Annotated in this window: 37 protein-coding genes and 1 rRNA gene; 20 read left to right on the top strand and 18 right to left on the bottom strand. The window is 69.2% G+C overall.

Features of this window, described 5'->3' with window-relative positions; genetic code table 11:
- Positions 1-195: ribosomal RNA gene (locus FJU31_RS12350) — 16S ribosomal RNA — on the bottom strand; the annotation flags it as partial.
- A gap of 641 nt (positions 196-836) precedes the next feature.
- On the opposite strand from FJU31_RS12350, the gene FJU31_RS12345 reads away from it, so the two are divergent.
- Positions 837-2,027: a benzoate/H(+) symporter BenE family transporter gene (locus FJU31_RS12345; protein ID WP_150455008.1), complete on the top strand. Its 1,191-nt coding sequence runs from the start codon at positions 837-839 to the stop codon at positions 2,025-2,027.
- On the opposite strand, the gene FJU31_RS12340 is transcribed toward FJU31_RS12345, so the two are convergent.
- From FJU31_RS12340 to FJU31_RS12320, 5 genes are all read right to left on the bottom strand, one after another.
- Positions 2,021-2,782: a GYF domain-containing protein gene (locus FJU31_RS12340; RefSeq protein ID WP_150455007.1), complete on the bottom strand. Its 762-nt coding sequence runs from the start codon at positions 2,780-2,782 to the stop codon at positions 2,021-2,023. The two genes, FJU31_RS12345 and FJU31_RS12340, sit on opposite strands and share 7 nt — an antisense overlap.
- Before the next feature lie 31 nt (positions 2,783-2,813).
- Positions 2,814-4,973: a lytic murein transglycosylase gene (locus FJU31_RS12335; RefSeq protein WP_246161329.1), complete on the bottom strand. Its 2,160-nt coding sequence runs from the start codon at positions 4,971-4,973 to the stop codon at positions 2,814-2,816.
- Between the two features lie 88 nt (positions 4,974-5,061).
- On the bottom strand, positions 5,062-6,042 hold the full coding sequence (gene egtD / locus FJU31_RS12330) for an L-histidine N(alpha)-methyltransferase (protein ID WP_150455005.1): 981 nt from the start codon (positions 6,040-6,042) through the stop codon (positions 5,062-5,064).
- Complete coding sequence (gene egtB, locus FJU31_RS12325; protein ID WP_150455004.1) at positions 6,039-7,310, bottom strand: ergothioneine biosynthesis protein EgtB; 1,272 nt, start codon at positions 7,308-7,310, stop codon at positions 6,039-6,041. The genes egtD and egtB overlap by 4 nt, the downstream gene beginning before the upstream one ends.
- Positions 7,311-7,380: 70 nt before the next feature.
- Entirely contained in the window at positions 7,381-7,773 is a 393-nt protein-coding gene (locus tag FJU31_RS12320; RefSeq protein ID WP_150455003.1) for a YchJ family protein, read from the bottom strand.
- Between the two features lie 82 nt (positions 7,774-7,855).
- Between FJU31_RS12320 and FJU31_RS12315 the strand changes: the two genes are divergently transcribed.
- Positions 7,856-8,635: a sulfite exporter TauE/SafE family protein gene (locus FJU31_RS12315; protein WP_188115496.1), complete on the top strand. Its 780-nt coding sequence runs from the start codon at positions 7,856-7,858 to the stop codon at positions 8,633-8,635.
- A gap of 108 nt (positions 8,636-8,743) precedes the next feature.
- On the opposite strand, the gene FJU31_RS12310 is transcribed toward FJU31_RS12315, so the two are convergent.
- The 4 genes from FJU31_RS12310 to folE form a co-directional block, all read right to left on the bottom strand.
- Positions 8,744-12,124: an ATP-binding protein gene (locus FJU31_RS12310; protein ID WP_150455001.1), complete on the bottom strand. Its 3,381-nt coding sequence runs from the start codon at positions 12,122-12,124 to the stop codon at positions 8,744-8,746.
- Positions 12,125-12,140: 16 nt separating this feature from the next.
- Positions 12,141-12,842, bottom strand: coding sequence for a DUF4194 domain-containing protein (locus FJU31_RS12305; protein WP_150455000.1), 702 nt, complete (start codon positions 12,840-12,842; stop codon positions 12,141-12,143).
- Positions 12,829-14,298: a DUF3375 domain-containing protein gene (locus FJU31_RS12300; protein ID WP_150454999.1), complete on the bottom strand. Its 1,470-nt coding sequence runs from the start codon at positions 14,296-14,298 to the stop codon at positions 12,829-12,831. The genes FJU31_RS12305 and FJU31_RS12300 overlap by 14 nt, the downstream gene beginning before the upstream one ends.
- A 112-nt stretch (positions 14,299-14,410) precedes the next feature.
- Positions 14,411-15,022: a GTP cyclohydrolase I FolE gene (gene folE / locus FJU31_RS12295; protein ID WP_079224393.1), complete on the bottom strand. Its 612-nt coding sequence runs from the start codon at positions 15,020-15,022 to the stop codon at positions 14,411-14,413.
- A 458-nt stretch (positions 15,023-15,480) separates the two neighbouring features.
- Between folE and FJU31_RS12290 the strand changes: the two genes are divergently transcribed.
- The 6 genes from FJU31_RS12290 (at position 15,481) to FJU31_RS12265 (ending at position 21,169) form a co-directional block, all read left to right on the top strand.
- Positions 15,481-15,936, top strand: coding sequence for a MarR family winged helix-turn-helix transcriptional regulator (locus FJU31_RS12290; RefSeq protein WP_108770529.1), 456 nt, complete (start codon positions 15,481-15,483; stop codon positions 15,934-15,936).
- A gap of 107 nt (positions 15,937-16,043) precedes the next feature.
- On the top strand, positions 16,044-16,253 hold the full coding sequence (locus tag FJU31_RS12285) for a DUF1656 domain-containing protein (RefSeq protein ID WP_150454998.1): 210 nt from the start codon (positions 16,044-16,046) through the stop codon (positions 16,251-16,253).
- Positions 16,250-17,167 (top strand): efflux RND transporter periplasmic adaptor subunit, encoded by a 918-nt coding sequence (locus FJU31_RS12280; protein ID WP_188115494.1) that lies wholly within the window; start codon positions 16,250-16,252, stop codon positions 17,165-17,167. The genes FJU31_RS12285 and FJU31_RS12280 overlap by 4 nt, the downstream gene beginning before the upstream one ends.
- Positions 17,164-18,633 carry an efflux transporter outer membrane subunit gene (locus tag FJU31_RS12275; protein WP_150454996.1) on the top strand — a complete coding sequence of 490 codons (1,470 nt, stop codon included), beginning with the start codon at positions 17,164-17,166 and terminating at the stop codon, positions 18,631-18,633. The genes FJU31_RS12280 and FJU31_RS12275 overlap by 4 nt, the downstream gene beginning before the upstream one ends.
- 3 nt (positions 18,634-18,636) lie before the next feature.
- Positions 18,637-20,676, top strand: a complete 2,040-nt coding sequence (locus FJU31_RS12270) for an FUSC family protein (protein ID WP_150454995.1) — start codon at positions 18,637-18,639, stop codon at positions 20,674-20,676.
- Between the two features lie 94 nt (positions 20,677-20,770).
- Entirely contained in the window at positions 20,771-21,169 is a 399-nt protein-coding gene (locus FJU31_RS12265) for a hypothetical protein (protein WP_150454994.1), read from the top strand.
- A 256-nt stretch (positions 21,170-21,425) separates the two neighbouring features.
- On the opposite strand, the gene recD is transcribed toward FJU31_RS12265, so the two are convergent.
- Genes recD through recC form a run of 3 tightly spaced genes read right to left on the bottom strand, consistent with a single transcriptional unit; the run spans position 21,426 to position 30,264 of the window.
- The gene (gene recD, locus FJU31_RS12260) at positions 21,426-23,291 is read right to left on the bottom strand and encodes an exodeoxyribonuclease V subunit alpha (RefSeq protein WP_150454993.1); all 1,866 of its coding nucleotides are present in this window, start codon (positions 23,289-23,291) and stop codon (positions 21,426-21,428) included.
- A complete protein-coding gene (gene recB / locus FJU31_RS12255) occupies positions 23,288-26,926 on the bottom strand; it encodes an exodeoxyribonuclease V subunit beta (protein WP_150454992.1) in 3,639 nt (1,212 codons plus the stop codon). The genes recD and recB overlap by 4 nt, the downstream gene beginning before the upstream one ends.
- Positions 26,923-30,264, bottom strand: coding sequence for an exodeoxyribonuclease V subunit gamma (gene recC / locus FJU31_RS12250; RefSeq protein WP_150454991.1), 3,342 nt, complete (start codon positions 30,262-30,264; stop codon positions 26,923-26,925). The genes recB and recC overlap by 4 nt, the downstream gene beginning before the upstream one ends.
- Before the next feature lie 212 nt (positions 30,265-30,476).
- Here recC and FJU31_RS12245 point away from each other — a divergent pair, with 212 nt between their 5' ends.
- Genes FJU31_RS12245 through FJU31_RS12220 form a run of 6 tightly spaced genes read left to right on the top strand, consistent with a single transcriptional unit; the run spans position 30,477 to position 34,563 of the window.
- Positions 30,477-31,265 carry an ABC transporter ATP-binding protein gene (locus tag FJU31_RS12245; protein ID WP_079225437.1) on the top strand — a complete coding sequence of 263 codons (789 nt, stop codon included), beginning with the start codon at positions 30,477-30,479 and terminating at the stop codon, positions 31,263-31,265.
- Positions 31,265-32,014: an MlaE family lipid ABC transporter permease subunit gene (locus FJU31_RS12240; RefSeq protein ID WP_079224408.1), complete on the top strand. Its 750-nt coding sequence runs from the start codon at positions 31,265-31,267 to the stop codon at positions 32,012-32,014. The genes FJU31_RS12245 and FJU31_RS12240 overlap by 1 nt, the downstream gene beginning before the upstream one ends.
- A 58-nt stretch (positions 32,015-32,072) precedes the next feature.
- The gene (gene mlaD, locus FJU31_RS12235) at positions 32,073-32,594 is read left to right on the top strand and encodes an outer membrane lipid asymmetry maintenance protein MlaD (RefSeq protein ID WP_079224410.1); all 522 of its coding nucleotides are present in this window, start codon (positions 32,073-32,075) and stop codon (positions 32,592-32,594) included.
- The gene (locus FJU31_RS12230; RefSeq protein ID WP_150454990.1) at positions 32,591-33,253 is read left to right on the top strand and encodes an MlaC/ttg2D family ABC transporter substrate-binding protein; all 663 of its coding nucleotides are present in this window, start codon (positions 32,591-32,593) and stop codon (positions 33,251-33,253) included. The genes mlaD and FJU31_RS12230 overlap by 4 nt, the downstream gene beginning before the upstream one ends.
- The gene (locus tag FJU31_RS12225; protein WP_150454989.1) at positions 33,243-33,554 is read left to right on the top strand and encodes an STAS domain-containing protein; all 312 of its coding nucleotides are present in this window, start codon (positions 33,243-33,245) and stop codon (positions 33,552-33,554) included. Before FJU31_RS12230 ends, FJU31_RS12225 begins: the two co-directional genes overlap by 11 nt.
- Before the next feature lies 1 nt (position 33,555).
- A complete protein-coding gene (locus FJU31_RS12220) occupies positions 33,556-34,563 on the top strand; it encodes an MlaA family lipoprotein (RefSeq protein WP_150454988.1) in 1,008 nt (335 codons plus the stop codon).
- 103 nt (positions 34,564-34,666) lie between these two features.
- On the opposite strand, the gene FJU31_RS12215 is transcribed toward FJU31_RS12220, so the two are convergent.
- From FJU31_RS12215 to FJU31_RS12205, 3 genes are all read right to left on the bottom strand, one after another.
- A complete protein-coding gene (locus tag FJU31_RS12215; RefSeq protein ID WP_150454987.1) occupies positions 34,667-35,212 on the bottom strand; it encodes a glutathione peroxidase in 546 nt (181 codons plus the stop codon).
- 67 nt (positions 35,213-35,279) lie between these two features.
- A complete protein-coding gene (locus FJU31_RS12210; RefSeq protein WP_150454986.1) occupies positions 35,280-35,678 on the bottom strand; it encodes a hypothetical protein in 399 nt (132 codons plus the stop codon).
- A 72-nt stretch (positions 35,679-35,750) separates the two neighbouring features.
- Entirely contained in the window at positions 35,751-37,301 is a 1,551-nt protein-coding gene (locus FJU31_RS12205) for a DNA recombination protein RmuC (protein WP_150454985.1), read from the bottom strand.
- Between the two features lie 44 nt (positions 37,302-37,345).
- On the opposite strand from FJU31_RS12205, the gene FJU31_RS12200 reads away from it, so the two are divergent.
- Positions 37,346-37,948, top strand: coding sequence for a glutathione S-transferase family protein (locus FJU31_RS12200; protein ID WP_150454984.1), 603 nt, complete (start codon positions 37,346-37,348; stop codon positions 37,946-37,948).
- A 507-nt stretch (positions 37,949-38,455) separates the two neighbouring features.
- On the opposite strand, the gene FJU31_RS12195 is transcribed toward FJU31_RS12200, so the two are convergent.
- On the bottom strand, positions 38,456-39,463 hold the full coding sequence (locus FJU31_RS12195) for a zinc-binding alcohol dehydrogenase family protein (protein ID WP_150454983.1): 1,008 nt from the start codon (positions 39,461-39,463) through the stop codon (positions 38,456-38,458).
- A 92-nt stretch (positions 39,464-39,555) separates the two neighbouring features.
- Between FJU31_RS12195 and FJU31_RS12190 the strand changes: the two genes are divergently transcribed.
- Genes FJU31_RS12190 through FJU31_RS12180 form a run of 3 tightly spaced genes read left to right on the top strand, consistent with a single transcriptional unit; the run spans position 39,556 to position 41,365 of the window.
- Positions 39,556-40,536, top strand: a complete 981-nt coding sequence (locus FJU31_RS12190) for a LysR family transcriptional regulator (RefSeq protein WP_150454982.1) — start codon at positions 39,556-39,558, stop codon at positions 40,534-40,536.
- A gap of 8 nt (positions 40,537-40,544) precedes the next feature.
- Positions 40,545-41,174, top strand: a complete 630-nt coding sequence (gene leuE, locus FJU31_RS12185) for a leucine efflux protein LeuE (RefSeq protein WP_150455010.1) — start codon at positions 40,545-40,547, stop codon at positions 41,172-41,174.
- 14 nt (positions 41,175-41,188) lie between these two features.
- Positions 41,189-41,365 carry a hypothetical protein gene (locus tag FJU31_RS12180; RefSeq protein WP_246161324.1) on the top strand — a complete coding sequence of 59 codons (177 nt, stop codon included), beginning with the start codon at positions 41,189-41,191 and terminating at the stop codon, positions 41,363-41,365.
- 126 nt (positions 41,366-41,491) lie between these two features.
- Here FJU31_RS12180 and FJU31_RS12175 read toward each other — a convergent pair whose 3' ends face one another.
- Positions 41,492-42,394: a LysR family transcriptional regulator gene (locus tag FJU31_RS12175; protein WP_150454981.1), complete on the bottom strand. Its 903-nt coding sequence runs from the start codon at positions 42,392-42,394 to the stop codon at positions 41,492-41,494.
- 121 nt (positions 42,395-42,515) lie between these two features.
- On the opposite strand from FJU31_RS12175, the gene FJU31_RS12170 reads away from it, so the two are divergent.
- Together FJU31_RS12170 and FJU31_RS12165 are read left to right on the top strand one after the other, a co-directional pair.
- Entirely contained in the window at positions 42,516-43,511 is a 996-nt protein-coding gene (locus FJU31_RS12170) for an aldo/keto reductase (RefSeq protein ID WP_150454980.1), read from the top strand.
- 144 nt (positions 43,512-43,655) lie between these two features.
- Positions 43,656-45,083 carry an amino acid permease gene (locus FJU31_RS12165; RefSeq protein WP_150454979.1) on the top strand — a complete coding sequence of 476 codons (1,428 nt, stop codon included), beginning with the start codon at positions 43,656-43,658 and terminating at the stop codon, positions 45,081-45,083.
- Positions 45,084-45,196: the final 113 nt, after the last annotated feature.

Below are 45,196 nucleotides of genomic sequence, written 5' to 3'. Positions count from 1 at the left end.
ACCCGTAGGTCGTATGCGGTATTAGCGTAAGTTTCCCTACGTTATCCCCCACGAAAAAGTAGATTCCGATGTATTCCTCACCCGTCCGCCACTCGCCACCCGTAAGAGCAAGCTCTTACTGTGCTGCCGTTCGACTTGCATGTGTTAGGCCTACCGCCAGCGTTCACTCTGAGCCAGGATCAAACTCTTCACTTAAAACGACATGATCCGAAGATCAAAATTTAAAGCTGCAGATGATTGATGCTGGCAACGTATCGCTTGCTTTAAAACAATTAATAGTTGCTTGATCAAACGTCTGCAAGATGGACAATCATCCTTCCTGCAGGCGCCTTCACAAGATACCTGCGCATACTTTCAAAGATCAGGGGAAGTGGCCTCAGCGCCGTTCCCGTGTGCTGCGAAGTTTCCTTCGTAGCGAGCCGCCCATTATAGCCGGCTTTTCCGCTTCGTCAACACCTTTTTTCAAGGCCGCCTCACCGAAGTGGACGTTGTTGCCGATGCTGCTTCGTCGTTGGACCCGAAGGCCTTTCGTCGTTGCGAGCCGCCTATTATGCCGGACTTTTCGAGTCCGTCAACACCTTCGTTCGATCAACTCGTTCGGCGGTGTGGCGTCGCTGTTGGCGTATCGCTTCCGAGGAAGTTGCCACGCCGCAGCAAGGGAGCGAATTCTAGAGATCCTGCAGAATTCGTCAACCCTTTTTTTTCAGGAAGATGACAATCGCATCGCCTGTGCCGTGCATGGCACGCGTGCGGGCATCCCTGCGGCGTTGCCCGCGCGTTGCGCGGTCAACGCCGCAAGCGTTATGTATGTACGGATGCAGAGAGACGAGACAACGATGGGCACGCAGGTCAGTCAAGTGTGGTGGCGCGATCTTTCGGTACCGGCCGTCGTGGCCGGCTTCATCACGGTGCTGGTGGGCTTTGCCAGTTCGGCGGTGATCGTGTTCCAGGCCGCACAGGCCGTCGGCGCAGATCAGGCACAGATCGCGTCCTGGATGTGGGCGCTTGGCCTGGGCATGGGTGTCACCTGTATTGGTCTCTCACTGCGCTACCGGGTACCCGTGGTCACCGCCTGGTCGACCCCGGGTGCGGCGATGCTGGTGGTGGGTGCCGGTGGCGCCTCGCTGTCCGAGGCCACGGGTGCATTCCTGCTCGCCGCGGTGCTGGGGATGATTGCCGGCTTCTCGGGCATCTTCGCCCGGCTGATGCAGCGCGTGCCGATGGCGCTGGCGGCGGGCATGCTGGCCGGCGTGCTGCTGCGCTTCGGCCTGGACGTGTTCGTAGCGATGAACACCCAGGTCGTGCTCGCCCTGGCGATGTTCGCCATCTGGCTGGCCGGACGACGCCTGTTCCCGCGCTATGCGGTGATCGCCACCCTGCTGGTCGGCATCATCATTGCCGCCAGCCGGGGCCTGCTGCATGCGCAGGACCTGCACCTGCAGCTGGCCACCCCGCACTGGGTCACGCCCTCGCTGTCGTGGCAGGCGGTGGCCGGCATCGCCCTGCCGCTGTTCGTGGTCACCATGGCCTCGCAGAACATCCCCGGGGTGGCGGTAATGCGCGCCTCTGGCTACAGCGCGCCCATTTCGCCGGTGATCGGCTGGATCGGCGTGGTCAATACGCTGCTGGCCCCCTTCGGCGCCTATGCACTGAACCTGGCGGCAATCACTGCGGCGATCTGCATGGGCCGCGACGCCCATGAGGACCCCGCGCGCCGCTACACCGCAGCGATGGCGGCCGGCGCCTTCTACATCCTGATCGGCCTGTTCGGCGCAACCGTGGCGGCGCTGTTCGCCGCCTTCCCCAGGGAACTGGTCGCCTGCGTGGCCGGCATCGCCCTGTTCGGCACCATCGGCAACAGCCTGGCCAGCGCACTGGCCGTGGAACGCGACCGCGAGGCCGCGCTGGTCACCTTCCTGGTCACCGCTTCCGGCGTGTCACTGGCCGGCATCGGCTCGGCCTTCTGGGGCCTGGTGGCCGGCTCGCTGTGCCTGCTGGTGCTGCGCCCGCGGGTGCAGGCTCAGTAGGACGTCGGCAGGAACGCCATGCCCACCAGCAGCAGCAGGACCGCAGCAAGGCTGAGCACCAGGCCCAGCCAGCTGACGTCGCCGCGCCGGGCCAGTTCCTCCTGCAGCGCGACCGGGTCGCTGCCCTTCAGCGCGCGGGCCTGGGCGATCTGGCGCTGGCAGTGCCGCAGGTACCAGTGATTGGCGAACACGCCGGCAGTGACGCCCAGCGCCAGGCTTGAGATGGACGAGAAGGCCTGCGGCACACCGAGCAGGGCTTCGGCCACGCTGCTGGCCACCAGCACGGCGACCCACAGCATCGCCACCCGGTACATGCGCCGGTACATCATCCACGGCAGGCCGAACAGGAACGCGGGCCAGTGCCAGGTGCCGGACGCACGGGGCACGCCCTGATCCAGCCGCCAGCGCCGCCGGTAGACCGCGAAGTTGCGGCCGACCACCGCGGCGTACAGCGCCATGTCGCCTTCCAGCGGCTGGCTGTCCTGCGCGGGGCCCGCCAGCAGCGCCGGCGCCGTGTCGGGCGCGCGGTAGGGGTCGTCGATCCCACGGTCGACGACGACCGCCGGTGCGGCGACGTCGGCCGTCCGGGGCGGCGGGTCGAGTTCGGCCAGCGGGCGCCAGGTCGGCATGCCCTCGCACCAGAGCAGGGTGGCGGCCCCTACCCTGCCCTCGGCCTGCAGCTGGCGCAGGCCGGCAAGGTCGACCGGCCCCTCGCGCTGGCTGCTGTTGGCGTAGAACCACTGTGCTTCCTGCATGCATCGCTCCTTGTGGGTGACGGGGCCCCGCTCAGGGCTGGGGCTGGCTGGACATCACCTGCACCAGCACGTGGCGGCCGCCCGGGGCCACGGTCACGACATCCGGACCGGCGTTGGCGGCCTCCAGGCAGACGTACTCGCGCCAGCCGTCGCCGACGTCGGCCATCTTCGCGGCCGCTTCGGCGCCGGGGTTCCAGGCCACCAGCGCGCGGCTGCCTTCGGTACGCAGTTCGATGCGGCGCTTGAGCACCGGGTCGCGCAGCACGTAGCGGCCACCGGCCGGGCTGTAGATGCGGTCGCTGCGGCCCGGATCCCGCGGATCGCGCAGGGACCACGGCCCCTGCTGGCTGCGGGTCTGGGCGTAGTTCTCGTACTTGTCCTGGTAGGTCACCCCGTCCACGCCGTCCACTTCCACGCGGGTGGCGTCGCCCACGCGGAAGTAGTTGTGCAGGGCCTGGGTGAAGGTGGCCGGCGCGCTGCTGGTGTTTTCGGTGATCAGCTGCTGGCGCAGCTCGCGGCCCACGCGCACGGTCATGGTCAGGCGCAGGCCCAGATCCTGCAGCACCGGCGGCGCCAGGGTCAGCTCGATGCTGCCGTCGTCGAGGCGGCGCGCCTGCTGCAGTTCCCACGGCAGGGTGCGGACGAAGCCATGCGCCGGCACGTCATTGCCCTGGCCCTGGCGGCCGAAGTACGGCCAGCACACCGGGCTGCCGCCACGGATGGGCGTAGGCAGCTCGGCCCGCTTGGGCGACAGCCACATCACGTCGGGCTGGCCCTTGGGCACGTAGGACAGCAGCTGGCCGCCGAACACGCTGATGGCGGCGGTGGCTTCGGGGGTTTCCACCAGCCAGGCATCGAGTCCCTGGAACTGGCCGCTGCTGACACCCTGGATCTGTTGCACGGTGGATCGACTCCGTAAGGCCGGTGACTGCGCGGCACTGTAGTTGGCGGGAAGACTGAAACGGGTGGGCGTGGCCGGAGTACGCGGTTCGGCCTGCAGCGCGCGCAGGATGCGCTGGCCGGGGCGGCCATCGGCCTCGGCCCAGCCCAGGCGGCGCTGCTCGACCTGGATCGCGCGCCGGCTGGCGTTGCCGATCATGCCATCGGCACTGCCGATATCGTGGCCACGGGCCAGCAGCAGGGTCTGCAGCTGGCGGCGCTCGTCGCGGCCGAGGCCGGGATCATCGGTGGGCCAGGCGGTCGCCAAGCCGTTACCGCCGCGGAGGCGGTCGGCCAGGGTCGCGATGGCCAGCGCGTAGCTCTCGGCCGCGTTGTAGCTGTAGATCGCATCGTAGTTGCGGAACACCAGCAGCGCCGGGCCCTTGGCGCCGGCTGGCAGCAGCAGGGCCGCGCGGGCATCGGCCGGCAGGCCCTGCGGCGCGAGGGCGCTGCCATCCAGGCCGGTGATGCCCAGTGCACGCCAGTCGGCCAGCGCGCGACGCTGGGTGCGCCCGGCCTGCGCCGTCTTGAAACCCTCGGGAATACGCACCTCCATGCCCCACGGCTCGCCGCTGCGCCAACCAGCGCGCTTGAGATAGTTGGCAGTGGAGGCCAGCGCATCGGGAACGCTCGCCACCAGATCGCGGCGGCCATCGCCATCACCGTCAACGGCGATGCGCGCGTAAGTGCTGGGCATGAACTGGGTGTGGCCGAAGGCGCCGGCCCAGGAACCGGTGAGTCCCTGCGCCTGCAGGTCGCCCTGCTCGATCAGTTTCATCAACGCCAGCAGTTCGCCACGAAAAAAGGGCTGGCGACGGCCTGCACAGGACAGCGTGGCCAGCGACTGCAGCAGGGGGCGCTTGCCGAACACGCGGCCATAATCGCTCTCCACGCCCCATACGGCGACGATGGTGGCCGGATCGACGCCGTACTGCGCCGATACCCGCTGCAACAGATCGCGATGCTGCAGCAGCATGGCGCGGCCATCGTCCACCCGCGGGCGATCGACCAGGGCGGCCAGGTAATCCCAGATCGGCGTGGTGAATTCCGGCTGCGCATCCAGCAGCGGCAGCACGCTGGGGTCGGGCTGCAGGCCGGCGGTGATCGCGGTGAAGCGATCCGCGGCAATGCCCTGCTTGCCGGCCGTGGCCTGCAGCTGCGTCATGCAGCGGGCGAAGGCCGGATCAGCGGCGGGTGCCGGTTGCGCCGTCAACGGCGCGGCCAGCGCGGCGGCCAGGCCGAGCGTGGTCATCAAGGGCATGGCGTCCTCCGTGTTGCCGGGGCTGGGGCCATGTTAGCGCGGGTGGTGATGTGCCGCCGGGCATGGCCCGGCGCTACCGTCATGGCACGGAGGCGCGCAGCAGGCGCAGGCCGTACGCCGGATCGGACGCATTCCAGTGGGCGATGGTTTCCAGCCCGGCCTGCTGCAGCAGGTGGTTGAAGCTGGCATCGGTGTACTTGTGGCTGTACTCGACCCGGATCGGTTCGCCGGCCTGGAAGTGGAAGGTCTGACCGTCCAGGTGCACGTCCTGCTCGCGCTGGCTGACCAGGTCGGTTTCGATGCGCAGGCGCGCGGTGCTGTAGCGGGCCTGGTGGCGGAAACCATCGAGGTCGAAATCACTGCCGACCTCGCGGTTGAGGCGGGCCAGCAGATTGAGGGTGAAGGCGGCGGTGATGCCGTCGGCATCATTGTAGGCGGCCTCGATCAGCGCCGGGTCCTTGTGCAGGTCGATGCCGACCAGCGCCAGGCCGTCATCGCCCATGGTCTGGCGCATCGCGCGCAGCAGTGCGATGGCCTCTTCGCCGGCGAAGTTGCCCAGGGTGGAACCGGGGAAGAACAGCAGGCGCCGCGCAGCCTGGCGTTCCGGTTCGGGCACCTGCACCGGGCGGGTGAAGTCGGCGCAGACCGGCAGCATCTCCACCTGCGGCAGCGCCGGGGCCAGGTGGTCGATGCTGGACAGCAGCGCGGCGCGCGAGATTTCGATGGGGGTGTAGGCCACCGGATCGTGCAGGGCGGCCAGCAGCAGGGCGGTCTTGCGGCCGCTACCGCTGCCCAGTTCGACCACGTGGGCATGCGCGCCGACGGCGCTGGCGATCTCCGGCAGCACCCGGTCGAGCAGGGCAAGTTCGGTGCGCGTGGGGTAGTACTCGCGGGTGTGGGTGATCTGCTCGAACAGGCGCGAGCCACGCGCGTCGTAGAAATACTTGGACGGCAACTGGCGCGCGGCGCACGAGAGGCCGGCCACGGCGTCGGCCATGATCTGCTGGCGGCCGGGGGTAAGGTCGGTCAGCGCCTGCAGCGCGTCCTGCACGGTACTCATGGAAGATCCCTCGCCAGGCGCACGCCGGAGAACTGCCAGCGCGCCGGTGGATTGAAGAAGTTGCGGTAACTGCTGCGTACGTGGCCGCGCGGGGTGGCGCAGCTGCCGCCGCGCAACACCCACTGGCCACACATGAATTTGCCGTTGTATTCGCCCAGGTTTCCGCCGAAGGGCTGGAAGCCGGGGTAGGCGCCATAGGCGCTGGAGGTCCATTCCCAGACATCGCCGAAAAGCTGGCGCAGGCCCGTGCCCTGCCCCGCGTGCGGATGCAGCCGGTCGTCATCGGCGAAGTGGCCGCTGGGCGGCTGCGTGGCGGCGGCCGCTTCCCATTCGAATTCGGTCGGCAGCCGTGCCTCATGCCAACGCGCGCAGGCGTCGGCTTCGTAATAGCTGAGGTGGCAGACCGGCGCATGTGGATCGAGCGCGCGCCAGCCGCCGAGGGTGTACTCGCGCTGCAGGTCGTCGTGCCAGTACAGCGGGTGCTGCCAGCCTTCGGCCTCGCACAGGGCCCAGCCTTCGCTGAGCCACCAGCGCGGATCGCGGTAGCCGCCGGCATCGACGAAGGCGCGGTACTCGCCGTTGCTGAGCGGGCGCTCGGCGATGGCGTGTGCGGGCAGCAGTACGCGGTGCGGCGGCGATTCGTTGTCGTAGGCGAAGGGCGCGTGCTGCGGCCAGCGCGCTGCGCCGACGCTGACGATGCTTTCTTCCCGTGCAACCCAGCCCTGTGCGCTGGCCGCGCTGGTGACCGCCGCGAGATCTTCGCGATAGGGCGGCTGCAGCGGGTTGCACCACAGGGCGTGCTTGATGTCGGTCAGCAGCAGTTCCTGGTGCTGCTGTTCGTGCTGCAGGCCCAGCTGCAGGTGCTGCAGCGCCTCATCACCGAGGTCGCCGTCGGCCAGGCGCGCCAGCACCTGCTCATCGACGTGCCGGCGATAGTCGCGCACCTGCTGCAGCGAAGGCCGCGACAGCAGGCCGCGGCGCGGCCGGGCATGGGCCGGGCCGAGGCTCTTGTAGTAACTGTTGAACAGGAAATCCCAGGCCGGATCCCACGGCTGGTGGCCACGTACGCTGGCCAGCACGAAGCGCTCGAAGAACCAGGTGGTGTGGGCCAGGTGCCATTTGGCCGGGCTGGCATCGTCCATGCTCTGCAGCATCGCGTCTTCGGCGCTGAGCGGTGAGGCCAGCTGCTGGCTGCGTCCTCGCACATGGGCGAAGTGGCTGGCGAGTTCACGCTGCGGGGCAGCGACGGCGAGGGCTGAGCTGTCCATGGGCACCAGCTTCGGCTGCTGCGGGTGAGCGCGATGTCATGGCCAGGTGGATGCTTGAACCATCAGGGGTTCATACCGCATCGAGGTAGTACCAGCGGCCGTCGATGCGCAGGAAACGGCTGTGCTCGGTCATCCGCACCGCGCTGCCACCGCCGATGCGGTAGCGGGCGGTGAAGCGGACCTCGGCACTGTCCGCGCCGGTGACGGTGTGTTCGTTCACGGTCAGGCCCAGCCACTGGGTGCGCTGGCCTGGTGCCTCGTCCAGCGAAAGTCCGGCCGGGCGCGTGTCCGGGTGCCAGGTCTGGCGCAGGTAGTCGGCCCGCTGGCGTACGTAGGCGCTGTAGCGCGAACGCATCAGGCGCTCGGCGTCCGGGGCGGCCTCGCCAGCGTGGTAGCGGCCGCAGCAGGCGGCATAGTCGGCGGGCAGGCCGCAGGGGCAGGGATCGGCGGGTGTACGGGTCATGCCGGTATTGTCGCGCGGTACGCGGCCAGCATCCATCGGCGATAGGCGTATGCTGTCGCCCCCCATCCAAGTGTCGATCGCCGTGCTGGAACTGGTTCCCCCTGAGTTGTGGTGGTTGGTGGTGATTGCCTTCATCGCCGGCCTGGTCGATGCGGCGGTGGGCGGCGGCGGGCTGGTGCAGCTGCCGGGCCTGTTCACGGTGCTGCCGCAGCAGACGCCGGCGATGCTGTTCGGCACCAACAAGTTCAGTTCGATGTTCGGCACCGGCGCGGCGGCCTGGCGCTATGCGCGCAACGTGCGCTTCCCGTGGAAACCGGTGCTGTTCGCCGCCGGCACCGCCTTCATCTTCTCCTTCGCCGGTGCCACCGCGGTCAGCCTGCTGCCCAAGGAGGCGGTGCGGCCGCTGGTGCTGGTGCTGCTGGTGGCGATGCTGGGCTACACGCTGTGGAAGAAGGATTTCGGTGCCCTGCACCGGCCGCAGGAGATCGGCCGCCGCGAGCTGTCCATCGCCCTGGCCATCGGTGCGGCGATCGGCTTCTACGACGGCTTCTTCGGACCGGGCACCGGCAGCTTCCTGATTTTCCTGTTCGTGCGCTTCTTCGGCCTGGATTTCCTGCGCGCCTCGGCGGCGTCGAAGGTGGTGAACCTGGCGACGAACGTGGCGGCGATCTCGTTCTTCGTCCCCACCGGCAACATCCTGTGGCTGTTCGCGCTGCCGATGGCGGCCGCCAACATCTTCGGTTCGGTGGTGGGCACGCGGCTGGCGCTGAAGGGCGGCACGCCGTTCATCCGCAAGCTGTTCGTGGGGCTGGTGGTGGTGCTGATCGCGCGGATGGCGTGGGATACGTTCCGCGGAGCGTAAGGGCGCAACATGATCTGGTAGGTGCCAACCTTGGTTGGCACGCCGTTGCCGGTCGCGCAGAGCAGCCGAGCATGGCTCGGCTCTACAGGAGAGTGCCGGCCGAGGCGGTCAGGCCTCGGCTTCTTCCGGTTCGTTGGCCTGTTGGCGGCTGCGCTCGGGCAGCTTCAGGCGCTTGCCTTCTTCGTCATATTCGATGAGCAGGACGCCCGAATCGTGGCGGCCGCTGATCTCGACGAAGCAGGCGCCGCCGATGAACGGCTCCAGCGTCATCACCGACTTCAACGGGGTGGCGACCACCATCTGGAAGCCGAAGTTGTCGAAGATGTTCATCGCCAGCGCGGTGAACTCGTTGTCGGCCTTGTCGAAGGCTTCGTCGAGCACGACCGCAGCATAGCTGGGCAGCTGGCTGTCGGCGCCGCCGAGCTGGTAGCGCAGTGCCGCGGCCAGGCAGGTGGTGGCCAGCTTCTGCCGCTGGCCACCGGACTTGCCGGCGCCACTGCGGTAGATCTCGACCTGCTGGCGCGTTTCCGCATCCAGCTCCACGCCGATGAACTCGACGTGCATGCGCACGTCCAGCACCAGCTCGCGCCAGCGCTTGTCCTCGCCTTCCTGCGAACCGAGACGGTTGACCAGCTGGCGCAGCACGGTGAACTGCGATTCGGCCAGCTCGCGCTGTTCGGTCTGCTGCTGCGACAACACCTCGCGCAGCTGCAGGTGGAACTCACCCACTTCCGGCAGGCGGCGGTCGCTCAGCTCAATGGTCAGCAGGGTGCCGCGGTTGAACGGCACCTGTTCCAGGCTGGCGTTGACCTCGTCCAGGCGTTGGCCGATCGACTTGCGGGCCTCGGCGCTGTGGCGCTGCAGGGCCAGCAGGTTGTTCTTGCTCTGGTTCTGCAGCAGGTCGAAGAAGCGCTCTTCGTGCTGCGGCAGGCCGTCGCGTTCCAGGCGCTCCAGGCGGGCGAGGAAATCCTCGGCCGAGGCCACCGACACGGTGAAGTCGCCCGATTCCTCGGGCCACTGCTGGATGAAGCGGCGGAAGCAGCCCAGCAGCAGGTTCTCGACGCGGTTGACGTCCTGCTGCGAGGACGACAGCTGTTCGTTCAGCGCGTTGCTGACCTGGCGCATGTGCGCTTCCAGCGTTTCCAGGCTGAGCGGACCCTGTTCCTGCAGGCGCTCGGCCAAGCCGGCTTCCTGGTCCTCGGCCAGAGCCGGCAGCACCAGGGCGCGGCTCTGCTGGCGGGCACGGTCCAGGCGGTCGCGTTCGCGCACCAGCTGGCCACGCTCGACGCGGGTGTCTTCATAGGTACGGCGGGCCTGCTCGATATCGGCGCGCACGGCGTCGATCTGCTTGGCCAGGCGGGCCAGGTCGGCGTTGCCTTCGCGCAGGTCGCGCAGGGTGGCTTCGATGTCCGCCAGGCGCTGCTGCGGCGCGGCCACGTCGATCTCGTTCCACTGGATGCCGATCAGCTCGTGGCAGGCCAGGCGGCGCTCGTTGTCGCGGTCACGCTGGCCGCGCAGGCTGGCGATATCGGTGTCGCAGCTGGCGATGCGCTTGGCCAGTTCCTGCGCTTCGCGCTCGAACACCACCAGCTTGTCACGGTTGTTGAAACCGAGGATCCAGCGGCGACGGTCGTTCACCGCGCTGCGATCATCCTTCTCGAAGCGGTCGCCCGGATGCTTGACCTGGCCTTCGCGGGTGATGCCGCGGTCGACGTTGCGCAGCTGCTTGGCATCGACGCACTCGTAGTCGAAGCGCTTGCCCAGCTCGCGGCGCAGCCAGCCTTCGAAGGCGTGGTCGCGCAGTTCCAGCTTGTGCAGCAGCGAACGCGCGGACGGTTCACGAGCGAACGCATCGTCGTTGCGGCGCACGCGGTAGTAGGTGAAACGCATGCCGAGGTGGGTGCGGTTCACCCAGTCGGCCACCTCGTTGTAGTGCTTGTCGTCCACCAGCAGCGACTGCGCGAAGCCGCCCAGCACGCGCTCGATGGCACCCTGCCAGTTCTGCTCCTCGGTGCGGACCTGGATCAGTTCGCCGACGAAGGGCAGCGAGGCTTCGGAAATGCCGGTTTCCTCGGCCAGGCGTGCGCGCAGCTTCTGCATCGGTGCGGGAATGCTGGACGGCGTGCGCTGCATCGCTTCCAGTTCGCCACGCACTTCGCCGAAGCGACGTTCGTCATCGCGCTTGCCGCCCAGCCGTTCGCTGATCGCATCGTCCAGCGCCGCCGAAGCGCGCTGGCGGTCCTGCAGTTCGTTCTGCGCGCGCTCGACCAGCTCGGAGAAGCCGTGCGCGTCTTCCGGCAGCTCGGCCTGCAGGTGGCGCGCGGCCTCGCGGGCCTGCGCCTGCTTGGCCAGGCGGCGGTCGCGCTCGGCTTCGGCGCGGCCCTGCTCGCGCTCCAGTTCCTCGATGCGCTCACCGCCCTGCTGGCGGCGCTGCAGTTCCAGCTCGGCCAGGCGTTCGGTGTGGTTGTCCAGCGCCGCACGGCGCTGGGCTTCTTCACCCAGCAGGCCGCGGTCGCGCACATCCATCTCGCGCAGGCGCGCTTCTATCAGCAGCTGGCGACGGCTTTCGCGGAAGCTGTCGATGCCCAGCTTGAGGGTCTCGTCATCGCCGCGCTGGCGATGCATGGCCTTCAGTTCGCTGTAGTGCGCACGCGCCGGCTGCAGGGTCTCCACCTGGCGGCGCGCGGTGACCACCGCCTGGTGCGCACCGTCGAGTTCGGCGAAATCACTGACCAGGCGCTCGGCGGCATCGAAGGTGCGCGGCGTGTCCAGCATGAAGTCGCGCAGGAAGACGTTGAGGTCGCCCAGGTTCTTCGCCGACTGCGTCTTGTGCAGCAGGCGCAGCGCCATCTCGTTGTCGATGCCCAGCAGGTGGCGGAAGCGCTCGGCATAGCCGGAGAACGTGTCGAAGTGGTGGATGTCGGCCAGCTTCTGCTTCAGCTTGCGCAGGTCCAGGTCGAAGCCGCCGAGGTCCTTGGCGATGTCGAACGGGCGCTCGGCGATCATGTAGTGCTTGCGCACGTCGCCGGCCGAGGTGCCGTTGCCGGAGATCCACAGCAGGCGTACCAGGCACACCACGCGGCCATCGCCGGCGCGGTATTCCAGCACCAGGGCGGTCCAGGTCGCGCCCTTGCGCAGGTACTGGGTGGCGATCTCGCCGGTGCCGCTGTCCTGCTGGTCGGCCCACGCGCCACGCACGTAGGAGACCAGGTTGCGGTCGCGGCCACTGCGCTCGGCTTCACGCGCGGCGGCGTTGAAGTCGACGATGGCCGGCGGCGTCAGCAGCGCGGACATCGCATCGAGCAGGGTCGACTTGCCCGAGCCGGAACGGCCAACGAACAGGAAGCCGCGCTCGGCGATCGGCACTTCGGTCAGGCCGTTGAAGGTGCCCCAGTTGTGCACCTGCAGGCGGCGCATGCGGAACTGCTGCAGGCGCGGGTCCGGCAGGCCTTCATTGAACAGGGCGGGAGTGTGCTTGGAAATGGCCATGCGGTGCTCGGGTCTCTCAGGCTTCTGCAGCCGGGGTTTCGCGCAGCTGGCGGTACACCGCCGAAAGCTGGGACACGTCTTCGGCGGAGAACATCAGCTTCAGCGCCGGCGAGACTTCGTGGCGGTCTTCCTGGCCGCCGAGGCGGGTCAGGATGTGGTTGTCCTTCATCTTCTGCACGGCCGAGGCGACGCGGCGGTTGAAGCCGGCGCGGTCGGTGGACAGGTTCTTCTCGTAGATCGCCAGCGCTTCGGCCATCTCGGCGTCGGCGACGACGGCGCGGTTGCCGCGCGCATCGGCCTCGGCCAGCTGCTGGCGCAGGTACAGCAGCAGCACCGAATCGATGAAGGTCAGCGGCGAGGTGCGCAGCAGCACCGGCGCTTCGACGTCCTCGGTGTCGGCCTGGCGGGTGAAGGCCACACCGCTGTCACGGTCCAGCACCAGCTCCAGGAACAGGTCGGACAGTGACGAGCGGATCGCGGCTTCGCTGCGGATCAGCGCCGGCCACAGCTTGGCGTGGCGCAGCTGGTCGATGCTGGGGCCGATCAGCAGCTGGCACAGCGCGCGGCGCGCATCCAGCGGCAGGCGGCCGGTATCGCCCATGTAAAAGACGTCGTTGCCACGGCGAGGCTGTACGGCAACCGGTGCCGGGTCGGCCTCGTAGGCGTCTTCGACCAGGTCCGGCGCTGCTGCTTCGATGGGATCTTCATGCCAGCTCATGGCGTCTCTCCTGGGTGAACCAAACCAGCGGAATACGTGCGCGGCGCACCTGGCCGTCGCCGCCGCGCCATTGCGCAAGCTCCTGCTCGCCGGCAACCACGTTGCCGAAGCGCGTGCCCAGCGACAGGTAGCCGATGACGCTGCCCAGGCCCTGCGGCGCTTCGCGCTGGGCCAGGGCTTCGGCGATGCTCAGGCGCGGCTGCGCGTCCAGCAGTTCGTGCAGGTCGCGGCGCAGGGTACGGAAGTCGATTTCCGACGACGCGACCAGGTCGCCCACGCTTTCCAGGCTGATGGCGGCCGCGTCGTTGTATTCGACGTTGCCATCGACCTGGGCGCTGCGTGGGTCGTGCAGCTTCCACTGCGACCACGAGCGCAGGCGGCTGGTGGTCAGCTGCAGGTCGCGGCCGATGCTGCGCTGGGCGGGGAAGTCATCGCGCAGGGCCAGGGCTTCGGACTGCGCCTGCTTCAGCAGCTGGTTGAGGCGGCGCTGTTCCAGGTAGCCACGGCTCTGCACGAAGCCGCGCAGGCTGCGCGCGAAGTTCTGCAGCACGTCGTGCACCTGGCCGCCACGCTCCAGCATGGTGCTGGTGAAGCCGCGCAGGAAGTTGCGTTCGTTGCGGTCCAGGCGACGGGCGAAGCCGCGCGCGAGCACGGCCTCCAGCGCGGCGTCGAGCTGGGCGCTCTGTTCGGCATCGTTGAGCAGGCGCCAGAACGCCTGGAAGCTGCGGCCGGCATCGCTTTCGCCGATGACGTCGACGCCTTCGAACAACTGCGACAGCACGTCGCCGCGCTCGCCTTCGTCGTCGATGATGCGCTCGCGGAAATCGCGGTTGAGCTGCTCGAAGTCATCGCGCACGCGGCGGAAGTCCTCGGTCAGTTCGTCGGCCAGGCCGATGATCTGGCGGGTGCGTTCCAGCGCGCGCTTGCCGTCGAGGGCGACCACCCGGCCGGCGCCGACGCGGGCGATCTCGGCATCGATGCGGTCGCGCTCGTCGTGCAGCGCGGACAGGCGCGCATCAGGATCGGCTTCGGTCTGTGCGGCCAGCGCGGAGAGCTGCTCGATGACCAGCGCCAGGCGGCTTTCGGTGGCCGCCACGCGGGCCTGCTCCAGGCTGTCGGCGAAACGGATCGCCTGCAGCGCCGGGGTCGACAGCTCGTACTGCTCCTGGTCGGCGCCTTCGGGCAGGCGGCGTTCCAGCCAGCCCTGGGCCAGCCAGTGAGCGATGTAGGCCTGGGCGGTACGCGGCAGCTCGCGTGACAGTTCGTCGCCGGCCAGCTGGTCCAGCGCGCGTTGCAGGCGCTCGTTCAGTACCGAGGACGGCAGCGTGCGCTCGCCGTCCATCAGCAGGCCCTGCAGCAGGCCGATGATTTCCGGGGCGTGGTCGGCGGCAAGCAGCTTCCACTGGGGCTGTTCGCGCAGATGGCGGTAACGGGCAATACGTTCGCGGTGCTTCATGCAGCGAAGGGATTCATGGACGCAGAAGGCTGCGGGCAGCCATGCACGGCCGCCGCGGGGGCAGCCGTGGACGTGCCGGCCACGCGGGGCCGGCGCGGTGCGGGCAAGCGGCTCAGCGCCTGCCGCCCACTTCGATGAAGCGCAGGAACTCGGCGCGGGTACGCGCGTCGTCGCGGAAGCTGCCCAGCATCTTGGAGGTGACCATGCTGACGCCGCGCTTGTGGATGCCGCGGGTGGTCATGCATTCATGGGCGCCTTCGACGACCACGCCGACGCCGATCGGCTGCAGCACATCCTGGATGCACTGGGCGATCTGCGCGGTCATCTTTTCCTGCACCTGAAAGCGGCGGGCGTAGGCTTCGACCACGCGGGCCAGCTTGCTGATGCCCACCACCTTGCCGGCCGGCAGGTAGCCGACGTGGACGCGGCCGATGATCGGCGCCATGTGGTGTTCGCAGTGGCTTTCGTACTCGATGTCGCGCAGGACGATCAGTTCGTCATAGCCGGCCACTTCCTCGAAGGTCCGCTCCATGTAGGCGCGCGGGTCGTCGCGGTAACCGCTGAACCAGTCGCCATAGGCTTCGGCGACACGGCGCGGGGTATCCAGCAGGCCTTCACGGGACGGGTCCTCGCCGGCCCAGCGCAGCAGGGTGCGCACCGCATCCTCGGCCTGGTCCTGGGTCACATCGCCCTGCGGGGCGGCCTTTTCGTTGTTCTTGCTCATTGCATACAGCGTCCCGAACGGGGGGCGAGCATCGTACCCGACCGGGGGGTGGGTCGTCCTGTGGGGACGGTTCATCGGGGGGTCTGTCTTGGCGCTTCATTGCTATCGGTCTGGAGGGGGAGAGGGGCCTGCGCAGGACACGCCGTGAACCCGTCCTTGGGGCTCGATGGCGCCATCCATGGCGCCAACGGTCCTGCGCAGCCCCCTCTCCCCCTCCCGGACAGTTTCCTGCGGGCGCGGCCGGACCGCCCGAAAGCGGGGGCAAAAGCTGGGGTGCATGGCTTCGGAAGGACCGCGCGGCGCTGCTGTGGTGGGTGCTCTGGTAGCGCCGGGCCATGCCCGGCGCATGTTTGATTCAGGCCCCTGCGCTCGCCGGGCATGGCCCGGCGCTACCGGGTTTTCGCATTCAGCAAAAACTATTGATAGGAATGAAATTAGTAGTATCCTACCTATCTCTTATGGACCGCCCCCTCGACGACCGTACCCGGCTGCAGATGCAGCTCAGCTCCGGCCTGCTCTATGCAGGACGGCAGTGGCAGCGCCTGGCCGACAGCCGGCTCGGCAGTTACGGCATCTCCACCGCCTGCACCATGCCCCTGTTGATGATCGGCCGCTCCGGCGGCGGTATCCGCCAGGTGGCACTGGCCCAGCAGCTGGGCATGGAAGGCCCGTCCCTGGTACGCCTGCTGGACAAGCTGTGCGCCAGCGACCTGGTCCGCCGCGAAAGCGACGCCAGCGACCGCCGCGCCAACCTGCTGTGGCTGACCGATGAGGGACAGGCGCTGGTGCGCGAGCTGGAAGAACAGCTCATCGGCCTGCGCCAGGACGTGTTCGGCGAACTTTCCATGGATGAACTGCAGGCCGTGCTGAAGGCATGGCGCCTGCTGGCCGAGGCGGCCGACCGCATCACGTAAGCGCGTTGTCCTTGAAACACCGCCGCTGCCGTGCAGGCGCCGGCGGCTTTTGCCCGTTGCCGTTGTCCTGTGTGTTGCCCTCCCCTCCCCCATCCTGCCCCCTACCGATGCCCGGTGAATTCAGTCTCCACGGAGTGTTCGTCCCGACCCTGCTCGGGTTGATGTTGTTGGCCTACCTGGTCAACAGCGGCCTGCACGCGCTGCTGCAGCGTGCCGGTGCCTACCGCCATGTCTGGCATCCGGCGCTGTTCAACCTGGCGCTGTACGGGATCGTGCTGGGCCTACTGTTCCACCTCGTGCGTTGGATGCAATCGTGAACAAGATCGTGAAGAAGACCCTTCCCATACTGCTGACCAGCGCGGCGGTGATCGTGGCCCTGCTGGTCCTGCGCCAGCTGTGGGTCTATTACATGGATGAGCCGTGGACCCGCGACGCCCATGTCGGCGCCGACGTGGTGCAGGTGGCCCCCGATGTGTCCGGCCTGGTCGAATCGGTGAACGTGGCCGACAACCAGGCGGTGAAGAAGGGCGACGTCCTGTTCGTGATCGATCGCGCGCGCTACCGCATCGCGCTGGAGCAGGCCAAGGCCAGCCTGGCCGAGCGCCAGGCCTCGGTGACGCAGCTGCGCCGCGAGATCGGCCGCGACCGCAGCCTGCAGGACCTGGTGGCCGCCGAGGACGCCGAAGTGCGCCGCGCCAAGCTGCAGGCTGCGCAGGCGTCGCTGGCCACCGCCCAGGCCGCGGTCGACCTGGCTGATCTGAACCTGGCCCGCACTGAAGTGCACGCGCCGGCCGACGGCCGGGTCAACGACCGCACCATGCGCGTGGGCGACTACGTGGTGGCCGGCAAGCCGGTGCTGGCGCTGCTGGATACCGGCTCGTTCCGCATCGATGGCTACTTCGAGGAAACCCGCCTGCGCGGCGTGGCCCCAGGGCAGGCCGTGGACATCCGCCTGATGGGCGAATCGACCGCGCTGCGTGGCCACGTCGAAAGCATCGCCGCCGGCATCGAGGACCGATACCGCAGCAACGGCAGCACCCTGCTGCCGAACGTGACCCCGGCCTTCGACTGGGTGCGGCTGGCGCAGCGCATCCCGGTGCGCATCGCCATCGACGACGTGCCCCAGGGCGTGGAACTGATCGCCGGCCGTACCGCCACGGTGACCGTGCAGACCAGCAGCAACAAGCATGCAGACAAGGCCGGCACGACGCCGACACAGGCGGGCCTGTGAAAACCACCCTGCCCCGTCTCGGCCTGATCGTTGCGCTGGCCAGCCTGGCGGCCTGCAAGACCGTCGGCCCGGACTACGCCCTGCCGGAAGGCTCGGCTTTCAAGCGCCCGGAGGCCAATGCCGCCTTCATCGACACCCAGAACCCGGACGTCGCCGCCAACCAGGCGCTGCCCGACCGCTGGTGGTCGCTGTACAGCGATCCGGTGCTGGATGGCCTGATCACCCAGGCGCTGCGTGACAACGTCGAACTGAAGGCCGCCGATGCGCACCTGCGCCGTGCCGCCGCGGTGTACGAACAGGCAATGGATGCCGGTGGCTTCGAGTACGAAGCCGAAGCCGGCGTCAGCCGCGCGCAGTTGTCGGCCGAAGCCTTCCTGCAGGAACACGAGCTGCCGGTGATCAACCTGGCCGACGGCAAGTTCGCGGTCAGCTACCAGTTCGATCTGTTCGGCAAGCTCAAGCGTGGTGCCGAAGCGGCCCGCGCCGACGAGCAGTCGGTGGCCGCCGCACGCGACCTGGCGCAGGTGAGCGTGGTGGCCGAGGTGGCCGACAGCTACCTGGACATCTGCCACGCCAACCACGAACTGCACGTGGCCGAGCATTCGCTGCAGCTGCAGCAGCGCAGCCGCTCGGTCACCCAGCGGCTGATCAATGCCGGCCGCGGCACGCCGCCGGAACTGGCCCGCGCCAACGCGCAGGTGGCCCTGCTGGAAGCCGCGCTGCCGCCGCTGCGCGCGCAGCGTTCGGCCGCGGCCTATTCGCTGGCCGCGCTGCTCGGGCAGACCCCCGGCCAGCTACCGGCCGGCGTGATCGACTGCGCCGACGCGCCGCGCCTGGCCCAGCCGCTGCCGGTGGGTGATGGCCGCGCCCTGCTGCAGCGTCGCCCCGATATCCGCCAGGCCGAGCGCAAGCTGGCCTCGGCCACCGCACGCATCGGCGTGGCCACCGCCGAGCTGTACCCGGACATCCGTCTGGGTGCCTCGCTCGGTGCCGCCGGCCTGCTGGAGGACTTCGGCCAGCCGATGACCCAGCAGTGGTCGATCGGCCCGCTGATCTCGTGGACGCTGCCGTCCTCGGGCACCCACGCCCGCATCCACGCCGCCGAGGCCGGTGCCGATGCCGCGCTGGCCGAGTTCGACCATGTGGTGCTGCAGGCCCTGCGCGAGACGCAGACCGCACTGGACCGCTACGCGCAGGATCTGCGCCGCCTGCAGTCGCTGCGCGAAGCCCAGCAGCAGGCCGCGCTGGCCGCCGAGCAGAACCGCCGGCTGTACCAGGCCGGGCGCACCCCTTACCTGTCCAGCCTGGATGCCGACCGAAGCCTGGTGACCAGTGATGCCACCCTGGCCGCGGCCGAGGCGCAGGTCTCGCGCGACCAGATCCACCTGTTCCTGGTGCTGGGTGGCGGCTGGCAGGCCACGGTCGCGCCGGCGGCCCCCGCCACCGCGCAGGCCACGGCGAAGTAAGCCATGAACGCGCTGACCGACCGCCAGGCGTGGCTGTTCTCGATCAAGACCTACCTGGCCGCGGTGGCCGCGCTGTACATTGCCATGGCCGGCAACCTGTCGCGTCCGTACTGGGCGATGGGCACGGTGTACATCGTCAGCCAGCCGCTGCTGGGCCCGACCCGGGCCAAGGGCCTGTACCGCATCGTCGGCACCCTGGTGGCCGGCCTGGCCACCCTGCTGGTGCTGCCGGCGCTGGTGGAAACGCCGATGGTGCTGAGCGCGGCGATGTCGATCTGGCTGGCAGGCTGCCTGTTCCTGGCCCTGCTCAACCGTGGGCCCCGCGGCTACGCGTTCCTGCTGGCCGGCTACACCACGGCCTTCATCGGTTTCCCGGCGGTGACCTCCCCGGAAACCATCTTCGACACGGTGGTGGCGCGCAGCGAGGAGATCATCCTCGGCACGGTGGTGGCGGTGCTGGCCGCGTCGCTGCTGTTCCCGGCCTCGGTGCAGCCGATGCTGCGCACCCGCATCGGCAACTGGATGGAGGATGCGGCGCAGTGGTGCCGGCAGATCCTCGAGCGTGGCCGCGCCCATGCCCCGCGCAACCGGCTGGCCGCCGACCTGGTGCAGTTCGAGGCGCTGATCGAGTTCCTGCGCCGCGATGATCCGCGCCATGCAGGCTCTGCTGTTTCGATGGAGCGCCTGCGCGAGCGCATGCTGCTGTTGCTGCCGGTGCTGTCGTCGATTGCCGACCGCCTGAGCGCGCTGCGCAGCGAGGGGCAGACGCTGCCCGAGGGCCTGCCGGCGCTGGTCGATGACATCCACGACTGGATCGATACGCCTGCCAGTGCCAGCGATTACGCCCGCCTGCGGGCACGTATCAGCGCACTGAAGCCGCAGGTGGACAGCGACCTGCAGCACCTGCAGCTGGCCAGCCTGCTGCTGCGCCTGGAAGAGCTGGTGGACCTGTGGCAGGACTGCCGCACCCTGCAGCACGCGATCGACCACGGCACCGCGCCGCTGGACCGCGCCCATTACCGCATCCGCGCCGAGCGCGTGGCCACCGACAAGCACGTCGACTACGGCATGGCGCTGTTCTCCGCGCTCAGCGCCGGCGTGGCACTGATGAGCTACTGCGTGCTGTGGATCGGCCTGGGTTGGGAGGGCGGCGGCAACGGCGCGATGATGGCGGCGGTGACGGCCGCGTTCTTCGCCGCGCAGGACGACCCGGCACCAAGCATGGTCTCGTTCCTGGTCTGGGCCATCGTCGCTTCGCTGGTGGCCGGCGTGTACCTGTTCGGCGTGTTCCCGGCCGTGCATGACTTCGGCCTGCTGGCGCTGGTGCTGGCGGTGGCGTTCCTGCCACTGGGTCTGCTGCTGCACCACCCCAAGAGCGCGCTGTTCGCACTGCCGCTGACGGTGAACCTGGCCGCTCTGCTGAGCCTGCAGAACACCTACAGCGCCAACATCCAGAGCTTCCTCAATTCGTCCATCGCCATGTTCATCGGCATCGGCTTTGCAGTGGTGATGACCCGCCTGTTCCGTTCGGTGGGTGCCGAGTGGACCGCGCGCCGCCTGGTGCGGCAGGGCTGGACCACGCTGGCCGAGGCTGCCGAAGGGCGCGGCCAGCAGGACCGCCAGCGCTTCGCTGCACGCATGCTCGACCTGCTGGGCCTGCTCGCCCCGCGCCTGGCGGCGACGCCGGAAGGCAGCGACATCGCCTCGGTGGACATGCTCAACGAGGCGCGCATCGGCCTGAACATCCTGCAGCTGCGCCGCGCCCGACTGGAACTGCCCGAGCGCAGCCGCGAGGCGGTGGAGCACATCCTGGAAGAGATCGCCGCGCACTACCGCCGGCAGATCGCCGCGCGCCGCCCGATTGCCGCAGCCGAAGCCCTGCGCGAGCGCCTGGATACCTCGCTGGGCCGGGTCGGTGGCGTAGGCGCCTGCAAGGCACGCGACGAGGCGCTGATGGGCCTGATCGGCCTGCGCTTTGCGCTGTTCCCCGAGGCGAAGGCGTTGGCGCCGGGGTTGGCGGACGCCGACGCGGCGTCCATGTAATGCGATCGGCCGGGCTTGGCCCGGCGCTACCATCGCTACCCGGTAGCGCCGGGCCATGCCCGGCGGCCTTTCGCTCCGACAACAGGACGGTTCAATGAGTTACGACATGATGGTGTTCGAGGCCAGCGCTGCGCCACGCGACGCAGCGGCCTTCATCGCCTGGTTCGATAAGCAGGCCGAGTGGGGCGAGAACCACGAGTACGACGACCCGGCGGTGAGCAGCCCGGCGCTGCAGGCGTGGTTCGCGGAGATGGCGCGGGACTTCCCGCCGATGAACGGGCCGCTGAGCAACGACGATGACGATCGTGCCGAGGTGACTGATTACAGCATCGGCCGCCAGGTGATCTACGGCGCGTTCGCGTATTCGGTGGCCGAGCGCGCGCACGGGCGCGTGCAGGACCTGGCCGAGAAGCATGGCGTGGGGTTCTTCGACCTGAGTGCGGATGAAGCGGCGATCGTGTTCCCGGATGGGCTGGTGTTGATCGCGGAGTGAAGGGAGCGGCAGGGCTGCGCCCTGCACCTGCCGAATCAACTTCAACGTCAAAGGCGACGGCAAAAGCTGGCTATCCGAGAGATGGCGGGGTGGGTCCGACAGGTGCCGACCGTTGGTCGGCACGGTAGATCCATTGCAGTAGATCCACGCCATGCGTGGATGCTCTTGTAGAGTCGAGCCATGCTCGACTGTCAACCTTGCGCGAACAGCAGCCGAGCATGGCTCGGCTCTACAGGGGCGCATCAGCGCGGTGGGCTCAGAGCGCGTTCCCGTCGGGAACGGAATCTGACCCCGCTTCGGCGCCCAGCCGCCAGGCCAGGCCACCCAATCGGCTTGCGTGCCGCTTCAGCGCGGCCACCAGCACCTCTTCGCTGCCCGCCACATGCAGGCGCTGGCGGGCGCGGGTGAGGCCGGTGTAGACCAGTTCGCGCGACAGCACGCGGCTGTCCTGCCGCGGCAGCTGCAACCACACTTCATCGAATTCCGAGCCCTGTGCCTTGTGCACGGTCATCGCGAACGCGCTCTCGTGCGCGGGCAATGCGGCCGGGTGGAAGGCGCGCGGCTGTTCGGCGATGTCGCCGGGGAACCAGGCCACCATCGCACCGCTGGTGTCGCGCAGGCAGATGCCGATGTCACCGTTGAACAGGCGATGGCGGTAGCTGTTTTCGGTCACCAGCAGCAGGCGGCCCTGGAAATAGCCGGGCGTGTTGCCGGCCAGCAGCTGTTCGATACGGCTGTTGAGCCCGCGTGCGCCCTGTGGGCCTTCGCGCAGGGCGGTCAGCACGCGCAGGCGACCGGCCTGCTGCAGCGCACGGCCGGGGTCTTCGGCTTCGGCCAGCGCGCGCCAGTGCGACAGCAGGTGGTCGCGCTGGTTGCGCAGCGGGTCGGCGTCGTTCTCGTGGAAGCTGACCCCGGACAGGCTGCCGCTGCGCAGCAGGGCCAGCGCGGTGCCGCTGTCACCTTCGCGCACCGCCTGCGCCAATGGCGCCAGCTGCAGGGCATCGCTCTGCCGGTAGCCGTGCTGCAGCTGCACGCGACGGCCGGCGAAGGCGCGGGGCGCGGCCTCCGGCTGCAGGGTCGGCGCGGCCAGCAGTCCGTGCAAAGCCTGCGCGTCATCGGCACGGGTGCCGCTGCCATCGCCACTGGCGCGCAGGATGGCGCTGAGCACATCACCGGCCTCCACCGAGGGCAGCTGGTCCGGATCGCCCAGCAGGATCAGGCGGGTGCCGCTGGCGATGGCGTCGACCAGCTTGGCCATCAGCGGCAGGTCGATCATCGAGGCTTCATCCACCACCACCACGTCCACCGGCAACGGGTTGTCGGCGTGGTGGCGGAAGCGCGGCGAATCGGGGATGACACCGAGCAGGCGATGCAGGGTGGTGCCGGTGCTCGGCAGCGTCGCGCACAGTGCCGGATCCAGGCCTTCTTCCTGCAGGCGCTGCACGGCCAGCCGCAGGCTTTCGGCCATGCGCTCGGCGGCACGCCCGGTCGGTGCCGCCAGCGCGACCTGCGGCACCGGCTCACCGGCATGCAGGGCCTGCGCGGCCAGCAGCAACAACAGGCGCGCGATGGTGGTGGTCTTGCCGGTACCGGGGCCGCCAGTGACCAGCGCCAGCGGGTGGCGCAGGGTCACGCCGGCGGCGCGCGCCTGGTGGTCTTCCTGGGTGGCGGCAGCAGGGAACAGGCGCGCGAACAACGGCGCCAGCGCCGCCAGGTCCGGCGCCGGCAATGGATGCCGGCCGATGCGCTGCAGGCCGGCAGCCAGCTGCCGCTCGTATTCGCGGTAACGGCGCAGGTACAGCAGGCCGTTCTCCAGCACCAGCGGTGCCTCATCGGCGGCCGCCTCGGGATCCTGCGGCTGCGCCACCCACGGCGATGCCTGCAGCTGGGCCAGCCACTGCGCGGGTGCCGGCCAAGCCTGTAAGCCTTCCAGCACGCGCTGCGGCTGTGCCGGATCGAACGCGGCATGGCCCTGCGACACCGCCAGCGATGCCAGTGCAGCGGCAACCGCCACGCCATCGGGCGTGTCCTCGCGCAGACGCCGCAGGCTGGTGGCCAAGGCATGGTCGAGGGTGCGCAGATGACCGCCGCGGTAGAGCTGCTGCAGCAGGGTGGTGCTCATGCGCGGGCTCCGATGGCGCGCGCGACCAGTTCGGCATGGGCGGCGTCGCCACCGGCGAACAGCGCATCGAGCCCATCCACCAGCGCCGGCGCGAAGCGGTCCACGTGCACGCCATTGCCGTTGCCATCCAGCCCGCGGCAGAACAGGTAGCGGATGCCGCCCATGTCGCGCACGTAGTCGTAGGCACCGCCCAGGCGGAAGCGCAGCCAGCGGTGCAGGGCCACGGTGTAGATCAGCGCCTGCAGGTCGTATTCGCTGTGGCGCATGGCGATCTGCAGCAGGTCCGGGCTGTAGCCCGGCAGACGGTTGGATTTGTAGTCGAGCACGTACCAGCGCCCATCGCGCACGTAGGTGAGGTCGATCTTGCCGGTCATCAGCCCTTCCAGCCGGCGGCGCAGGCCGAAACCGCGGCGCGCGCTGGAAATGCCATGGGCGTGCAGCAGCTGCAGCAGCGCCGGCACGGCGGTCGGTTCGATCGCGAAGTGGAATTCGATTTCGGCGCGGCGCTCGCCTTCGCCCAGGCTGTGCAGGGCACCGCCTTCGGGCAGCGCGACGGTGAGCGTGTGGCCGACCAGCGGCACCAGCACCGCCACGCCATCGTTGAGGTCCTCGTCGGCATAGCCTTCGTCGTGCAGCGCCTTGCGCAGCAGCTCGGCCTGCCCTTCGGGCGCGGGTTGGCCGGGTGTCCAGCCGCCCCATGCGGCGAAATCGACGTTCTCCAGCGCCTCGTGCAGGACGTTGCCGAAGCGGCTGCCCATGAAACGCGGGTCCAACGGTGCGGCGTCAGCAGCTGCGGGTTCGGGCAGGGCCGGTTCCAGCGGCAGTTCCGCACCCGCCGGTTCGTCGGCGGCCGGTGCCGGCAGTTCGGTGGCCGCCGCTTCGACATCGTCGCCGGCATCGGCATGCGCCAGCTGCGTGAAGCTGTAGACCCACCAGTCGTGCGGTACACGCCGGGTCAGGCTGCGCACGGCCGGCAGTTCGCCGTCCTGTTCAACCGGCAGCTGCGGCAGCCGCAGCACCTGCTCGCTGTCGTCGATGTGCACATCGCTCTGTGCGTGCAGCGCCTGCAGGTCACCCAGCAGCGGCGCCAGGCGGGTCCTGCCGAGCCCGGCGAGATCGCCGATGGCGATCCACAGCGCATGCTCGGCGCGGGTCAGGCCGACGTACAGCAGGCGCGCATCCTCGGCGCGCTGCTCGCGTTCGCGCTGCCCGCTGGCTGCATCCCAGGCCTCGTCCTTGTCCAGCTTCCAGTGCAGCTGGCGCTCGCCGCCCACGTGCACGGTGCAGTGCGCGGCGTTGTTGGGTGCGCCACCGTCGATGCCAACGAACGGCAGGTAGACCAGCGGGTACTCCAGGCCCTTGCTCTTGTGCAGGGTGATGATCTGCACGCGGCGCGCATCCGACTCCAGCCGCAGCAGCTGCTGTTCGTCGTTCTGGTCGGCGTTGGCCATCTGCCCCTGCAGCCAGTCCAGCAGCCCATGCATGCCCAGCGCCTGCGCGGAGGCTTCCTGCAGCAGTTCGCCCAGCTGCAGGTAGTTGGTCAGGCGGCGCTCGCCATCGATCAGCGCCAGCAGGCGTTCGCCCTGTGCGGCGCAGACATCGGCCACCACCGCGAACGGGCCACCGCGCTGCCAGCGCTCGCGCCAGTGCAGCAGCTGCGCCTGGAACGCGCGCTGCAGGTCGCCCTCGCGTTCCATGTTGGCGATCGCACTGGCCCGCTGGCCGAGCAGCACCGTCGCCAGCGCCGCACGCAAGCGACCTTCGTCAGCCGGTTGCAGCAGGGCCAGCAGCAGCGCGCGCAGGTCGCGTGCTTCGCTGGTGGAGAACAGGCTCTGCTTGCCCGCCGCCACCGCCGGAATGCCCACCGCTGCCAGCGCGCGCTGCACCAGCGTCGCCTCGCGGTGCGAGCGCACCAGCACCGCGATATCACCGGGCTGGACCGGATGGCCGCGCAGGACAGCGGTGCCGGCACGCGCATCCAGCAGGGTCTGGTGGATGGCGGCGACGCAGGCCTGGGTCGCGGCGGCACGCGAAGCGTCGGCGCTCATCGCCTTGTCGCCCTCGCTGCGCAGCACGCGCAGGGTCAGTGCCGGCGCTGCTGCGCCGTCGCGCTGGTAATCGTCGTCGCTGCGCACGCCACCGGGGCGGACCGGCTCGAAGCCGATGCCCGCCTCCAGGAACGCGTCGTCGCCACCGTTGTCGTAGAGCGCCTGCAGCGCGCGCAGCACCGAGGGCCGCGAACGGAAGTTCTGGTCCAGCGGCGGTGCCGGCCGCGCGGCCTGCTTGGCCTTGAGGTAGGTGTGGATATCGCCGCCACGGAAACCGTAGATCGCCTGTTTCGGGTCGCCAATCAGGAACAGCGCCGGTGGCAGGCCGAGTTCCCGCACCTCCGGCGAATCGCCGAACACGGTGTGGAAGATGCCCCACTGGCGATCGTCGGTGTCCTGGAACTCATCGACCAGGGCGATGCGGTACTGCAGGCGCAGCTTGCGCACCAGCTCCAGCCGCTGCGAACCCTCCAGCGCCTGCGCCACGCCGTCAATCAGATCGTCGTAGGTCTGCACGCGGCGCGTGCGCTTGAGCGTGGCCAGCCGCTGCGTGGCTTCTTCGCGCAGGCTGTGCAGGAAGTTCAGCGACGCAGCGCGCAGCCACTGCTCGCGCTGGGCCAGCAGCGCCACGTAGCGTTCCAGCGGTGCCTGCAGCGGCGAGGATGGCGTGCGGTCAGCGAACTTCTTGTTGGTCTTGGCCACCAGCGCATCGGCCAGCAGCGCCGGCAGGCGGTCGCTGGACAGCAGTTCGGTGGCATCGCCGCGCCCGGCCCAGGCCAGCAGCTGCCGGCCCAGCGGATGCAGCCAGCCGAGCTTGTAGGAAACGCCGTTGATCCACTTGTTGTCGACGGCCTCGCACAGGTCGAGGAAGAACTGCTCGCCATGCTCGCGCACGGCCAGCGACAGGTCCGCCGCCGCGCCCTGCAGGGCCGCGCGGGGATCCTCCACCGCCAGCGGCTGCGGGCGCGGGTACAGCGGCGGCGAGGCCAGCAGCGCGCGCAGGTCCGAGGCCAGCGCGTCCGGGTTCGACCACAGCCAGGTCAGCGGCTCCAGCGTCGCCGCATCGTTGGCGTGCACGCGCCACAGGTCGGCCGCCAGTTCCTCCAGCAACTCGCGGTCACTGGCCAGAAGCTCCGGCGGATCGAAAGTGTGCCCGCTTTCCAGCGCATATTCGCGCAGCACGCGGGTGCAGAAGCCATGGATGGTGAAGATCGAGGCCAGGTCGATCTCGTCGGCGGCCACCTGCAGGCGGCGCTTCAGCGCGGCAGCGCTTTCGCCACTTTCATCGAGGTGGCGCTGCAGCACCTGCCGGGTCAGCAGCGCATCGGGCGCCTCGTCGTCGGCGGGCGGCAGGTCCACCAGGCGTGCGGCCAGGGCCAGGCGCTCGCGGATGCGCTTGCGCAGCTCCTGGGTGGCGGCATCGGTGAAGGTCACCGCCAGGATCTGGCCGATGCGCAGGCCCTGTTCCACCACCAAGCGGGTGAACAGCGTAGCCAGGGTGAAGGTCTTGCCGGTACCGGCGCTGGCTTCGATCAGGCCGATGCCCTGCAGCGGCAGCAGCAGGTAGGGGTCCACGGGGGTGCTCATGCGTCGGCCTCCTTGCCGGTGCCACCCGGGCCACGCCCGTCGCGCACCGCGCCGAATACCACCTGGCTGTTGCGCAGCAGGTCGGCGTAACTGTCGTCATCGGCGAAGGGATCAGCGCCGCGCAGCAGCAGCTGCCAGGCGTCGCTGTTGGCTTCGCCCCAGCTGCGGTCGCTGCCGTGCCACTGCTTCCAGCCTTCGCTGCGTTGTTTTTCCACCGGTGCGGTGAACAGCACCCAGCCGGTATAGGGTGCGAAGCGCAGCGGCTCGCGCAGGCCGCGCTGGCGCAGCTGCAGCAGCGCGCGCAGGGCACTGCGTGCGGCCGCCGCACCCGGTGCCGGCTGGATGTGCGGGCCGGGGCCGGCATCACCCCCATCGTGGAACTGCACCAGCGGCAACGCATCGCCGGCCGCGTTGGCCAGCAGCCAGTCCAGGCCCTGGCGGATCACCGCGTTGCCGTTGAGCGTACCAGCGCGCAGGCGCACCAGGCCTTCAGGATGGCGATCGGCGACGCGGCCGTGCAGGCGCACGCCGTCGATCTCGACTTCGTAGCGGCGGCTTTCGAGCGGCTGCCCCTGCATCCAGCCCAGCATCGCGCTGGCGTACGGACGGGTCTTGAGCTGTTCGGCTTCGAACTGGCGCTCCCCCAGCGCACCCGACGGCAGCAGGCCGCGGGCACGCAGGCGCGGGTACAGCGGCTCGACATCACCGCTGATGGTGGCGCGTACCACCGCGGCCTGCACGCTGCGCTTTTCCGGCCCGCGCGAGGACAGCACCAGCGGCTCCAGGTCGTCCACCTCCTCGACATCGTCGGCCAGGCGCAGGCCCAGCGCCTGGGCCAGGAACTGCCCGGCCGGGTCGCACAGGAAGCGGCGCAGCGTATCCAGCGCGACCTCGTCTTCCACTGCGTCATCCAGCGGTGGCGGCAGTGCGGCATCGAACCACGGCTGCAGCCCGCCGCGCTGGCCGGCCATGCGCCCGGCGGCCGGGTGCCACTGGCGGCGGTAGCTGAAACGACGCGGGTCGCCTTCACCGAAGGCTGCGGGCGAGAACGGCTGCAGCGCATGGCGCACGGTGAACGCACGCTTGGCGGCCTCCGGCGCCTGGTGGTACTCGGCGGCGGCGTCGATCAGCTCGCTGACCAGCACCGAGGGTTCGCGCACGCTGCCATCGCGCGGGTCGGCGCCGAGGTAGCTCAGGTAGAACACGTCCTGCGCGGCGGCGAACAGCTGCAGGAACAGGAAGCGGTCGTCCTCGCGGGTGGAGCGGTCGCCTGGGCGACGTCGCGGCGTGTCCAGCTCGGCGGTCAGCTGGTTCAGGCCGGCAGCCGGATCGCGGCGCGGGAAGTCACCATCATTCAGGCCCAGAACGCAGATCACCCGGAACGGCAGCAGGCGCATCGGCACCATGCGGCCGAAGCTGATGCCGCCGGTCAGCAGCGGCGCACGCGTATCGGCCTCGGACAGCGCGCCGGCGAAGTGCGCACGCACCACCTCCGGCGGTACGCCGTCCTCGAAGCCGGCCTTGCGGGCGTCGTCGGCGAACTGGTTGAGCAGCTTGCGCAGGCGCTCCAGCGCGCGCTGGCTGTTGGGCGAACCGGGTGCTTCCGGAAGAAGCGCATCCAGCAGGGACAGCAGGCGCTGCCGCCACTGCGCCGGGGTCAGGGTCTCGCCGAGGCGGCGCTGGTACAGCGCCAGCACGCGCAGCAGGCGCAGCAGCCGGTCCACCGCGTCCAGCGCGCCACCTTCCAGCTCGATCCACGGTGCCACGCCGGCTAGGTCGACATCGCTGCCGGTGGCGTGGCCCAGCAGCAGGCGGTCCAGCGCGAACTGCCAGGTGTAGGCGTCGTCGCGCGGTGCCTGCAGCTGGCCGCGATGGTTGGCGTCGATGCCCCAGCGCGCGCCGGCCTGCTGCAGCCAACCATGCAGGCGGTCGAAGTCCACCGCCTCCAGCCCGGCCGCCTCGGCCAGCGGCGCGCTGGCCAGCAGGTCGAGGATCTCGTTCAGGCCGAACCGCGATACCGGCAGCGACAGCAGGTGCACGAACACATCGGCCAGCGGCTCGCCCGCCAGCGGGCTGCTGTCGGCCAGCGCGTAGGGAATGTGTTCCTCGTCGCCGCCACGGCCGCCAAACACGGCTTCCAGATACGGCACGTAGGGATCGATGTCCGGTGCCAGCACCGCGATCTCGCGGGCCTGCAGCGGCGGGTCGAAGCGCGGGTCCTGCAGCAGGCTGCGCAGCTGGTCGTGCAGCACCTGCAGTTCGCGCAGGCGGGTGTGGCAGGCATGCACCTGCAGGCTGGGGTCGTCGCTGCGTGGTTCCTCGCGCAGCTCGCCCGAGGGCAGCGCGCGGCGGTGGAACAGGTCGCGCTGCAGGCGGTGCAGCAGGCTGTCGGCCAGCCCGCCCTCGGCCAGGGTCGGGCGGGTGTCGTCTTCGGGGTCCGAGTATGCGGCGATCTCACCCGCCGGGTGCACCACTTCGTAACTGCCCAGCACGGCCATGAAGTCGCGGCCGGCCGCACCCCAGGCTTCCAGCAGGCGGTTCTCGCCGGCGGCTTCGCCAAAGGGATCGGGTGCGCCGCTGCGCAGGCGCTCGGCCAGGGTCTGCAGGTCGCCCCAGTACGACTGCACCGGGGTCGGCATATAGAAGTGCAGCTCGCCGACCCGGGCCTGGGTGGCCATCACCCGCAGCACGTCGGGCGAGATGTTCAGCGTGGCGAACGCCGACAGGCGCGGCGGCAGGCCGTTCGGCCTGGGCTTGTCCGGGCCTTCGAAGCGGTCGAGGTAGTCCTGGATGCGGCGCGCGCGGTAGCCGCGGTTGGCGGCAATGGACCGCCACAGGATCGCCTGCGGGTCGGCCGGGTCGGCGCCGGCATCCCAGCGCAGCAGCCAGTCGCGGCGCCAGGCCTGGTACTTCTCGAACACCGAGGCCAGTTCGCCGGCAAGCGCCCACGGCTTCAGGGCGTCACCCCCGGCAAGATAGGACTGCAGCGCACGCATCGGTGGCTGCGCCAGCAGCGCGGGGTCGCGCAGCGCCTGGTACAGCTTCCAGTGCAGGCCGGCGGCGTCCAGGTCGTCTGTTTCGCCGGCGACATTGGCGTTGAGCGCCCGCGCGACGAACTCACCCGGGGTGAGGAACTCGAGGTTGGCGGCGACCCCGTACTCGGCCGCCAGTGTCGCCTGCAGCCAGCGACGCATCGCCACCTGCGGGATCAGCACCACCTCCGGCGCCAGCAGCGGCTGCCCCGGCACCGGCGTACGCACGTTGCGGGCCAGCAGGGCGGCCAGCACGTCCAACGCGTTGGAGTGATAGAGGCGGAAGTCGCTGAACGGGTCGGTCATCGTGCACAGTGTGCAGGACGGCCGGCAGTATTCAATGGTGACGCACGTCACTGGGACGCGCAGCGAGCGTTGCGATGGATTGTTCCGGCGCCGCCGGAAATTGTCCCGGCCTGCCGGTGGCCGCGACGTGCCACAATACTGGACCGTCCAGTCTGCTTATGTTCAGCCGGCTGACCCCACCCTTCGATGTCTAAAAAACGTTAATGGTGCCCATGTCGGCTTCCGCCTCCAGTCTGGTGCAGTTGTCCAACGTCCGCATCGACCGGAGCGGACGCACCATCCTGCGTGACGTTTCCCTGCAGGTTCCGCAGGGCAGCATCACCGCCGTGCTGGGCCCGTCCGGCAGCGGCAAGTCGACCCTGCTGGCCGCGCTGACCGGCGAACTGCGTCCGGTCGCCGGCGAGGTCACCCTGTTCGGCAAGCCCATCCCGCATGACAGCGGCGCGCTGCTGGAGATGCGCAAGAGCGTGGGCGTGCTGCTGCAGGGCAATGGCCTGCTGACCGACCTGACCGTGGCCGAGAACGTCGCCTTGCCCCTGCGCACCCATACCCGCCTGCCGGCGGCGGTGCTGCGCCGGCTGGTGCAGATGAAGCTGCACGCGGTGGGCCTGCTGGCCGCCGCCGATGCCTGGCCGCGCGAGCTGTCCGGCGGCATGGCGCGCCGCGTGGCACTGGCCCGCGCGCTGGCCCTGGACCCGCCGCTGATGATCTACGACGAGCCGCTGACCGGGCTGGACCCGATCGCCTCGGGGGTCATCATGAGCCTGATCCAGCGCCTCAACCACAGCCTGGGCCTGACCAGCATCATCGTCAGCCACCACGTGCACGAGACCCTGCCGATCTGCGACCAGGTGATCGCCATCGCCAATGGCGGCATCGTGTTCCAGGGCACGCCCGAAGCGCTGCAGTCCAGCCAGGACCCGCTGCTGCGGCAGTTCCTGCACGGCCAGCCCGATGGCCCCATTCCGTTCGATGCTGCGCCGCGCGCGAGGGTTGCCTGATGCCGTTCGTGCAAGCCACCCGTTCGCTGGGCCGCGCCGGCCTGTTCTCGCTGACCGTGCTGCGCGGTTCGCTGCCCACGCGTGATTTCCTCGCCGAGCTGACCCGCGAGATCTACAAGATCGGCGCGCGCTCGCTGCCCATCATCGCCGTCGGCGGTGCCTTCGTCGGCCTGGTGCTGACCCTGCAGGGGTATCGCACGCTGACCACCTTCGGTGCGGCCGACGCACTGTCGACCCTGCTCGGCCTGTCGCTGTACCGCGAACTGGCGCCGGTGCTGACCGCGCTGCTGTTCATCGGCCGCGCCGGCAGCTCGATCGCCGCCGAACTGGGCCTGATGCGTGCCACCGACCAGATCAAGGCGCTGGAGCTGATGGCCATCGACCCGGTGGCCAAGGCCGTGGCCCCGCGCTTCTGGGCGGCGGTGCTGACCGTGCCGCTGCTGACCGGCATCTTCTGTTCGCTGGCCATCAGTGCCAGCTACTTCGAAGCGGTGCACGTGCTGGGCCTGGACAATGGCGTGTTCTGGTCGGCGCTGCGCAACAGCGTCGACTTCTGGGATGACTTCGGCGTGGCGATGCTGAAGTCGGCGATCTTCGGCGGCACCGCCGCGCTGGTCGCGTCCTACGTCGGTTTCCACGCCGAGCCGACCATCGAAGGTACTTCGGTGGCCACCACCCGTGCGGTGGTCAACGCCTCGCTGCTGGTGCTGATGTTCAACTTCGTGCTGTCGGCAATGTTGTTCACCTAACCCCTCCTCCGGCGGTGCGCAGGGCGCGCGGCCACCACGACTCGATCAGGTAATCCACATGGCCATACGCGGTCCCAGACTCGAATTCTCCGTCGGCGCATTCCTGCTGCTGGCCCTGGCATCGCTGATGGTGCTGGCCGTGGCCTCGACCAACCAGCGCTGGAGCTGGGGCGGCCAGGGCTATGAGCTGAAGGCGCGCTTTTCCCAGGTCGGCCAGCTGCGCAAGCAGGCGCCGGTGAAGATCGGCGGCGTCACCGTCGGCCAGGTCGCCTCGATCGAACTGGACCCGGTGAAGTTCGAATCGATCGTGACCCTGCGCATGGACAGCAAGGTCAAGGACCTGCCGGCCGACACCTCCGCCGGCATCTTCACCAGCGGTTTGCTCGGCGAGAGCTATATCGGTCTGCAGCCCGGTGGTGATCCGGAGGTACTGAAGCCCGGTGAGGAGATCGTCTTCACCCAGCCGGCGGTGGACCTGCTGCAGCTGGTCGGCAAGTACATGTTCAGTGGCAGCGCCGGTGGCGCTGGCCAGAAACCCAACGATGGCGAGCAGTCGCCTGCAACGGAACCGCAACCATGAAGATGAAACTGATCCCGACCCTGCTGGCCTCGTCGCTGCTGCTGGCTTCCCCGTTCCTGGCCCAGGCGCAGTCCACCGCCCCCGCCGTGACCGCCCCGCAGGGCCAGGCCGGCAAGGTGGTGATCGACGCCAGCAGCCGCATCATGTCGACCCTGCAGCAGCGCCGCGCTGAGTTCACCAGCAACCCGGCCAGCCTGCGCAGCTACATCGACAGCGAACTGACCCGCACCTTCGACCGCGACTATGCCGCGCGCCTGGTGCTGGGCACGCACGCCCGTGGCGCCTCCGACGCCGACATCAAGCTGTTTGCCGATGCGATGGCCGACAGCCTGATGCAGCGCTACGGCTCGACCCTGCTGAACATCCAGGGCAAGCCGAGCTTCCGCCTGAAGGGCGAGAGCCCGCTGCCGGGCAACCGCGGCGTGCGCGTGGCCACCGAACTGGTACGTGCCGGCAACGAGCCGACCCCGGTCGAGTACTGGATGCGCAACGTCAACGGCCAGTGGAAGATCTTCGACGTCAACATCGAAGGCATCTCCTACGTGCAGACCTTCCGCAACCAGTTCGATGCGCCGCTGCGCCAGAAGGGCATCAAGCAGGTAGCCAACGAGCTGCGCAGCGGCAGCATGCAGGCCGGACCGGCCGGCAATGGCAAGTAAGCCGCTGGCGCTGCTGGAAGGCGACACCCTGCGCCTGCGCGGGATGCTCGACCGTGCCGCCGTGATTGCCCTGTGGCCGCAGCTGCAGGCGTTGCCGGCGAAGCTGGCACGGCTGGAACTGGGCGAGGTCGAGCGCGTGGACAGCGCCGGCCTGGCGCTGCTGGCCGAACTGGCCGCGCGTGCCCGCACCCAGGGCCATCCACTGTCGATTTCCGGCACTCCGGCCGGTTTCAACGAACTGAGCGCAGCCTACCGGCTGTCGCCCGATCTGGATTTCAATGCACCTTCTGCTGCGAGCTGACATGAACGTCGTACGCGCGTTTCCCTTGATGATCCTGGCCCTGGCGCTCACCGCCTGTGCCGGCAAGCCCGCGCGCAGCGATGCGCCGGTGGCCGACACCGTGGTTCCGGCCAGCGCACCGGCCGCCGCACCTGCTGCCGATGCCGGTACGGTTGACGCGGCACCTGCGGCCGCCATGGACGACGCGACGGCCACGCCGCCGCCTGCCACGAATGCTGGAGCCGATGCCGAAACCGATGCCGCCACGGCCGCGGCCGCCGCTGCGCCCGGTGGCGACGACGATTTCGACGCGCTGTACGGCAACGCCGGCACCACTGCCACCACCGCCGCCTACGACCCGTGGGAGCCGCTGAACCGTCGCGTGCACCGCTTCAACGTGGGCGTAGACAACGTGATCGCGCGTCCGCTGGCCACCGCCTATACCCACGTGGTGCCACGCTTCGCGCGTACCGGGGTCAGCAACTTCTTCAGCAACATCCGTTCGCCGGTCACCATCGTCAACCAGCTGCTGCAGGGCCGCCCGGATGATGCGTGGGATACCCTCGGCCGCTTCCTGATGAACTCCACGGTGGGCATCGGTGGCCTGTTCGACCCGGCCAGCAAGGCGATGGTACCCAACCGCCGCGAGGACTTCGGGCAGACCCTGGGTGCCTGGGGCTGGCGCCGTTCGCGCTACGTGGAACTGCCGTTCTTCGGCCCGCGTACCGTGCGTGATGTGTTCGGCCTGGCCGGTGACATGCCGCTGTCGCCGATCCGCACGATCGAGGAAGACAAGATCCGCATCGGCCTGCAGGGCCTGCAGCTGGTCGACACCCGCGCGCAGCTGATGGCGGTGGACGACCTGCGCAGTTCGGCGGTGGATGAGTACGCGCTGGTGCGCGATGCCTGGCTGCAGCGCCGCAACTACCAGATCGAGAACGACCTGCGCGGCAAGCGCGAGCGCGGCAGCGACGATGAGAATTCGCCGATTCCGGTGGATGCCATGCCGATGCCGAACTGGACCAACTGATCGCGTTGGCCCGCGCATGAAAAACCCCGCCTTGGCGGGGTTTTTTTGTGCGTGGCCTGGGGTCGGAGCCTTTTCCTCGGGAAAGGGATCCGACCCCGTGCGATCAGGCGGCCAGCGCGGCCTCGATCGCCTCGCGCAGGCGCGCGTCATCGGCGGCCACGTCCGGGGCGAAACGTGCAACGACCTTGCCATCGCGGCCGACCAGGAACTTCTCGAAGTTCCACAGCACCGCCGGCGCGGCATGGATCGGGATCTCCTTGCTGGCCAGGCGCTCGCGCAGCGGGCCTTCACCGATGGCCTGCGGCTGCGCCGCGGTCAGCTGCTGGTACAGCGGGTGGGTGTCTTCACCGGCCACGCTGATCTTGGCGAACATCGGGAAGGTCACGTCGTAGGTCAGCTGGCAGAACTGCTGGATCTCCGCTTCGCTGCCCGGCTCCTGGCCGAGGAAGTTGTTGGCCGGGAAACCCAGCACTTCCAGGCCCTGGGCCTGCTTTTCCGCGTACAGCGCCTGCAGGCCTTCGTACTGCGGGGTCAGGCCGCACTTGGAGGCGACGTTGACCACCAGCAGGACCTTGCCCTGGTAATCGCCCAGGGTGGAGGGCTGGCCGTCGATGGTGGTGAGGGAAATATCCTGGATCGGGGGGCTCACGCGGGGGCTCCGGCTATGGCGGGGAAAGGTCCACCAGCATAGCGCTGCGCGGATGCGCCGCGTGCGATCAATCCACGCAGATCGTGCCCTGCGCCTTGCCGTCCTCGATGCGCTGGCGGCAGCCGAAGTTCTGGCTGACATCACGCTGGCAGGTGCCGGTTGCCACCACGCCCGCCTCGGCTTCGCCCGTGGCCAGGCACTGGCCGCTGCAGTCGCGCTTGCTGCTGCAGGCCTTGCCGGCATCGGCATAGGGAATCACGCACTGCACGCGTTGCAGGCGGCCCAGCGGTTGCAGGGTGCCACCGGCGGCGCGGCAATCCACATCGCGCGCTTCCTGGTAGGCCTCGGTGGCTTCCGGCGAGTCTGCCGCCGCCGGCTGTGCCGCCGCATCAGCGGCGGGCGGCGTGCTGCTGCAGGCCGACAACAGGGCGGCCAGGGCCAGGCTGGCAAGGAAGCGTTGACGCATGGTCGGACCTGCAGGCGGTAATCGAGGCCGCCAGCATACGCATTGCCTGGTGCAGGTAGTGTGTCAGCGCACTCAGGTCTCTTCGCCCTCGCTGGCCTCGTCCTCGCCGCCTTCTTCCTCGGCCTCGCCCAGGTCGCCCAGCAGCTGCTGCACCTGCTCGTTGGCCAGCGTCTCCACGCCACGCAGACGACGTTCGATGGTGCGCGTCTTGCGGCTGGCCGCGCCGATGCTGCGACCGACGGTGGTGATCTGCTTCTCGGCCTTCTCGAGGATGCCGGCGAACTTGCCGAACTCGCTCTTCACCGCACCCAGCAGGCTCCACACTTCGCTGGAACGCTTCTCGATGGCCAGCGTGCGGAAGCCCATCTGCAGGCTGTTGAGCAGCGCGGTGACGGTGGTCGGGCCGGCCACCACCACGCGGTGGTCGCGCTGCAGCAGGTCGACCAGGCCGGGCCGGCGGATGATCTCGGCGTACAGGCCTTCGGTGGGCAGGAACATCACCGCGAAATCGGTGGTGTGCGGCGGCACGATGTACTTCTCGCTGATCGACTTGGCCTGCACCTTCACCGCACGCTCCAGCTGCACGCCCTGGATGCGCACCAGCTCGGCGTCGCCCTGGTCCTGCGCGTCCAGCAGGCGCTCGTAGTCCTCGCGCGGGAACTTGGAATCGATCGGCAGCCACACCGGCGCGTCGTCGCCACGGCCGGGCAGGCGCACCGCGATGTCGACCATCTCGTTGCTGTCCGGGCGCACCTTCACCGCACGCGCGTACTGCTCCTGGATGAGCGTCTGTTCGAGGATGTTCTCCAGCTGCACTTCACCCCAGCTGCCGCGCGTCTTGACGTTGGTCAGCACGCGCTTGAGGTCGCCCACGCCGGTGGCCAGCTGCTGCATTTCGCCCAGGCCGCGCTGCACCTGTTCCAGGCGCTCGGAGACCAGCTTGAACGACTGGCCCAGGCGGGTTTCCAGGGTGGTCTGCAGCTTCTCGTCCACGGTCACGCGCATCTGTTCCAGCTTCTGCGCGTTGTCGCTCTGCAGCGCGCGCAGCTGTTCTTCCAGGGTCGTGCGCATCTCGGCGATGCGTTGTTCGTTGCGCTGGGTCAGTTCCTGCAGGCGCAGGCCCAGGCTTTCGGTCAGGCGCTGCTGCGACTGCGCGCCCTCTTCGCGGCCCTTGCGCGCATCGTCCACCAGGGTCTGGCGCAGCGCGCCCAGCTGGCTGTCGGTGCGGGTGGTCAGTTCCTGCAGCTGCTGGCCGAAGGCGTGGATGCGTGCTTCCTGCTGCTGGCCGAACACTTCCAGCTGCGCGCGCAGTTCCTGCAGGCGCTGGCCCATCAACGCACCGCTGCGCTGCTGGCTTTCGGCCGCTTCGGCGCGGGCCTTGCGCGCATCTTCGCCGAGGGCTTCGCGCAGCAGGTCCAGGCGCTGGTCGGTGCGGGTGGACAGATCGGTCAGCGCACGGGCGAAGCCATCGAGCTGTTCGCGCAGTTCGCTGCGGCCGGCCCGCGCCTCCTCGCGCATGGCCTGTTCCAGGCGGTCATGGGGCGGGCGGCGCAACAGGGCGACCAGCTGCAGGACGAGGACGGCCAGGAGGAGGGCGCCGAGGAGCAGGAATTCGGTTTGCATGCCGCCAGTGTAGGCTGGCCCCGTCTCAAACGCTGCGTCTGACCATGCTCGAACTGTACGGAAAGCCGACATCGATCAACGTGCGCAAGGTGCTGTGGCTGTGCGCCGGGCTGGACCTGGCGGTGCGGCACCATGCGGCACCCGATGCCGAGCTGCTGCGCGGCCTGAACCCGAACGCACAGGTGCCGGTGCTGCGCGAGGGCGACTTCGTGCTGTGGGAATCCAACAGCATCTGCCGCTACCTGGCCACGCGTGCCGGGCGCGACGACCTGTTGCCGGTCGAGCCGCAGGCGCGGGCGCGGGTTGAGCAGTGGATGGATTGGCAGGCGACCGATCTGAACACGGCGTGGCGCCATGTGTTCATGGCGCGCGTGCGCGGGCATGCGGATTACCCGGACGATGCGCGGGCGGAGGCAAGCCTGGCGCAGTGGAACCGGCTGATGGCGATGCTGGATGCGCAGCTGGCACGCCACGCGTACGTGGCCGGCGATGTCTTCACTCTGGCTGACATCGTGCTGGGGCTGTCCACGCAGCGCTGGCGCAGAACGCCGGGCGGCAAGCCGGTGCTGGCGAATGTCGATGCGTGGTTCGAGCGATTGCGGCGGCAGCCGGGGTTTGCTGCGCACGTCGACAACGGGGTTGCCTGAGGGTTTGGTTTGTCTGCAGGGCTTGCAGCCCTGCACCTGCTCAACGTCAACGTCAACGTCAAAAGCGGGCTTTCCGTGGGGTGGCGGGGGGGGGGGGGGGGGGGGGGGGGGCGGGGGGGGGGGGGGGGCGCCCCCCCCCCCCCCCCCCCCCGCTCGCCACTCCCTGCCCCCCCCCCCCCCCCCCCCCCCCCCCCCCCCGCCTTCGACAGTTTCCCGCTACTGATGGTCGGCACGGGCTTGGCTCTGGTAGGTGTCGACCTTGGTCGACACACAAGCGAAGCGACCGGCTTTTGCTCTTCTTTTTTCTTTTCCGTGGCTGGTCGCGCACGGAAATTGTCAGAGGTCGGGCGGGTGGGTTGCGCAGGGGTGCGAGCGCCATGGATGGCGCTCACAAGCCTCCATGGATGGATTCACGGCGTCCCCTGCGCGGCCTGCCCACCCGGCCCCTCCGCAGATGCGCTGTCGCCGGCGACCAGCCACGAGGGGCTCAGCCGTTGGCCCGGATCCTTACCAGCCTTCCAGCACGATCTTGCCCTTCGCGCGATTGCTCTCCACCAGCGCATGCGCGCGCCGCAGGTTCGCGGCATTGATGCGCCCGAAGTGCTCGCCCAGCGTCGTCTGCAGCACGCCTGCGTCAATCAGCTCGGCCACGCGGTTCAGCAGATCGTGCTGGCGCTGCATGTCGGCGGTCTTGAACAGCGGGCGGGTGAACATCAGCTCCCAGTGCAGGGACAGCGCCTTGCGCTTGAGTGCCATCACGTCCAGCTGGCCGGGGTCGTCGATCAGGCCCAGCTGACCCTGCGGCGCCAGCACTTCCACGATCTGCGCGTAGTGCTGGTCGGTGTGGGTCAGGCTGGCCACATGCTCGACCTGCGGGATGCCCAGCCGGGCCAGGCCTTCGGCCAGGGGCAGGCTGTGGTCGATCACGTGGTGCGCGCCCATCGCATAGACCCAGTCCTGAGTGTCCGGGCGCGAGGCGGTGCCGATCACGGTCAGCTTGGTCAGCGTGCGTGCCAGCTGCACCAGGATCGAGCCGACGCCGCCAGCCGCGCCGATCACCAGCAGGGTCTGCCCTTCACCACCGCCCTCGGCGATGCGCAGGCGGTCGAACAGCAGTTCCCAGGCGGTGATCGCGGTCAGTGGCAGGGCCGCGGCGGCGGCATCGTCAAGGCTGGACGGCTTGCGGCCGACGCTGCGCTCGTCCACCAGCTGGTACTCGGCATTGCTGCCCGGGCGGTCGATCACGCCGGCGTAGTACACCGCGTCGCCGGGCTGGAACAGGGTCACTTCGCTGCCCACCGCATCGACCACGCCGACCGCATCCCAGCCCAGCACGCGCGGGCCCTCTGTGGCGGCGTTGCGGCGCACCTTGGTATCCACCGGGTTCACCGCCACGGCGCGCACCGCCACCCGCAGGTCGCGCGGGCCCGGCTGCGGCAGGTCCAGGTCGATGTCGATCAGGGCCTGCGGGTCATCGATCGGCAGGCCGGCGTGGGTGTAGGCAATGGCGCGCATGGCAGCGGTCCAGGGGGGAAAGGAATCCACAGCGTGCGCCGCGCGCGGCTCCCCGGAAAGGCGCAGAATCGGTCAGCACTTTCACTCCGGCAATGAAAATGATCCGTTTCGACGATCTGCAGCTGTTCGTCCGCACCGCCGCGCTGGGCAGCTTCTCGCAGGCCGCACGCGAGGCCGACCTGCTGCCCGGCCAGGTGGCCGCTGCGGTGGCGCGGCTGGAACGCGAGCTGGACCTGCGCCTGTTCGTGCGCACCACCCGCAGCCTGCGCCTGACCGGCGAGGGCGCGCTGTACCTGCCCTACGCGCAGGAGGTGCTGGCCACCCTGCGCGAAGGCCAAGCCCGCGTGCAGGGCGAGGACGCCGACCTGCACGGGACCCTGCAGCTGTCGGCGCCGTCGGATTTCGGCCGCAACCTGCTGCTGCCGTGGCTGGCCACGTTCCGCGCCGCGCACCCGCGGTTGCGGCTGCACCTGCGCCTGTCCGACGAGGTGGCCGACGTGTTCCGCGACCCGGTGGACGTGGCGATCCGCCTGGGCCACTTCGACGATGCCAGCTACGTGGCCCTGCCGCTGCTGGAGGGCAACCGCCGCGTGCTGGCGGCGTCGCCCGCTTACCTGCAGCGGCGCGGCGTACCGGCGCGGCTGGAGGACCTGCGCGAGCACGACTGCCTGGCCTACCAGCTGGGCGGACGCACCCACGACCGCTGGGCGTTCGAGGTCGAGGGACGGCGCGTGGTGGTGCCGGTGCGCGGCCCGCTGGTCTGCGACGATGCCGACGTGGTGCGGCGCTGGGCCGTGGCCGGTGAAGGCATCACCTACAAATCCTGGCTGGACCTGCGCGAGGACGTGCAGGCAGGGCGCCTGCAGGTGCTGCTGGACGGCATCGGCAGCCATATCCCGCTGCAGCTGGTGTGCCCGCACCGCAAGCAGTTCTCGCCGGCGGTGCGGCAGCTGCACGCTCAGCTGCGCGATCACCTGCAACCGCTGCTGTCCGGCCTGCCCGGTGGCGAGGGCGGCCCCCTGTCGCCGGCCGCGGCGGTGGCCGACAATGGCGCCCCCCCGCAACAACAATGAGCCATGCCATGCCGTGGATGGGCATCCAGGACCTGTGGACGTTCCTGCTCGCCGTGCTGGTGTTCCTCGCCCTGCCCGGGCCCGGCACCTTCACCCTGCTGACCGCCACCGGCCGCGGCGGCGTGCGCGGCGGCTACACCGCGCTGGCCGGCCTGCTGCTCGGTGACCAGATCCTGATGTGGCTGGCGCTGGCCGGCGTGGCCGCGCTGCTGAAGGCCAACCCGCTGGTGTTCCACGCCGTGCAGTACCTCGGCGCGGCCTACCTGGTGTGGGTGGGCATCAGCCTGCTGCGCACGCCGAAGACCGACGGCGGCGATGCCGGCCCGATCCGCATGCAGCCCGGCCGTTACTTCCAGCAGGCGATCCTGGTCAGCCTGCTCAACCCGAAGGCGATCCTGTTCTACATGGCCTTCCTGCCGTTGTTCATCGATCCGAAGGCGCACCACGGCATCGCGACCTTCGCGGCGCTGGCCGGCATCATCTTCGTGGTCAGCGTGGCGTACTGCTCGCTGCTGATCGGCGCGGGCAACCTGGCCCGTCGCCATCTCATCCAGCATCCGCGCATCAGCACCGTGCTGCGCCGCGTGGCCGGCCTGTTCCTGGTCGGCTTCGGCATCCGCCTGGGGTTGAACGGATGATCCGGCGGCTGGCAGTGCTGGTGTTTGCCGTGCTGCTGGCCGACACCGCGGCGGCGGCAACAGCGCAGGACCATCGCTGCCTGACCGGTTTCAGCTGCGAGCGCGCGCGCGATGGCCGCCGCACGGAGTTCAGTGAATACCTTGAAGCGGTCAGGAAGACGGCTGCCATTGGCCGGGTGTCGAACAGCTGACCGTAGCGCCGAGCCTGCTCGACTGATGCAAAGAACAGTCGAGCAAGCTCGACTCTACAAAGGCGGCGGAACAGTCGAGCGAGCTCGACTCTACAAAGGCGGCGGAACAGTCGAGCAAGCTCGACTCTACCTATCATGCATTTCCGCGCGCAGGTGATCGATGAACACCCGCAGCTTGGGTGCCATCTGCTCGCGCGCCGGGTAGTACAGGTGGAAACCGGGGAACGGCGGCTGCCAGTCCTGCAGCACGCTCTGCAGTCGCCCGGCGGCGATGTCGTCGGCCATCAGCGAAGCGAAGGCCTGGGCCATGCCCAGCCCGGCAAGCACGGCACGATGGGCGACGCCGGCATCGTTGAACACCAGCCGCCCGCTCACTTCCACGTCCAGCTCGTGGCCCTCGTGGCTGAACTCCCAGGGCATCAGCCGGCCGTTGGCCAGGCGGTGCACGATGCAGGCGTGGCCCTGCAGGTCATGCGGGGTCTGCGGCACGCCATGGCGTTCGAAGTAGGCCGGCGTCGCCACCACCACCTGCCGCTCAGGCGGCCCGACCGGCACCGCGATCATCCCCTGGGCCAGTGATTCGCCCAGACGGATGCCGGCGTCGAAGCCCTCGCCCACCAGATCGGTCAGTGCCGCGTCGACGCACAGTTCCACCTGCACCTGCGGGTAACGCGCCAGGAAATCGGGCAGCCGCGGCAGCACCATGCGGTCGGCGACGATGCGCGGCAGGGTCACCCGCAGTCGCCCGGCCGGCACCGAGCGCGCGCTGTCCAGTTCGGCGAAGGCCTGGTCGATCTGGTCGAGACCGCCCCGCACCCGCTGCAGGAAACGCGCGCCGTGCTCGGTCAGGCCCACCCGCCGCGTGGTCCGCTGCAGCAGGCGCACGCCCATCCGTGCTTCCAGCGCGCGCACGCTCTGCGACAGCGCCGAGGTTGACACGCCCAGCGCATCGGCGGCGCGGGTGAAGCTGGCATGCTCGGCCACGTGGACGAAGGCGACCACAGCCGTGAGCGGGGCGGAGGCATCCATTATGAAGACAGCCTTCAAGGTGAGTCAGGTTGTACGCAGTTTATCCACATGATCCACAGGCGGAAGCTAAGCCCCACGCCGCCGCCCATCCGGGCGAGGTGCATCCCGCAAGGAGATCCGCATGAAGACCCGTACCCTCGGCCCCGCCGGCCCTACCGTGTCCGCCCTCGGCCTGGGCTGCATGGGCATGAGCGCCTACTACGGTGGCCGCAGCAGTGAGGAGGACGCCATTGCCGTCATCCTGCACGCGCTGGACCGTGGCCTGACCCTGCTCGACACCGCCGATGTGTATGGCCCGCACATCAACGAAGTGCTGGTCGGCCGCGCGATCGCCGGCCGCCGCAACCAGGTGTTCCTGGCCAGCAAGTTCGGCATCGGCCTGGGTCCTTCCGACCCGCAGGCGCCGCAGGTCAACGGCCACCCGGACTATGTGCAGGCCGCCTGCGAGGCCAGCCTGCGCCGCCTGGGCGTGGACCACATCGACCTGTACTACCAGCACCGCGTCGACCCGACCGTGCCGATCGAGGACACCGTGGGTGCGATGGCGCGCCTGGTGGAACAGGGCAAGGTGCGCTGGCTGGGCCTGTCCGAGGCCTCGGCGGCCACCCTGCGCCGGGCGCATGCGGTGCACCCGATCACTGCCGTGCAGAGCGAGTATTCACTGTGGTCGCGCGAACCGGAACAGAACGGGGTGCTGGCCACCACGGCGGAACTGGGCATCGGCTTCGTGCCGTATTCGCCGCTGGGCCGTGGCTTCCTGACCGGTGCCATCCGCAGCCCGGATGATTTCGAGGCCGACGATTACCGGCGTACCTCACCGCGCTTCGAAGGCGCGAACTTCCAGCGCAACCTGGCGCTGGTGGACGCCGTGCAGGCACTGGCCGCCAAACGCGGCATTGCCGCCTCGCAGCTGGCTCTGGCCTGGGTACTGTCGCGTGGCGAGCACATCGTGCCGATTCCGGGCACGACGCGGCAGGCACGGCTGGACGAGAACCTCGGTGCGCTGCAGGTCGAACTGGATGCCGCCACGCTGGGCGCGCTGGATGCGGCCTTCCCGCTGCATGCCGCGGCCGGCGAGCGCTATTCGGTCGGTGGCATGGCCAACATCGAGTCGTAGCCTCCGCATTGTGCCGATTCCGGCAGCCTGGTCGGGGCGCAACGCGCGCCCTGGCGGGTATGACCCTCGTCAGTGGTAATGCTGCGCTGCGTTCGGTCACACTCGGGAACTTGTCGTTCCATGTCATCCCCTTCCGAGGCCTGCATGTCCCTGCTCCGGCGCAAGTCGCTAGATTCCGTCACTGTCCATGAAGCCGGTCGGCGCCTGGTGCCGACCCTCAGCTGGCCGCACCTGATCGCCCTGGGCATCGGCGCCATCGTCGGCACCGGCATCTACACGCTCATCGGCGTCGGCGCCAACCTGGCCGGCCCGGCGGTGCTGATCTCCTTCGCCATCGCCGGTGCGGTCTGCGCCTGTGCGGCACTAGCCTATGCCGAGCTGTCGACGATGATGCCCGCGGCCGGCAGCGCCTATACCTACAGCTACAGCGCGCTGGGCGAGGTGTTCGCCTGGGTGGTGGGCTGGAGTCTGATCCTCGAGTACTCGCTGGTGGTCAGTACGGTGGCGGTCGGCTGGTCCGGCTACTTCGTCGGCTTCCTGGAGTGGATCCACACCCAGTTCGGCATCGACATCACCCTGCCGGCCGCACTGGCCGCCGGCCCGCACGTGGCCGGTGGCTTCATCAACCTGCCGGCGATCATCATCACCTGGCTGGTGGCGCTGATGCTGATGGCCGGTACCAAGGAAAGCGCCACGCTCAACGCCATCCTGGTGGTGTTCAAGCTGATCGCCCTGGCGGTGTTCGTGGCCGTCGCCCTGCCCGCCTTCGACCCCGCCAACCTGCAGCCGTTCATGCCGTATGGCTTTGCCAAGTCGCTCGGCTCCGATGGCGTCGAGCGTGGCGTGATGGCCGCGGCGGCGATCATCTTCTTCGCTTTCTACGGCTTCGATGCGATCTCCACCGCTGCCGAAGAAACCAAGAACCCGGCCCGTGACCTGTCCATCGGCATCATCGGTTCGATGATCGGCTGCACCATCGTCTACGTGCTGGTGGCGCTGGCCGCCGTGGGCGCGATGAGCTATGCGGTGTTCGGCCACAGCGCCGAGCCGCTGGCGCTGATCATGCGCGAGCTCGGCAGCCCGAAGGCGGCGATGTTCATCGGCGTGGTCGCGATCATCGCCCTGCCCACCGTGCTGCTGGCCTTCCTGTACGGGCAGAGCCGCATCTTCTTCGTGATGAGCCGCGATGGCCTGCTGCCGCGTGGCCTGTCCAAGGTCAACGCACGCACCGGCACGCCGGTGGCGACCACGCTGTTCACCGCCGTGGTGGTGTCGGCACTGGCCGGCGTGGCCCGCCTGGACGAGATCGCCGCCCTGGCCAACGCCGGTACCCTGGCTGCGTTCACCGCGGTGGGTATCTGCCTGGTGGTGCTGCGCGTGCGCGAGCCGAACCGCGAGCGCAGCTTCCGCACGCCGCTGGCCTTCGTGGTCGGGCCGCTGGCCGCGCTGGGCTGCATCTACCTGTTCATCAGCCTGCCGCACACCACGCAACTGTACTTCCTGATCTGGAACGTGGTCGGCCTGATGCTGTACTTCCTGTACAGCCGCCGCAATGCGTTGATCGCGAAATAAGGGCGCCGCCGGGCACGGTCCGGCGTCCCTTTGTAGAGTCGAGCCATGCTCGACTGCTTATGCCAACAGCAGTCGAGCATGGCGCGAGTCAACAAAAGCGCCGGCGGGCGGGG

Source organism: Stenotrophomonas cyclobalanopsidis (assembly GCF_008710035.1).
Taxonomy (GTDB): domain Bacteria; phylum Pseudomonadota; class Gammaproteobacteria; order Xanthomonadales; family Xanthomonadaceae; genus Stenotrophomonas; species Stenotrophomonas cyclobalanopsidis.
This window is presented reverse-complemented; position numbering and strand designations above follow the sequence as displayed.

Coding starts and splice junctions, on each gene's coding strand:
- FJU31_RS12220 (WP_150454988.1), top strand. CDS start 33,556: ATGAACGTCGTACGCGCGTTTCCCTTGATGATCCTGGCCCTGGCGCTC.
- egtB (WP_150455004.1), bottom strand. CDS start 7,310: ATGGACAGCTCAGCCCTCGCCGTCGCTGCCCCGCAGCGTGAACTCGCC.
- FJU31_RS12340 (WP_150455007.1), bottom strand. CDS start 2,782: ATGCAGGAAGCACAGTGGTTCTACGCCAACAGCAGCCAGCGCGAGGGG.
- FJU31_RS12240 (WP_079224408.1), top strand. CDS start 31,265: ATGCCGTTCGTGCAAGCCACCCGTTCGCTGGGCCGCGCCGGCCTGTTC.
- FJU31_RS12265 (WP_150454994.1), top strand. CDS start 20,771: ATGAGTTACGACATGATGGTGTTCGAGGCCAGCGCTGCGCCACGCGAC.
- folE (WP_079224393.1), bottom strand. CDS start 15,022: ATGAGCAAGAACAACGAAAAGGCCGCCCCGCAGGGCGATGTGACCCAG.
- leuE (WP_150455010.1), top strand. CDS start 40,545: ATGCCGTGGATGGGCATCCAGGACCTGTGGACGTTCCTGCTCGCCGTG.
- FJU31_RS12210 (WP_150454986.1), bottom strand. CDS start 35,678: ATGCGTCAACGCTTCCTTGCCAGCCTGGCCCTGGCCGCCCTGTTGTCG.
- FJU31_RS12285 (WP_150454998.1), top strand. CDS start 16,044: ATGCCCGGTGAATTCAGTCTCCACGGAGTGTTCGTCCCGACCCTGCTC.
- FJU31_RS12230 (WP_150454990.1), top strand. CDS start 32,591: ATGAAGATGAAACTGATCCCGACCCTGCTGGCCTCGTCGCTGCTGCTG.
- FJU31_RS12245 (WP_079225437.1), top strand. CDS start 30,477: ATGTCGGCTTCCGCCTCCAGTCTGGTGCAGTTGTCCAACGTCCGCATC.
- FJU31_RS12195 (WP_150454983.1), bottom strand. CDS start 39,463: ATGCGCGCCATTGCCTACACCCACGCCGGCCTGCCGATCGATGACCCG.
- FJU31_RS12305 (WP_150455000.1), bottom strand. CDS start 12,842: ATGAGCTGGCATGAAGATCCCATCGAAGCAGCAGCGCCGGACCTGGTC.
- FJU31_RS12175 (WP_150454981.1), bottom strand. CDS start 42,394: ATGGATGCCTCCGCCCCGCTCACGGCTGTGGTCGCCTTCGTCCACGTG.
- FJU31_RS12225 (WP_150454989.1), top strand. CDS start 33,243: ATGGCAAGTAAGCCGCTGGCGCTGCTGGAAGGCGACACCCTGCGCCTG.
- FJU31_RS12310 (WP_150455001.1), bottom strand. CDS start 12,124: ATGGCCATTTCCAAGCACACTCCCGCCCTGTTCAATGAAGGCCTGCCG.
- FJU31_RS12270 (WP_150454995.1), top strand. CDS start 18,637: ATGAACGCGCTGACCGACCGCCAGGCGTGGCTGTTCTCGATCAAGACC.
- FJU31_RS12320 (WP_150455003.1), bottom strand. CDS start 7,773: ATGACCCGTACACCCGCCGATCCCTGCCCCTGCGGCCTGCCCGCCGAC.
- recB (WP_150454992.1), bottom strand. CDS start 26,926: ATGAGCACCCCCGTGGACCCCTACCTGCTGCTGCCGCTGCAGGGCATC.
- mlaD (WP_079224410.1), top strand. CDS start 32,073: ATGGCCATACGCGGTCCCAGACTCGAATTCTCCGTCGGCGCATTCCTG.
- recD (WP_150454993.1), bottom strand. CDS start 23,291: ATGAGCACCACCCTGCTGCAGCAGCTCTACCGCGGCGGTCATCTGCGC.
- FJU31_RS12205 (WP_150454985.1), bottom strand. CDS start 37,301: ATGCAAACCGAATTCCTGCTCCTCGGCGCCCTCCTCCTGGCCGTCCTC.
- FJU31_RS12300 (WP_150454999.1), bottom strand. CDS start 14,298: ATGAAGCACCGCGAACGTATTGCCCGTTACCGCCATCTGCGCGAACAG.
- FJU31_RS12290 (WP_108770529.1), top strand. CDS start 15,481: ATGGACCGCCCCCTCGACGACCGTACCCGGCTGCAGATGCAGCTCAGC.
- FJU31_RS12170 (WP_150454980.1), top strand. CDS start 42,516: ATGAAGACCCGTACCCTCGGCCCCGCCGGCCCTACCGTGTCCGCCCTC.
- egtD (WP_150455005.1), bottom strand. CDS start 6,042: ATGAGTACCGTGCAGGACGCGCTGCAGGCGCTGACCGACCTTACCCCC.
- FJU31_RS12345 (WP_150455008.1), top strand. CDS start 837: ATGGGCACGCAGGTCAGTCAAGTGTGGTGGCGCGATCTTTCGGTACCG.
- FJU31_RS12190 (WP_150454982.1), top strand. CDS start 39,556: ATGAAAATGATCCGTTTCGACGATCTGCAGCTGTTCGTCCGCACCGCC.
- FJU31_RS12335 (WP_246161329.1), bottom strand. CDS start 4,973: ATGACCACGCTCGGCCTGGCCGCCGCGCTGGCCGCGCCGTTGACGGCG.
- recC (WP_150454991.1), bottom strand. CDS start 30,264: ATGACCGACCCGTTCAGCGACTTCCGCCTCTATCACTCCAACGCGTTG.
- FJU31_RS12165 (WP_150454979.1), top strand. CDS start 43,656: ATGTCCCTGCTCCGGCGCAAGTCGCTAGATTCCGTCACTGTCCATGAA.
- FJU31_RS12200 (WP_150454984.1), top strand. CDS start 37,346: ATGCTCGAACTGTACGGAAAGCCGACATCGATCAACGTGCGCAAGGTG.